The 56,636-nt window shown below is 71.2% G+C and carries 54 protein-coding genes and 4 tRNA genes (2 of these 58 running past the window's edge); 18 read left to right on the plus strand and 40 right to left on the minus strand.

Translation table 11 applies throughout. The features are described from left to right. From ACZ6JE_RS05260 to ACZ6JE_RS05270, 3 genes are all read right to left on the minus strand, one after another. On the minus strand, window positions 1–745 hold the 5' portion of the coding sequence (locus tag ACZ6JE_RS05260; RefSeq protein ID WP_464318368.1) for an MFS transporter. Its footprint begins 635 nt before the window's first position; 745 of the gene's 1,380 nt are visible here — the first part of the coding sequence; the start codon lies at window positions 743–745; its stop codon lies off the left edge, out of view. Between the two features lie 163 nt (window positions 746–908). Beyond that, window positions 909–2,066, minus strand: coding sequence for a cystathionine gamma-synthase (locus ACZ6JE_RS05265; RefSeq protein WP_464318369.1), 1,158 nt, complete (start codon window positions 2,064–2,066; stop codon window positions 909–911). Between the two features lie 44 nt (window positions 2,067–2,110). Then, window positions 2,111–3,475, minus strand: coding sequence for a cystathionine beta-synthase (locus ACZ6JE_RS05270; protein WP_320477849.1), 1,365 nt, complete (start codon window positions 3,473–3,475; stop codon window positions 2,111–2,113). Between the two features lie 264 nt (window positions 3,476–3,739). Here ACZ6JE_RS05270 and ACZ6JE_RS05275 point away from each other — a divergent pair, with 264 nt between their 5' ends. Together ACZ6JE_RS05275 and ACZ6JE_RS05280 are read left to right on the plus strand one after the other, a co-directional pair. After that, on the plus strand, window positions 3,740–4,408 hold the full coding sequence (locus ACZ6JE_RS05275; protein ID WP_464318370.1) for a DUF3105 domain-containing protein: 669 nt from the start codon (window positions 3,740–3,742) through the stop codon (window positions 4,406–4,408). Further along, entirely contained in the window at window positions 4,405–5,139 is a 735-nt protein-coding gene (locus tag ACZ6JE_RS05280; RefSeq protein WP_192058744.1) for a DUF305 domain-containing protein, read from the plus strand. The genes ACZ6JE_RS05275 and ACZ6JE_RS05280 overlap by 4 nt, the downstream gene beginning before the upstream one ends. Before the next feature lie 47 nt (window positions 5,140–5,186). Here the strand turns inward: ACZ6JE_RS05280 and ACZ6JE_RS05285 are convergent, their stop codons facing one another. Further along, entirely contained in the window at window positions 5,187–7,055 is a 1,869-nt protein-coding gene (locus ACZ6JE_RS05285) for an ABC transporter ATP-binding protein (protein WP_192059256.1), read from the minus strand. A gap of 196 nt (window positions 7,056–7,251) precedes the next feature. Here ACZ6JE_RS05285 and ACZ6JE_RS05290 point away from each other — a divergent pair, with 196 nt between their 5' ends. Together ACZ6JE_RS05290 and ACZ6JE_RS05295 are read left to right on the plus strand one after the other, a co-directional pair. Continuing rightward, window positions 7,252–8,841, plus strand: a complete 1,590-nt coding sequence (locus tag ACZ6JE_RS05290; protein WP_320477848.1) for a LuxR C-terminal-related transcriptional regulator — start codon at window positions 7,252–7,254, stop codon at window positions 8,839–8,841. Between the two features lie 238 nt (window positions 8,842–9,079). Beyond that, a complete protein-coding gene (locus ACZ6JE_RS05295) occupies window positions 9,080–10,387 on the plus strand; it encodes an APC family permease (RefSeq protein ID WP_464318417.1) in 1,308 nt (435 codons plus the stop codon). A 246-nt stretch (window positions 10,388–10,633) separates the two neighbouring features. Here the strand turns inward: ACZ6JE_RS05295 and rplL are convergent, their stop codons facing one another. The 12 genes from rplL to ACZ6JE_RS05355 form a co-directional block, all read right to left on the minus strand. Further along, window positions 10,634–11,017: a 50S ribosomal protein L7/L12 gene (gene rplL, locus ACZ6JE_RS05300; protein WP_192058750.1), complete on the minus strand. Its 384-nt coding sequence runs from the start codon at window positions 11,015–11,017 to the stop codon at window positions 10,634–10,636. A 49-nt stretch (window positions 11,018–11,066) separates the two neighbouring features. After that, window positions 11,067–11,582, minus strand: a complete 516-nt coding sequence (rplJ, locus tag ACZ6JE_RS05305) for a 50S ribosomal protein L10 (protein ID WP_192058752.1) — start codon at window positions 11,580–11,582, stop codon at window positions 11,067–11,069. Between the two features lie 305 nt (window positions 11,583–11,887). Next, complete coding sequence (locus tag ACZ6JE_RS05310; protein ID WP_464318371.1) at window positions 11,888–13,468, minus strand: sensor histidine kinase; 1,581 nt, start codon at window positions 13,466–13,468, stop codon at window positions 11,888–11,890. Continuing rightward, window positions 13,465–14,223, minus strand: a complete 759-nt coding sequence (locus ACZ6JE_RS05315; RefSeq protein ID WP_374231395.1) for a response regulator transcription factor — start codon at window positions 14,221–14,223, stop codon at window positions 13,465–13,467. The genes ACZ6JE_RS05310 and ACZ6JE_RS05315 overlap by 4 nt, the downstream gene beginning before the upstream one ends. A 55-nt stretch (window positions 14,224–14,278) precedes the next feature. After that, window positions 14,279–15,244, minus strand: coding sequence for a TolB family protein (locus ACZ6JE_RS05320; protein WP_464318372.1), 966 nt, complete (start codon window positions 15,242–15,244; stop codon window positions 14,279–14,281). Window positions 15,245–15,260: 16 nt separating this feature from the next. Continuing rightward, on the minus strand, window positions 15,261–16,274 hold the full coding sequence (locus ACZ6JE_RS05325) for a sugar phosphate isomerase/epimerase family protein (protein ID WP_464318373.1): 1,014 nt from the start codon (window positions 16,272–16,274) through the stop codon (window positions 15,261–15,263). A gap of 55 nt (window positions 16,275–16,329) precedes the next feature. Further along, window positions 16,330–17,478, minus strand: coding sequence for a Gfo/Idh/MocA family protein (locus ACZ6JE_RS05330; protein WP_464318374.1), 1,149 nt, complete (start codon window positions 17,476–17,478; stop codon window positions 16,330–16,332). Next, entirely contained in the window at window positions 17,475–18,314 is an 840-nt protein-coding gene (locus tag ACZ6JE_RS05335; RefSeq protein ID WP_192058758.1) for a carbohydrate ABC transporter permease, read from the minus strand. The genes ACZ6JE_RS05330 and ACZ6JE_RS05335 overlap by 4 nt, the downstream gene beginning before the upstream one ends. Then, window positions 18,307–19,305 (minus strand): carbohydrate ABC transporter permease, encoded by a 999-nt coding sequence (locus tag ACZ6JE_RS05340; protein WP_192058760.1) that lies wholly within the window; start codon window positions 19,303–19,305, stop codon window positions 18,307–18,309. Before ACZ6JE_RS05340 ends, ACZ6JE_RS05335 begins: the two co-directional genes overlap by 8 nt. Window positions 19,306–19,383: 78 nt before the next feature. Beyond that, entirely contained in the window at window positions 19,384–20,709 is a 1,326-nt protein-coding gene (locus ACZ6JE_RS05345) for an ABC transporter substrate-binding protein (protein WP_464318375.1), read from the minus strand. Between the two features lie 203 nt (window positions 20,710–20,912). After that, window positions 20,913–22,076, minus strand: coding sequence for a Gfo/Idh/MocA family protein (locus ACZ6JE_RS05350; protein WP_464318376.1), 1,164 nt, complete (start codon window positions 22,074–22,076; stop codon window positions 20,913–20,915). Then, window positions 22,073–22,810, minus strand: coding sequence for a sugar phosphate isomerase/epimerase family protein (locus tag ACZ6JE_RS05355; RefSeq protein ID WP_464318377.1), 738 nt, complete (start codon window positions 22,808–22,810; stop codon window positions 22,073–22,075). Before ACZ6JE_RS05355 ends, ACZ6JE_RS05350 begins: the two co-directional genes overlap by 4 nt. 175 nt (window positions 22,811–22,985) lie before the next feature. Here ACZ6JE_RS05355 and ACZ6JE_RS05360 point away from each other — a divergent pair, with 175 nt between their 5' ends. The 3 genes from ACZ6JE_RS05360 to ACZ6JE_RS05370 all read left to right on the plus strand — a co-directional run bounded on the left by ACZ6JE_RS05360 (window position 22,986) and on the right by ACZ6JE_RS05370 (window position 26,144). Continuing rightward, a complete protein-coding gene (locus ACZ6JE_RS05360) occupies window positions 22,986–24,176 on the plus strand; it encodes an ROK family transcriptional regulator (protein ID WP_243214572.1) in 1,191 nt (396 codons plus the stop codon). A 111-nt stretch (window positions 24,177–24,287) separates the two neighbouring features. After that, on the plus strand, window positions 24,288–25,001 hold the full coding sequence (locus ACZ6JE_RS05365; protein ID WP_243214574.1) for a YqaJ viral recombinase family protein: 714 nt from the start codon (window positions 24,288–24,290) through the stop codon (window positions 24,999–25,001). 168 nt (window positions 25,002–25,169) lie between these two features. Continuing rightward, on the plus strand, window positions 25,170–26,144 hold the full coding sequence (locus ACZ6JE_RS05370; RefSeq protein ID WP_243214575.1) for an NADP-dependent oxidoreductase: 975 nt from the start codon (window positions 25,170–25,172) through the stop codon (window positions 26,142–26,144). Between the two features lie 19 nt (window positions 26,145–26,163). Here the strand turns inward: ACZ6JE_RS05370 and ACZ6JE_RS05375 are convergent, their stop codons facing one another. The 6 genes from ACZ6JE_RS05375 to ACZ6JE_RS05400 form a co-directional block, all read right to left on the minus strand. Further along, window positions 26,164–26,700, minus strand: a complete 537-nt coding sequence (locus ACZ6JE_RS05375) for an N-acetyltransferase family protein (RefSeq protein ID WP_464318378.1) — start codon at window positions 26,698–26,700, stop codon at window positions 26,164–26,166. Between the two features lie 88 nt (window positions 26,701–26,788). Next, window positions 26,789–27,478: a 50S ribosomal protein L1 gene (rplA, locus tag ACZ6JE_RS05380; protein ID WP_055795799.1), complete on the minus strand. Its 690-nt coding sequence runs from the start codon at window positions 27,476–27,478 to the stop codon at window positions 26,789–26,791. Between the two features lie 91 nt (window positions 27,479–27,569). Then, window positions 27,570–28,001 (minus strand): 50S ribosomal protein L11, encoded by a 432-nt coding sequence (gene rplK, locus ACZ6JE_RS05385; protein ID WP_055795796.1) that lies wholly within the window; start codon window positions 27,999–28,001, stop codon window positions 27,570–27,572. Between the two features lie 131 nt (window positions 28,002–28,132). Further along, window positions 28,133–29,266, minus strand: coding sequence for a transcription termination/antitermination protein NusG (gene nusG / locus ACZ6JE_RS05390; protein ID WP_243214577.1), 1,134 nt, complete (start codon window positions 29,264–29,266; stop codon window positions 28,133–28,135). Between the two features lie 86 nt (window positions 29,267–29,352). Beyond that, a complete protein-coding gene (secE, locus tag ACZ6JE_RS05395) occupies window positions 29,353–29,634 on the minus strand; it encodes a preprotein translocase subunit SecE (RefSeq protein ID WP_055795792.1) in 282 nt (93 codons plus the stop codon). Window positions 29,635–29,732: 98 nt separating this feature from the next. Next, a tRNA-Trp gene (locus ACZ6JE_RS05400) sits at window positions 29,733–29,805 on the minus strand. A gap of 152 nt (window positions 29,806–29,957) precedes the next feature. Here ACZ6JE_RS05400 and ACZ6JE_RS05405 point away from each other — a divergent pair. From ACZ6JE_RS05405 to ACZ6JE_RS05425, 5 genes are all read left to right on the plus strand, one after another. Then, complete coding sequence (locus ACZ6JE_RS05405) at window positions 29,958–31,160, plus strand: pyridoxal phosphate-dependent aminotransferase (RefSeq protein ID WP_464318379.1); 1,203 nt, start codon at window positions 29,958–29,960, stop codon at window positions 31,158–31,160. Between the two features lie 95 nt (window positions 31,161–31,255). Beyond that, a complete protein-coding gene (locus ACZ6JE_RS05410) occupies window positions 31,256–32,176 on the plus strand; it encodes an ABC transporter ATP-binding protein (RefSeq protein ID WP_464318380.1) in 921 nt (306 codons plus the stop codon). Next, complete coding sequence (locus ACZ6JE_RS05415; protein ID WP_192058780.1) at window positions 32,173–32,982, plus strand: ABC transporter permease; 810 nt, start codon at window positions 32,173–32,175, stop codon at window positions 32,980–32,982. Before ACZ6JE_RS05410 ends, ACZ6JE_RS05415 begins: the two co-directional genes overlap by 4 nt. 49 nt (window positions 32,983–33,031) lie before the next feature. Then, complete coding sequence (locus ACZ6JE_RS05420) at window positions 33,032–34,297, plus strand: sensor histidine kinase (RefSeq protein ID WP_464318381.1); 1,266 nt, start codon at window positions 33,032–33,034, stop codon at window positions 34,295–34,297. 2 nt (window positions 34,298–34,299) lie between these two features. Then, complete coding sequence (locus ACZ6JE_RS05425; protein ID WP_464318418.1) at window positions 34,300–34,953, plus strand: response regulator; 654 nt, start codon at window positions 34,300–34,302, stop codon at window positions 34,951–34,953. Here ACZ6JE_RS05425 and ACZ6JE_RS05430 read toward each other — a convergent pair. The 3 genes from ACZ6JE_RS05430 to ACZ6JE_RS05440 are packed head-to-tail and all read right to left on the minus strand — an operon-like array spanning window position 34,950 to window position 36,927. Next, a complete protein-coding gene (locus ACZ6JE_RS05430; RefSeq protein WP_464318382.1) occupies window positions 34,950–36,041 on the minus strand; it encodes a UDP-N-acetylmuramate dehydrogenase in 1,092 nt (363 codons plus the stop codon). The two genes, ACZ6JE_RS05425 and ACZ6JE_RS05430, sit on opposite strands and share 4 nt — an antisense overlap. Next, entirely contained in the window at window positions 36,038–36,469 is a 432-nt protein-coding gene (locus tag ACZ6JE_RS05435; protein WP_320479477.1) for a MaoC/PaaZ C-terminal domain-containing protein, read from the minus strand. The genes ACZ6JE_RS05430 and ACZ6JE_RS05435 overlap by 4 nt, the downstream gene beginning before the upstream one ends. After that, window positions 36,466–36,927 carry an FAS1-like dehydratase domain-containing protein gene (locus ACZ6JE_RS05440; RefSeq protein WP_464318383.1) on the minus strand — a complete coding sequence of 154 codons (462 nt, stop codon included), beginning with the start codon at window positions 36,925–36,927 and terminating at the stop codon, window positions 36,466–36,468. Before ACZ6JE_RS05440 ends, ACZ6JE_RS05435 begins: the two co-directional genes overlap by 4 nt. A 220-nt stretch (window positions 36,928–37,147) precedes the next feature. Between ACZ6JE_RS05440 and ACZ6JE_RS05445 the strand changes: the two genes are divergently transcribed. Both ACZ6JE_RS05445 and ACZ6JE_RS05450 read left to right on the plus strand, forming a co-directional pair. Continuing rightward, window positions 37,148–37,357, plus strand: a complete 210-nt coding sequence (locus tag ACZ6JE_RS05445) for a DUF3072 domain-containing protein (RefSeq protein WP_192059271.1) — start codon at window positions 37,148–37,150, stop codon at window positions 37,355–37,357. A 222-nt stretch (window positions 37,358–37,579) separates the two neighbouring features. Continuing rightward, complete coding sequence (locus ACZ6JE_RS05450; protein ID WP_464318384.1) at window positions 37,580–38,434, plus strand: UbiA family prenyltransferase; 855 nt, start codon at window positions 37,580–37,582, stop codon at window positions 38,432–38,434. A 48-nt stretch (window positions 38,435–38,482) separates the two neighbouring features. On the opposite strand, the gene ACZ6JE_RS05455 is transcribed toward ACZ6JE_RS05450, so the two are convergent. From ACZ6JE_RS05455 to ACZ6JE_RS05475, 5 genes are all read right to left on the minus strand, one after another. After that, a complete protein-coding gene (locus ACZ6JE_RS05455; RefSeq protein WP_243214584.1) occupies window positions 38,483–39,640 on the minus strand; it encodes an FAD-dependent oxidoreductase in 1,158 nt (385 codons plus the stop codon). Continuing rightward, window positions 39,637–40,446 (minus strand): class I SAM-dependent methyltransferase, encoded by an 810-nt coding sequence (locus tag ACZ6JE_RS05460; protein ID WP_464318385.1) that lies wholly within the window; start codon window positions 40,444–40,446, stop codon window positions 39,637–39,639. Before ACZ6JE_RS05460 ends, ACZ6JE_RS05455 begins: the two co-directional genes overlap by 4 nt. Then, window positions 40,443–41,705, minus strand: a complete 1,263-nt coding sequence (locus ACZ6JE_RS05465) for a type III polyketide synthase (protein WP_464318386.1) — start codon at window positions 41,703–41,705, stop codon at window positions 40,443–40,445. Before ACZ6JE_RS05465 ends, ACZ6JE_RS05460 begins: the two co-directional genes overlap by 4 nt. A gap of 98 nt (window positions 41,706–41,803) precedes the next feature. Further along, a tRNA-Met gene (locus ACZ6JE_RS05470) sits at window positions 41,804–41,877 on the minus strand. A gap of 51 nt (window positions 41,878–41,928) precedes the next feature. Further along, window positions 41,929–42,000 (minus strand) — tRNA-Thr (locus ACZ6JE_RS05475). A 138-nt stretch (window positions 42,001–42,138) separates the two neighbouring features. Between ACZ6JE_RS05475 and ACZ6JE_RS05480 the strand changes: the two genes are divergently transcribed. After that, window positions 42,139–42,681 carry a 2'-5' RNA ligase family protein gene (locus ACZ6JE_RS05480; RefSeq protein WP_464318387.1) on the plus strand — a complete coding sequence of 181 codons (543 nt, stop codon included), beginning with the start codon at window positions 42,139–42,141 and terminating at the stop codon, window positions 42,679–42,681. A 14-nt stretch (window positions 42,682–42,695) separates the two neighbouring features. Here the strand turns inward: ACZ6JE_RS05480 and ACZ6JE_RS05485 are convergent, their stop codons facing one another. Next, window positions 42,696–43,682: an aldo/keto reductase gene (locus tag ACZ6JE_RS05485; RefSeq protein ID WP_464318388.1), complete on the minus strand. Its 987-nt coding sequence runs from the start codon at window positions 43,680–43,682 to the stop codon at window positions 42,696–42,698. A gap of 77 nt (window positions 43,683–43,759) precedes the next feature. Here ACZ6JE_RS05485 and ACZ6JE_RS05490 point away from each other — a divergent pair, with 77 nt between their 5' ends. Then, entirely contained in the window at window positions 43,760–45,511 is a 1,752-nt protein-coding gene (locus ACZ6JE_RS05490; protein WP_464318389.1) for a glycoside hydrolase family 13 protein, read from the plus strand. Window positions 45,512–45,655: 144 nt separating this feature from the next. Here the strand turns inward: ACZ6JE_RS05490 and ACZ6JE_RS05495 are convergent, their stop codons facing one another. From ACZ6JE_RS05495 to ubiE, 8 genes are all read right to left on the minus strand, one after another. Further along, the gene (locus ACZ6JE_RS05495) at window positions 45,656–46,984 is read right to left on the minus strand and encodes a M23 family metallopeptidase (protein ID WP_464318390.1); all 1,329 of its coding nucleotides are present in this window, start codon (window positions 46,982–46,984) and stop codon (window positions 45,656–45,658) included. A 154-nt stretch (window positions 46,985–47,138) separates the two neighbouring features. Next, window positions 47,139–47,987, minus strand: coding sequence for an inositol monophosphatase family protein (locus tag ACZ6JE_RS05500; protein WP_243215424.1), 849 nt, complete (start codon window positions 47,985–47,987; stop codon window positions 47,139–47,141). A 111-nt stretch (window positions 47,988–48,098) separates the two neighbouring features. Then, window positions 48,099–48,180 (minus strand) — tRNA-Tyr (locus ACZ6JE_RS05505). Between the two features lie 119 nt (window positions 48,181–48,299). Next, window positions 48,300–49,766 (minus strand): cardiolipin synthase, encoded by a 1,467-nt coding sequence (gene cls, locus ACZ6JE_RS05510; RefSeq protein ID WP_243215404.1) that lies wholly within the window; start codon window positions 49,764–49,766, stop codon window positions 48,300–48,302. 3 nt (window positions 49,767–49,769) lie between these two features. Further along, entirely contained in the window at window positions 49,770–50,258 is a 489-nt protein-coding gene (locus ACZ6JE_RS05515) for a YajQ family cyclic di-GMP-binding protein (protein WP_192058798.1), read from the minus strand. 113 nt (window positions 50,259–50,371) lie between these two features. Next, on the minus strand, window positions 50,372–51,748 hold the full coding sequence (locus ACZ6JE_RS05520; protein ID WP_464318391.1) for an FAD-dependent oxidoreductase: 1,377 nt from the start codon (window positions 51,746–51,748) through the stop codon (window positions 50,372–50,374). Between the two features lie 86 nt (window positions 51,749–51,834). Continuing rightward, window positions 51,835–52,953 carry a polyprenyl synthetase family protein gene (locus ACZ6JE_RS05525; RefSeq protein ID WP_464318392.1) on the minus strand — a complete coding sequence of 373 codons (1,119 nt, stop codon included), beginning with the start codon at window positions 52,951–52,953 and terminating at the stop codon, window positions 51,835–51,837. Then, on the minus strand, window positions 52,950–53,687 hold the full coding sequence (gene ubiE / locus ACZ6JE_RS05530) for a bifunctional demethylmenaquinone methyltransferase/2-methoxy-6-polyprenyl-1,4-benzoquinol methylase UbiE (protein WP_243215408.1): 738 nt from the start codon (window positions 53,685–53,687) through the stop codon (window positions 52,950–52,952). Before ubiE ends, ACZ6JE_RS05525 begins: the two co-directional genes overlap by 4 nt. A gap of 72 nt (window positions 53,688–53,759) precedes the next feature. Here ubiE and ACZ6JE_RS05535 point away from each other — a divergent pair, with 72 nt between their 5' ends. After that, window positions 53,760–54,992 carry an isochorismate synthase gene (locus ACZ6JE_RS05535; protein WP_243215409.1) on the plus strand — a complete coding sequence of 411 codons (1,233 nt, stop codon included), beginning with the start codon at window positions 53,760–53,762 and terminating at the stop codon, window positions 54,990–54,992. Next, window positions 54,989–56,440: an MFS transporter gene (locus tag ACZ6JE_RS05540; RefSeq protein ID WP_464318393.1), complete on the plus strand. Its 1,452-nt coding sequence runs from the start codon at window positions 54,989–54,991 to the stop codon at window positions 56,438–56,440. The genes ACZ6JE_RS05535 and ACZ6JE_RS05540 overlap by 4 nt, the downstream gene beginning before the upstream one ends. Before the next feature lie 70 nt (window positions 56,441–56,510). On the opposite strand, the gene ACZ6JE_RS05545 is transcribed toward ACZ6JE_RS05540, so the two are convergent. After that, on the minus strand, window positions 56,511–56,636 hold the final stretch of the coding sequence (locus ACZ6JE_RS05545) for a PPK2 family polyphosphate kinase (protein ID WP_464318394.1). 726 nt of this gene lie beyond the right edge of the window; the window shows 126 of its 852 coding nt (coding positions 727–852); its start codon lies beyond the right edge, outside the window — the gene reads right to left on this strand; it ends in the stop codon at window positions 56,511–56,513.

Genomic DNA, 56,636 nt, shown 5'->3' on the forward strand with positions numbered 1-56,636 from the left:
CCACGGCGGCTACGACCACGGCCACCGCGACGGCCGGCTCGAACTCGTCGACGAGGTTCAGCGCCAGGACCCCGAGTGCGGCGCCCACCGCCCAGAGGATCCGTTGCGGACTCCAGGGCACGGCGCCCCTGCCGTCGGCGCGGTCGGGCGGCGGGACCCGTCGGAGGCTCGGCAGGATCATCACGAAGGCGGGCACGGCCAGCACGACCGCCCCGACGAAGACCCAGTGCCAGCTGAGGCTCTCGGCGACGAGACCGGCGATCAGCGGGCCCACGAGCGCCGGGACGACCCAGGCGGCGGCGAACCCCGCGAAGATCGACGGGTGCAGAGCCGGCGGGTAGAGCCGCGCGACCATGACGTAGAGGCCGACGATCACCGCGCCCGACCCGAGCCCCTGCACGAGTCGCCCGAACAGGAAGACCGTCATGTCGGGGGCCGCGCCCACGACGAGCAGACCGACCGCGAAGAGCAGCATCGACGCGATGACCACGACCCGGGGGCCGCTCCGGTCGGCCCAGTTGCCGGCGACCACCATGCCGACCAGACCGGTCGCGAGCGGTGCCGCGAAGCTGAGCGAGTACAGGCTCTCGCCGTCGAGGTCGGCGCTGACGATCGGCATGATCGTCGTGACGGCGAGCGACTCGAACGCGGCGATGCCGATCAGCGCGCACATGCCGAGCGTCGCCAGCAGATACCGCCGGCTGAGGACCCCCTCGGGGCGGGTGCTCAGTGCGACGTCGGACATCCCCCCACCCTAGGCCGCGCCTCCCGCGCTCTCCGCCCCTCCGCGTCGAGGAGTCACGACTCGCCGTGGCGCGGGAGAACGGCGCGGTATGTCGCGACTCCTCGACGGAGAGACGGAGGAGGAGGAGGAGGAGGAAGCGCGGAGCCGAGGAGGCGCAGGTCGACTAGTCGGACGTGGCCCGGTCGAGCGCCTGCAGCACGTCGGCGAGCAGGTCGTCGACGTCCTCGATGCCGACCGAGAGACGGACGACGGTCTCGGGGACCTCGAGCTCGGTGCCGCGCACCGACGCATGCGTCATCTCGGTCGGGTAGCCGATCAGCGACTCGACGCCGCCGAGGGACTCCGCCAGCTGGAAGAGCTCGGTCGACTCGGCGAAGAGACGTGCGACGGACGGCCCGGCGGCCAGCGAGACGGAGATCATGCCGCCGAAGGCCCTCATCTGGCGTGCCGCGATGTCGTGCCCGGGGTGCGAGGCGAGACCCGGGTAGTAGACGCGGTCGACGGCGGCGTGCCCCTCGAGCGCGTCCGCGATGGTCGCGGCGTTCGACGAGTGACGGTCGACGCGGACTCCGAGGGTCTTGATGCCGCGGACGGTCAGCCAGGCCTCCATCGGAGCCGACACCGCGCCCGCGCCGAACTGCAGGAAACCGATCTTGTCGGCGAGCGCCTCGTCGTCGACGACGACCGCTCCCCCGACGACGTCGGAGTGACCGCCGATGTACTTCGTCGTCGAGTGCACGACGGCGTCGGCCCCGAGCGACAGGGGCTGCTGCAGGTAGGGCGACGCGAAGGTGTTGTCGACGACGACGAGGGCGCCCGCCGCGTGGCCGATCTCGGCGAGCGCCGTGACGTCGCTGATCTTCATCAGCGGGTTGCTGGGGGTCTCGACCCAGAGCACGGCGGTCTCGCCGGGGCGCACCGCGGCGCGCACGGCGTCGAGGTCGGTCATCTCGACGGTCTCGAGCACGACGCCCCACGGCACGTGCAGCCGGTTCACCAGGCGGTGGGTGCCGCCGTAGACGTCGTTGCCCATGACGATGCGCGAACCGGGGCGCAGGACGGACCGCAGCAGCGCGTCTTCAGCCGCGAGACCCGAGGCGAAGCTGAACGCGTGGCTGCCGCCCTCGAGGTCGGCGAGCAGGGTCTGCAGCGAGTCGCGGGTCGGGTTGGCCGACCGGGCGTACTCGTACCCGCCCCGGAACCCGCCGATGCCGTCTTGCACGAACGTCGACGACTGGTAGATGGGCGGGACGACGGCACCGGTGGTGGGGTCGAAGTCCTGACCGCTGTGGATGGCGCGGGTGGAGAAGCCGTGGGTCATGCGGGTGTCCTTTCGAAGGGGACTGCGTTGCGGAGGTGCCTGGATCAGGCGGAGACGAAGGCGAGCACGTCGTGGCGGGTGATGACGCCCACCGGCTTGCCGTCGTCGGTGACGAGCAGCGCGTCGGTCGACTCGAGGGCGGTGCGCGCGGCGGTGACCGACTCGTTGATGCCGATCAGCGGCAGGGGCTCGCCGACGAACGGCGCGAGGGCGTCGCCCATCGTCGCTCCCCCGGCGAAGAGCGCCTCGAGCAGGGACTTCTCCTCGATGGCGCCCACCACCTCGCCGATCACGACGGGGGGCTCGGCCGAGAGCACCGGCATCTGCGAGACGCCGTAGGTGGTCATGATGCCGATCACGTCGTGGACGGTGTCGCTCGGGTGGGCGTGGACCAGCTCGGGCAGCGAACCGGTCTTCGACGCGAGCAGGTCGCGCACCGTGCGCTCGTCGGTGCTGTCCGAGAAGCCGTACGAGCGCATCCACGCGTCGTTGAAGATCTTGCCCAGGTAGCCGCGGCCGCTGTCGGGCAGCAGCACGACGACGACGTCGTCCGGTCCGAGCTCGCGGGCGACGTCGAGGGCGGCGGCCACGGCCAACCCGGACGAACCGCCGACGAGCAGCCCCTCCTCGCGGGCGAGGCGCCGGGTCAGCTCGAACGACCGGGCGTCGGAGGCGGCGATGATGCGGTCGACGACGCTCGGGTCGTAGGCGCTCGGCCAGAAGTCCTCGCCGACGCCCTCGAGCAGGTAGGGCCGCCCGGTGCCGCCGCTGTAGACGCTGCCCTCGGGATCGGCCCCGACGATCTGCACCGCGCCTCCTGAGATCTCCTTGAGGTAGCGACCGGTGCCGCTGATGGTGCCGCCGGTGCCGACGCCGGCGACGAAGTGCGTGATGCGCCCGTCGGTGTCGCGCCAGATCTCGGGCCCGGTCGTCTCGTAGTGGCTGAGCGGGCCGTTCGGGTTGGCGTACTGGTTCGGCTTGAAGGCCCCGGGGATCTCCCGGGCGAGGCGGTCGGAGACGCTGTAGTACGACTCGGGGCTGGTGGGCTCGACGGCGGTCGGGGTGACGACGATCTCGGCGCCGTAGGCCTTCAGCACGTTCCGCTTGTCGTCGCCGACCTTGTCGGGCAGCACGAAGACGCAGCGGTAGCCCCGCTGCTGCGCGACGAGGGCGAGCCCGACGCCCGTGTTCCCGCTGGTGGGCTCGACGATGGTGCCGCCGGGCTTCAGCAGACCCTCGCGCTCGGCGGCGTCGATGATGCGGGTGGCGATGCGGTCCTTCGACGAGCCGCCGGGGTTCAGGTACTCGACCTTGACCAGCACGGTCGCCGTGATGCCCTCGGTCACCTTGTTGAGCTTGACGAGCGGGGTGTCGCCCACCAGGTCGAGGACGGTCTCGGCGTACTTCACGAAGGCTCCGGTTCTCCGCCTCCGTCGTGGGGTGCGGATTCGAGGTGACGGGCTCGGGTCGCGCCGGTGGCGACCAGGCGTCGAGTCTATCGAGGCGCCCTGCGACTGTTACGGGGCGAGACCCGCGGGGTCTCGGGCGACGGGTGTCGGACGCCCGGACGGTGCAGACACTGCACGCTGTGACCTTCCTTTCAGCGTCGTGTGACCGAGAATGGGACGGCTACTCCGATGTCACATCGGCCCCTTCTCACGACAGGACCTCACATGGCCAACGGCAACAACGACAAGCCCTCGGTCAAGCAGCAGCGCGACGCGCGGCGTCAGGAGAAGGTCGCCGCGCTCAAGAAGCAGCAGGAGAGGGCGAAGCGCAACCGCCTGATCGGCATCGTGACCGGCTCCGTCGCCGGTCTGGCCGTGATCGGCATCGTCGTCGCCTTCGTCGTCACCAGCGGGCAGCCGCGCGAGAACCCGCGCGACATCGTCGTCGAGGGGGCCCAGACCTTCTCCGACCTGACCGCGAACCACGTCACCGGCCCGGTCGACTACGCCCAGACCCCTCCGGCGGGCGGCGACCACAACCAGATCTGGCTGAACTGCGGCGTCTACACCGAGCCGGTGCCCAACGAGAACGCCGTCCACGACCTCGAGCACGGCGCCGTCTGGTTCACCTACGACCCCGCTCAGGTGAGCGAGGCCGAGATCGAGGAGCTCCGCGACTTCGCGCCCAGCACCTACGCCGTCGTCTCGCCCTACGAGGGCCTCGACTCCCCCATGTACGTCTCCGCGTGGGGCGCGCAGCTGCCGTTCGCCAACGTGACCGACGACGAGGAGTCCGTCTCCGACTTCGTCACCAAGTACTGGAAGTCCGGCGACGCCCCCGAGCCCGGCGCCCCCTGCACCGGCGGTGTCGACGGAGCAGGCAAGATCGCGTGACCGACGCCGACCGTGGCGGTACCGGGGCGGGCGTCGTCGACCCGACCCGTGCCTCCCGGGGTCGCCGCATCCGGTTCGTGGTCGCCGCGGCCCTCAGCATCGCCCTCGTGCTGCTGATCGGCATCGCCGTCGGTCGGCTCAGCTCGCCGAACCCGGTCACGCCCGGCACCGAGAGCGTCGAAGCGGGCTTCTCGCGCGACATGCAGGTGCACCACGAGCAGGCCGTGCGGATGGCCATGATCGTCCGCGACCGCACCGACGACCCGGCGACCCGCTCGATGGCCTACGACATGGCGCTGACGCAGTCGCAGCAGGCCGGGCAGATGTTCGCCTGGCTCGAGCTCTGGGGGGTGCCGCAGGCCCCCTCCGAACCGACCATGACCTGGATGTCGCGGCCGACCCTCGACGGTTCGTACGGCGACCACGAGCACACCCCGTCCGGAGGCGCGGGCGGCTCGGCCACGCCGGTCGCCACCCACGAACCCGGCGGTCCGATGCCGGGGCTCGCCACCGACGAGCAGCTCGCCGCGCTCGAGGCGGCCAGCGGCGTCGAGGCCGAGCGCATGTTCCTGACCCTGATGATCGCCCACCACCGCGGCGGGGTCGAGATGGCCGACGCCGTGCTCGCCCGCAGTGAGAACCGTCAGGTGCGGGTCTTCGCCACCGGCATGGTGCAGAGCCAGGAGAGCGAGATCGACGCGATGGAGGACATGCTCGCCGAACGCGAGTAGGCCGGCGCCCAGCCGAGGGGCGCTCCGCGACGGGGCCGCCCCAGAGCTCAGCCGGTCGTGACCTGCTGCCCGTAGAGCTCCGCGTACACGCCGCCCAGGGCGACCAGTTCGTCGTGCGTGCCCCGCTCGACCACGCGCCCGGCGTCGACGACGAAGATCACGTCGGCGGCCCGCACGGTCGAGAGCCGATGCGCGATGGCGATCGTGGTGCGGCCGCGGGCGGCGGTGTCGAGCGCCTCCTGCACGACGCGCTCCGAGACCGTGTCGAGCGCGCTGGTCGCCTCGTCGAGCACGAGCACCGCAGGGTCCTTCAAGAGCACCCGGGCGATGGCGATGCGCTGCTTCTCGCCGCCCGACAGCCGATAGCCGCGCTCGCCGACGACCGTGTCGTAGCCCTCGGGGAACGACGCCACGGTGTCGTGGATGTTCGCCCGCCGGGCCGCGTCGACGATCTGCTCGTCGGTGGCGTCGGGCCGGGCGTACCGGAGGTTGTCGGCGATGGTCGCGTGGAAGAGGTACGTCTCCTGGCTGACGATGCCGATGTGCTCGACGAGGGACTCCTGGCGCAGCTCGCGGACGTCCGTCCCGGCGAACCGCACCGCGCCTCCGGAGACCTCGTAGAACCGCGGGATCAGATACGACACCGTCGTCTTGCCGGCCCCGCTCGGTCCGACGAACGCGGCGAACTGACCCGGCGCGATGTCGAACGAGACCCCGTCGAGGGTCCGCTGGCCGGGCTCGGCGTCGGGGTACGAGAACGACACGTCGTCGAACTCGACCCGGCCGAGACGCGACTCGTCGACGGTGCGCGCCGAGGGGTCGTCGTCGATCGCCGGGTGCAGGTCGAGGTACTCGAAGATGCGCGCGAAGAGCGCGCCGGACGTCTGCAGGTCGAGGGCGACCCGCAGCAGCCCCATGAGGGGGAACGTCAACCGCGCCTGCACCGTCGTGAAGGCGACGATCGTGCCCGCCGTCACCGGCACGTCGCGGAGGATCAGCCAGGCCGCCACGAGGTAGATGACCGCGGGGATCACCGACAGGAAGATCTGCACGACCGCGAAGAACCACTGCCCGCTCATCTGCTGGCGCACCTGCAGACCGATCTGGGTCCGGTTCTCGGCCGAGTAGCGCTCGATCTCGGCCCTCTGCTGGTTGAAGCTCTTCGCCAGCAGGATCCCGCTGACGCTGAGCGCCTCCTGCGTGATGGCGGTCATGTCGCTCAGCGACTCCTGCGTCTGCGTGGCGATGCGCGCCCGCACCTGGCCGACCCGGCGCTGGGCGACCACCAGCAGAGGGAGCAGGATCACCGTCACGACGGTCATCTGCCAGCTGAGCACGAGCATCGAGACGAAGGCCGCGATGACGGTGACGGTGTTGCCGAGCACGCTCGAGATCGTGTTGCTGAGGACGTTCGCGACTCCGCCGACGTCGTTCTGCAGCCGCGACTGGATGACACCGGTCTTGGTGCGGGTGAAGAACGCCAGCTCCATGTTCTGCAGGTGACCGAACAGCCGGATCCGCAGCGCCCCCATCACCTTGTTGCCGACCGTCGCGGTCAGGAAGGTCTGCCAGACGCCGATGCCCGCCGAAAGAACCCAGAGTCCGATCATCGCTCCGACGAGCTCGAGCAGCACCGGCACGTCCGGGCCACCGCTCGGGAACAGCCCGCGGTCGAAGGCCTGCTTCGTGAGCAGGGGCGGCAGCACGCTGATCGCGGCCCCGATGAACACGAGCACGACGGTGACGACCAGAGCCCGCTTGTGCGGCCCGAACAGCCCGCGGATGCGTCGCAGCAGATGCGGCACCCGGGGGGCCTCGGCGTTGGCCGCCTTCTGCGCCCGGGCGTCGCCGCTCGAGACGCGACCGGGGCGCGTCCCGCCGCCGCGCATCCCGCCGCCCGAGGCGACGGAGTCCATCCTGCTCATCCGCCAACGGTACGCCGAAGACCATCGGGGTACACGTTCGGCCCCCATTTCAGGGCGCTTACGACCAATTGATCGATGGAGCGGAGATGTCACCTTAGTATGAGCGCGACGGATGGACGACCACCATCCCGACGCCGTAGTCCTCGTACCCGACCGAGGAACCCCGATGCGGCAGAGGTTAGGACCCGTGAACACGCCTGACGATACGGCCGCCGACTACCCGAGCGCCGAGATGCAGCCCGCCGACCACCGGGCTGCCCTCGACGCGATCGAACGCGCCTGGACGAGCATCGCGCCCCTGCAGGGGGCCCGACTGCGCGAAGCCATCCGTTCGACGCCCGAAGACGAGTGGCGGGGCCGCCCGCGCATCCTGCTGGCCCTCGCCGCCAGCCACCGCTCCGTCGGCTCGCGCTCGCGCAGCGCCGCGCTGCCCTGGTTCCGAGGGGTCGCCAAGGCCATCGACGCCGATCCGACGATGTCGCTGGAGGTGCGGGCCGGCTACCACATCCATCTCGCCGCCGCGCTGCGGTCGCTCGGCAACCTCGTCGTCGCCCACGAGCACCTCGAGGTGGCTCGCACCCTGATCGAGAACGACACGACCGAGTCCATCAGCACGCGCATCTCGCTCAGCGCCTCGTTCTCGCTGCAGCTCGGACTGATCCGCGTCCACTACGGCGAGTACGACCAGGCCCAGTTCGCCCTCGGCCTCGCCGGCGGCCTCGCCGTCGAGCACCTGAGCCTCGCCGAACGCGTCGAGTGCCTCTCGGCCCTGGCGTACGTCGCGATGCTGCTGGGCGACTTCCGCCTCGCCGACGAGCACCTCGAGGCGGCCGAGGCGCTGGCCGAGGGCACAGAGCTGATGTCGAGCGTCTTCGCCGCGCTCGCGCAGATCACCCGGCTGCAGCTCGCGCTCGAACGCGGCGAGCCCGGCGTCGCCGCCCCCGTCGAGTCCGTCCGGCTCGCCACCCGCGGCAGCGACTGGGAGGCGCACGGCTGGTTCGCCGAGGCCCACGCCTGCCTCGTCGAGCGCCGCTACATCGAGGTGCTGGACCTGCTGGCCCGGATCACCCGGCTGGTCGACGCCTTCACCGGCACGTCGACGCTGCCGGCCGCCATCGCGTCGCTGCGGTCCGAGACGATGCGCTGCCTCGGTCAGCCGCAGGAGGCGCGGCGTCTCGCGGCACCGCTCGTCCCGACCCCGAGACACATCCAGTGCCCGGCCCGCGTGCTCGCGCTCGTGCACCTCGCGGCCGGCGAACCGGAGGCCGCGCTCGACGCCCTCGAGCCCTGCCTGGTGCTCGGCGACCTCCACAGCGACCGCACGATGCCGCACGTCCACGCGATCGTCGCCGCCGCGCACCTGGCCCTCGGCGAGACGGCCCGGGCCGACATCGCGTTCGACCGGTCGCTCCTGGCCGCCGGGCGCAACGAGTCGGTGTGGATGTTCTCGACCCTCGGGGACGACGTGCTGCGGCACCTGCTCGAGCGGGCCTCGCACCGCGAGCAGTCGCAGCCGATCCGGGCGAGCCTGGAGCGCCTCCTCGGCTCGTCGGTCGACGCGACACCTCGCCTCGACGAGCCCCTCAGCGACCGCGAGCTCGTGATCGTGCGCCACCTGGCCACCGGGCAGACGCTCGGCCAGATCGGCAGTCAGCTGTTCATCTCGGTCAACACCGTCAAGAGCCATGTGCGGAGCATCTACCGGAAGCTCCAGGCGTCGTCCCGTCGCGAGGCGATGACGAGGGTCCGCGAGCTCGGTCTGCACATCGACGACTGACCTTCCCCCTCGGAGGGCGCGGAGGGCGTGATGCGACGCCGAGGGCGCTGCGGGTGCCTGGTAGCCTCTCGCGGTGCCCAGAGACACCGCCTCGCCCTCCGCCCGCCTCTCGCTCGCCGCCCAGCTGCGGCAGCGCAAGCCCCTCGAGGCGTTCGCCGCCGAGAGCGACGCGAGCGCCGCGAGCGCCGCGGCGGCCACGGACTCCGCAGGTCGTCCGCGTCTCCGGAGGTCGCTCGGCGTGTGGCACCTGACCGCGATCAGCATCGGGGCGACGCTCGGCACCGGGATCCTCGTCGTGCTCGGCACGGCCGTGCCCCTCGCCGGGCCCGCCGTCTGGATCGCCTTCGTGCTCGCGGGCGTCGCGGCCCTGCTGTCGGCGCTGTCGTACGCCGAGATGGCCGGCAGCGTGCCCGTCTCGGGGTCGAGCTACAGCTACGCCTACGCGACGCTCGGCGAGGGCCTCGCCTGGGTCTGCGGCTGGTGCCTCGTGCTCGAGTACGCCGTGTCGGTCGCCGCGGTGGCGGTCGGCGCCGGTCAGTACGTGAACGAGGCCCTCGGCGTGTTCGGCCTCGCACTCCCCGACGCGATCGCCGAGCCCCCGGGCGCCGGCGGGGTCGTCAACCTGCCCGCGGCCCTGCTCGTCATCGTCGCGATGCTCGTGCTCGTGCCGGGCGCCCGCGAGGGGGCCTGGGTCAACACCGTGCTCGTGGTCGTCAAGATCGGGCTGCTGGTGTTCTTCGTGGCGGTCGCCTTCACGGCCTTCAGCGCGGGCAACTTCGAACCCCTCGCCCCGATGGGCGCCGCAGGCGTCTCGGCCGCGGCGTCGCGGTTGTTCTTCTCGTACATCGGCTTCGACGCGGCGTCGACGGCCGGCGAGGAGGCGCGCGACCCGAAGAGGGACCTCCCGCGGGCGATCATCGCCTCGATCGTGATCATCACCGTGCTGTACATCCTCGTCGCGGTGGCCGCCATCGGCGCCCGCCCGTGGGAGACCTTCACCGACGGCGAGGCGTCGCTCGTCGCGATCGTGGCCGAGATCACCGGTCAGCCGTGGGTCGCGTTCGTGTTCGCCGTCGCCGCCGTGCTGGCCATCGCGAGCGTCGTCCTCACCGTGCTCTACGGCCAGACCCGCATCTTCGTGTCGATGTCGCGCGACGGACTCGTGCCGAGGGTGCTCGGTCGCATCTCGCCCCGCACGCAGACGCCCGTCGCCGGCACGCTGATCGTCGGCGGCGCGGTCGCCCTCGCGGCGGCGCTGGTGCCCCTCGGCGCCCTCGCCGACGCCACGAGCATCGGCACACTGTTCGCCTTCGCCCTCGTCAACGTCTCGGTGATCTGGCTGCGCCGCAACCGGCCCGAGCTCGACCGGACCTTCCGTGTGCCGCTCTACCCGGTCGTCCCGGTGCTCGGCTGCGCCTTCTGCGTGCTGCTGATGGTGACGCTCGGCTGGATCACCTGGCTCGCGTTCGGCGTCTGGATGCTCGTCGGCGCGGCGGTGTACCTCGGGTACGGTCGCCGGCACTCGGTGCTCGCCCGCGCCTCCTGACGGCCCGTTCCGCTTCGGAGGGTCGCCGTCACTCGGTGCTCGCGTGCGTTTTCCGAGGGCACGGTCCGGTTCGGCGGGTCGCCGTCATCGGCGGCGGGTCAGCGCTGACCCGCCACGGATGACGGGAACCCGCCGAAGCCCCTGCCACGCTCGCACGCACGCTCGCACGGGCACGTGCACGGGGCACGACGGCGAAAGGCGCCACCCCGGAGGGTGACGCCTTTCGCGTGAAGCGGTGAAGCGGAATTACTTGAGGGTGACGGTGGCGCCGGCAGCCTCGAGCTGGCCCTTGGCCTTCTCGGCGGCTTCCTTCGAAGCACCCTCGAGGACGGTGCTGGGGGCACCGTCGACGACGGCCTTGGCCTCGCCGAGACCGAGGCTCGTGAGCGCACGGACCTCCTTGATGACCTGGATCTTCTTGTCGCCAGCAGCCTCGAGCACGACGTCGAAGGCGCTCTGCTCTTCGACCTCTTCAGCGGCGGCGGCGGGGCCGGCGGCACCGGCGGCGGCCACGGGGGCAGCAGCGGTGACCTCGAAGACCTCTTCGAACTTCTTCACGAAGTCGCTGAGCTCGATGAGCGTGAGCTCCTTGAAGGCCTCGATCAGTTCGTCCTGCGTGAGCTTCGCCATGGTGTTCTCCTTATGGGTTTTCTAAAGTGTGGGTTGGTACGACAGCTGTTCAGCTGTCGCTTTCCTGCTTGGCACGCAGCGCCTCGACCGTGCGAACGGCCTGCGACAGCGGTGCCTGGAACAGGTAGGCAGCACCGAACAGCGAAGCCTTGAAGGCGCCGGCCAGTTTGCCCAGCAGCACCTCTCGGGATTCGAGATCGGCGAGCTGCTTGACCTCGTCTGCCGTGAGCGGGTTACCGTCGAAGTAACCGTTCTTCACGATCAGAGCGGGGTGTGCCTTGGCGAAGTCACGCAGGCTCTTGGCGACGGCGACAGGGTCTCCGTGCACGAAGGCGATCGCAGAAGGTCCGACGAGTTCGTCGTCGAACGAGCTGATTCCGGCGTTGTTCGCCGCGATCTTGCTGAGCGTGTTCTTCACCACGGCGTACGTCGCGTCTGCACTGATGGACTTGCGGAGCTCTTTCAGCTCGGCAACAGTGAGACCGCGGTACTCGGTGAGCAGAACGGCGGTCGAGTCACGGAAGTTCTCCGTGAGCTCGGCGACCGATGCTTCCTTGTTCGCCATGGCTCTCCTAAAACGTGGGTGTGCCGGTAGCCCCCCGGCCTCGAACGCTGCACGCCTCAGGTCTGAGATCAGAGGACTGATCTCGGGTCTGAGGTGTTCAGCACAAAGAAAAAAGCTCCGGCGCAAGCGCACGGAGCTGGATCTCTTCGAGAAGAGGAACGACTTCACACACCTGCGCTGGTCGCTCTCTCTCGAGAACCTTCGGCATCCGTCTGCGAGCAGGCGAACACGACCGGCGGTCTTGGGCTGTGAACAGAGTAGACGCAGGAGGCGCGATCACGCAAGTCGCGCCTCCTGCGTCGGCGTCAGCTCGCGTCGAGCCGAGCGGCGGCCGTCGCGGGGAACGGCAGTCGGATGGTGAAGGCGGCCCCGGCCGGCGAGCTGTCGACGTCGACCCGACCGCCGTGCGCCTGCACCACGGCCTGCACGATCGCCAGGCCGAGACCGGTCGAGCCGGCTTTGCGCGACCGCGAGCTGTCGGCCCGGGCGAACCGCTCGAACAGCACGGGCAGCACCCCGGGGTCGATGCCCGGGCCCTCGTCGGCGACCCGGACGACGGCGGCGCCCGGCTCGACCGAGAGCGTCACGTGCACGCGGGTGCCGTCGGGCGTGTGGGTGCGGGCGTTCGTCAGCAGGTTGGCGACGATCTGGTGCAGCCGCATGCCGTCGCCCGAGACGACCACGGGTTCGTCGGGCACGTCGACGTCGACGTCGTGCGACGGTCCGGCCACATGCGCGTCGTTCACGGCGTCGAGCACGATGCGGGTCAGGTCGACGTCGGCGAGCACGAGGTCGCGCCCCTCGTCGAGTCGGGCCAGCAGCAGGAGGTCCTCCACGAGCGAGGTCATCCGCAGCGCCTCGGACTCGATCCGCCCCATGGCGTAGACGACGTCGTCGGGCAGATCGGTGTTCATGCGACGGGTGAGCTCTGCGTAGCCGCGCACGGAGGCGAGCGGGGTGCGGAGCTCGTGCGAGGCGTCGGCGACGAACTGCCGCACCTTGTTCTCGGACTGCTGCCGCGCCTCCAGCGCTCCGGCGACGTGGCCGAGCATGCGGTTCAGCGACGCGCCGACGCGACCCACCTCGGTGCGGGTGTCGGTGTCCTGCTCGTCGACGCGCTCGGCGAGCGCCACCTCGCCGCGGTCCAGCGGCAGCTCGGCGACCCGGAGGGCCGTGTCGGACATCCGCTGCAGCGGCCGCAGCGCCGAACGGACCACGGCGAAGGCGATGGCGATCGCGACCGCGAGACCGACGATCGTCACGGCGGCGATGGCGACGACCATGACGGTGATGGTGCGGTCGACGCTGCTGGTGGGCAGACCGACGACGAGATAGGCCGGCGTCGAGCTCGACAGGAGGGTGCCCCGCAGGGCCTCGACCCGGTACGACCCGAGATCGCCGCCGAGGTCGACCGTCATCGCCGGCGTCCGCCCGTCGCCGTCGACGGGGCTCTCGACGACGGCGGCCAGCGAGTCGCCCGACGCACCTAGGTCGACGGTCTCGAGGTCGCCCCCGTCGGTGATGCGGTAGGCGGCCCGCACCACTCCGTCGACGACCACGGCGGTCACCGTGCCGGGAGCCTGACGCGGTCCGTTGAGCTCGTCGCCGTCGGGCGAGAGGGAGGGCGCGGACGCGCCGCCCTGAGAAGCCGCCCGCGTGGTCGCCCCGGCGAGCTCGCCGTCGAGCTGGTCCATCAGCGACACCCGCAGCACGAGCACGCTGAGCGAGCCGATCACGACGGTCAGCAGCACGACGAGCGCCACGATGCTGAGGATCAGACGCTGCCGCAGGGTGAGGGGGCCGGCGACACCGGGCATGCTCCGCCCGAGGCGCCGCCAGGAATTCCGGAGGCGCGACCCGGCCGGAGCGGGCAGGGGTCGACTCACGAGACGGGCTTGATCACGTAACCCACGCCGCGCACGGTGTGGATCATGGCCTCCTCGCCGGCGTCGATCTTCTTGCGGAGGTACGAGATGTAGATCTCGACGACGCTCGACTTGCCGCCGAAGTCGTAGCTCCAGACCCGGTCGAGGATCTGCGCCTTGCTCAGCACCCGACGCGGGTTCCGCATCAGGAACCGGAGCAGCTCGAACTCGGTCGCCGTCAGCTCGATCTCGCGATCGCCTCGGTGCACCTCGTAGCTCTCCTCGTCGAGCACGAGGTCGCCCACCGTGATGCGCGAGTCGGCGCTCTCGCTGAGCGCGGACGCCGAACGGCGGATCAGCCCGCGGAGCCGAGCCACGACCTCCTCGAGGGAGAACGGCTTGGTGACGTAGTCGTCGCCCCCGGCGGTGAGCCCCTGCACGCGGTCCTCGACGGCGTCCTTCGCGGTGAGGAACAGGATCGGGGTGTCGTCGCCGCCCTGACGGAGGCGGCCGAGCACCTGGAGACCGTCGATGTCGGGCAGCATCCAGTCGAGCACCATCGCGTCGGGCTTGAACTCGCGGGCGAGCGTCAGCGCGCTCTGCCCGTCGGAGGCGGCCTTGACGTCCCACCCCTCGTACCGGAGCGCCATCGAGAGCAGGTCGGTGAGGCTGTTCTCGTCGTCGACGACGAGAACTCGGAGAGGCGATCCGTCGGCCCGGGTGAGTCTCGGGGCGGCTGCGGTGGCGGGGGGCGTCGTGGTCACATTCTCCAGTATCGGGAGATTCCTATGAGCGGACTGTGCAGCGCCGATGGACGAGCCGTGACGTCGCTCAGGCGAGGGGGTAGTCGGCGCAGGCGAAACGGGACGAGTCGGGCGACCAGCCGGGCACGTTCACCGTGCCCTGGCCGCCGAACAGCGCGAGGACGTCGTGCGGCGTCGCCCCCGGCTCGGGCAGGCCGTCGCCGCCGAGCGGGAGTTTGCGCAGCACGACGTCGCGGTTCTCGGGGTGACCGAGCGTCCCCGGCTCGAACGAGACGTAGAGCAGAGTGCAGCCGTCGGGCGACACGTGCGGGAACCAGTTCACCCGCTCGTCGTGCGTCACCTGCACCGCCCCCGCGCCGTCGAGACCCGTGCGGAACAGCTGAGCGTGACCGGCGACTCCCCCGGAGGCGCGCTCCGAGTTGAACCACAGCCGGGCGCCGTCGGGAGCGAACTCGGCCCCGTCGTCGGGGTGCTCGTCGTCCGTGACCGGGGTGGCCGCGCCGTCGGACACCGCGACCAGGGCGACGTTCGTGCGCCAGTCGACCCGCGCCTCCTCGGCTCCGGGGTCGGCGACCGGCGCCGGCAGGGCGCCCACGATCACGCTGAGCGTGCCGCCGTCGGGCGAGACCCCGTGCAGGTAGTTCTTGTGGTTGCGCCCCTCGGGGTGCGGACGCGTGACGCGGCGGGCCGACTCCCCCGCGGGTACGCCCTCCCACGGGATCTCGTAGACGTGCCCGTCACGGGCGCTGACGAAGACGACCGACCCGTCGGGCGCGATCACGTGGTCGTTGTTGATCTCGGGCACGTCGCCCATCGGCACGGCCTCGAGCGCGGTCTCGTCGACGGCGCGGGCGTCGACCGGCAGGCGCCAGAGCAGACCGTCGCCGTTGACGACCAGCCAGCGGCCGTCCGGGCTCCAGTTGGGTGCCTCGACCAGCAGGGTGCGGCTCTCGAAGACGGTCTCGGTCGCCCCGGTCGCGGGGTCGACGATCAGCACGCGGCAGCGCTGGCCGGGGAGGAGGGTGCGGGGCATGTCGAGGTCTCTCGGGCTACTGGTTCGAGAAGGCGGAGTCGAAGGAGGCGGTGGGCCGCTTCCAGAGGAGCGAGCGGATGTGCGCGAGCGCCTCGGGAGCGCCGTGCAGGCGGTCCATGCCCGCGTCCTCCCACTCGATCGAGATGGGGCCGTCGTAGCCGATGGAGTCGAGGGCGCGGAAGGCGTCCTCCCAGTTCATGTCGCCGTGACCGGTGGAGACGAAGTCCCAGCCGCGCCGCGGGTCGCCCCAGGGCAGGTGCGAGCCGAGCACGCCCGACCGACCCGACGGCGGCTTGATCCGGGTGTCCTTGCAGTCGACGTGGTAGATCCGGTCGGCGAAGTCGGTGATGAAGCCCACGGTGTCGACGCCCTGCCAGAGCATGTGCGAAGGGTCCCAGTTGAAGCCGAACGCCTGACGGTGCTCGATGGCCTCGAGGGTGCGGACGCTCGTCCAGTGGTCGTAGGCGATCTCGCTGGGGTGCACCTCGTGCGCGAACCGGACCCCCTCGGCGTCGAAGACGTCGAGGATGGGGTTCCAGCGGTCGGCGAAGTCCTGGTAGCCGGCGTCGATCACCGAGGCGGGCACCGGGGGGAACATCGCCACGTAGGGCCAGATCTTCGAGCCGGTGAAGCCGACGACGGTGTCGACCCCCATCTTGCGGGCGACGCGCGCGGCGCGCTTCATATCTTCGGCGGCGCGCTGCCGCACGCCCTCGGGGTCGCCGTCGCCCCAGGTCGAGGGGCGGACGATGGCCTGGTGTCGGAAGTCGATCGGATCGTCGCACACGGCCTGCCCGGTGAGGTGGTTCGAGATCGCCCAGACCTTCAACCCGTGACGGTCGAGCACCTCCAGTCGCGACCGCAGGTAGGCGTCGTCGACGTCCGCTCGCTCGAGGTCGAGGTGGTCGCCCGATGCGGCGATCTCGAGCCCGTCGTACCCCCAGCCGGCCGCGAGCGCGGCGACCTCCTCGAAGGGCAGGTCGGCCCACTGGCCGGTGAACAGGGTGACGGGGCGGGAGTTCTCGGTCATGGGTCCTTCTCGTTCGGGGCGGTCGTCGGTCTCGGCGCAGGTGCGGTCGCCCTGCTCAGGGCACGTCGACCCAGGTGCGGCCGGCCGCCGAGTCGAGCACGGCCTCGGTGACCCGTGCGGCCCGCAGGCCGTCGGCGAAGGTGGGCAGCCCCTCGGGCGCGCCGCCGCGGACGGCGTCGTGGGCGTCGCGGACGAACGCCGCGAAGGCGTCGACGTACCCCATCGGGTGGCCGGCCGGCACGGTCGAGAGCCGTGCGGCGTCGGGCGAGAGGATCGACGCGTCGCGCGGCACCAGGCGTGCGCCCGAGCGGCGGCCGACCCAGAGGGTCTCGGGCTCCTCCTGCGAGAACTCGAGGCTCTCGGCGGTGCCCGACACGTCGAGCAGGAGGCGGTTCTTCCGACCCGGGGCGACCTGCGAGACGAAGAGGGTCCCGATCGCTCCGCCGAGGGTCTCGAAGACCACCGCGGCCTCGTCCTCCGTGTCGACGCGGGTGCCGCCCCGGCTGTCGTGCGCACGGTTGGTGGTCGACGTCAGCCGCGCCAGCCGATCGCCGATCACGAACTCGAGCAGATCGACCAGGTGGCTGCCGATGTCGGCGAACGCACGCGACGGCCCGCCGGCCGCCGAGTCGACCCGCCAGTCGACGTCGCCGCTGTCGAGCAGCCAGTCCTGGAGGTACGAGCCCCGCACGCTGAGCACCCGACCGGCCTCGCCCGCCGCGACCCGGGCCCTGGCCTCGCGCACCATCGGGTGGTAGCGGTAGACGAACGGGACGGCGCCGACGAGTCCGCCCGCGGCGGCGGCCTCGACCAGAGCCGTCGCCTCGGCGGCCGAGGTCGCCAACGGCTTCTCGCAGATGACGTGCTTGCCCGCCGCGAGCGCCGCGAGCGCCACCGGGGCGTGCGTCGCGTTCGGCGAGCAGACGTGGACCACGTCGACCCGCGGGTCGCGCACGAGGTCGTCGACCGTCTCGTGCGCGGTGTCCACGCCGAGAACGCCGGCCGCGCGGCCGGCGCTCGAGGCGCTGGACGAGGCGAGGGCGACCACTCGGGCACCGGCCGCCCGTGCCGCGCCGACGTGGACGCGGGCCATGAAGCCCCCGCCCACGATGCCGACACGGAGCGGTTCGACCGGAGCCGCGCCTCCGGCGGTCTCCCCCTGGAGGGCGAGACCGACCGCCGCGACCTCGCCCGGAGGGGTCACTTCACGGCCCCCGACGAGAGCCCGGTGATCAAGTGTCTCTGCACGAGCATGAAGCCTATGAGAACCGGCAGCGACACCACGACCGAGGCCGCCATGAGCTGGTTCCAGTAGACGTCCTGCTGCGACGCGTAGGCCCGGAGTCCGATCGACAGGGTGCGGGTGTCCTTGCTGGTCAGCACCGAGGCGAAGAGCACCTCGCCCCAGGCGGTGATGAAGGCGTACACGGCGACGGCGATGATGCCGGGCTTCGCGACCGGGATGATCACGCGGAACAGGGCGCCGAGGCGACCCGTGCCGTCGATCATCGAGGCCTCTTCCAGCTCTTTCGGGATGGACGCGAAGTATCCGGTCAGCATCCAGATCGAGAACGGCAGCGAGAAGGTCATGTACGTGATGATCAGCCCGAGGTAGCTGCCCGTCAGCTGCACCCCGACCGTGCGCTGGATCTGCACGAAGATGAGGAACAGCGGCAGGAGGAACAGGATGCCGGGGAACATCTGCGTCGACAGGACGACCAGGCTGAAGCTGCGCTGGCCGCGGAACCTCATGCGGGCCAGGGCGTAGGCGGCCAGCACGGCCATCGACACCGACAGGATCGTCGCCGACACCGTGACGATCAGGCTGTTCTTGAAGTACGTCGCCAGGGGCACCGTCTGCCAGATCTGCACGTACGGCTCGAGCGTCACCCGCGAGGGGATCCAGGTGAACAGCCCCTGCACGTCGGCGAGCGGTTTGATCGAGGTCGTGAGCACCACGTAGAGCGGGATGACCACGACCAGCGACAGGAACGCCAGCCCGAAGAAGCGGAAGATCTTGAAGCCGCGGGTCTCAATCATTGTCGTTCTGTCCCTTCGGGAGCACCATGCGGATGTAGAACGCCGAGGCGATCAGCAGGACCACCAGGAGCATGACGCTCATGGCACCGCCGAGACCGAAGTTCCAGTTGTTGAACGACTGCTGGTAGATCAGCGGCGAGATCAACGTCGCCTGCTCGGGCGACGCTGGGCCGAAGAGCACGTACGGCACGTTGAACTGGTTGAAGATCCAGAGGCTCATGATCAGCAGCAGCACCGCGTTCGCGGGCTTGACCATCGGCAGCGTGATCTGCGTGAACTGCTTCCAGAGGCTCGCGCCGTCGAGGCTGGCGGCCTCGTAGACGTCGCCCGGGATGTTCTGCAGCGCGGCCAGCAGCATCAGGAACGCGAACGGCCAGAACTGCCATGCGGTGACGATGACGATGGCCCAGAACGAGTTGCCGCCGAGCAGCCAGAAGGGGCGGTCCTGCAGGATCCCGAGGTCGTCGACCAGGAACCGGTTGATGGCGCCGTCGCGCTGGTTGAACATGAACGCCCAGGCGATCGTGCCGACGTACGAGGGCAGCGCGTAGGGCACCAGGAAGAGCGTGCGGAGCACTCCGCGGCCCTTGAACGAGCTGGTCAGCAGCACCGCTCCGAGCATGCCCATGCTCCAGGCGATCGCGACGACGATCACGGTGAAGAGCAGCGTCCGCCCGAGCGCCCCGTAGAGCTGCGTGGCGATCGGCGAGCTCGGGTCGAGCGCGGTGACGAAGTTCTGCAGCCCCACGAAGGGGGCGTTGACCCAGTTCGCGATGCTCAGCTGGTTGAGGGTGATGAAGGCGATCCAGATGCCGAGCACCATCGGGACGATGTGGACGAGCAGCTCGGCCAGGGCGGCCGGCGTGACCAGGAGGTACGCCAGGGGTGAGCGGTGCCTCTTGCGTTTCGCGGGCTCGATCGGAGCCAGCTGATGCGGATCGGGCGGCGTGTCCTTCTCGGACGTCGCGGGGGGCAGGACGTTGACGGTCATGAGGGTCCTCTCGGGGCCTCGGCCGGGGCGGCCGGTCGTCGATCGACCGGCCGCCCCGACCTGCAGCGGTGGGACGGGCTACTGACCCGAGCTCATCTGGCTGTTCGCGTCCTCGAGGGCCGACTTCACGTCGTCCTCGCTGACGGAACCGCCCTGGGCAGCGGTGGCGAGGAGTCCCTTGACGGCGGTGCCGACCAGGGTCTCCATCTGTCCCTCCGAGGGGAAGAGGGGCATCGGCTGGGCGTGGTCGGCGAGCGTGACCTGCTTCAGCTTGATGGTCTCCGACTGGAACGCCGGGTCGTCGTACGCGCTGGTGACGACGGGCAGCGAGCTGAACGACTGGTTCAGGTAGACCTGCTCCTCGTCGCTCGTGAGGTGCTTGACGAAGTCGATCGCCGCATCCTTGTTGTCCGAGTTCTCGAAGACGCTGACGTTGATGCCGGCGACGTGACTCTGCGTGCCGAGCAGACCCGTCGCGTCGGCGCTCTCCATCGGCACCGGTGCCGCGGCGTAGTCCGTGAAGTCACGGGCGGCGAGGTTCGCGTCGGGCGCCTGGTCGAAGAACATCGCGGCCTGACCGTCGGCGAAGGTCGCCGCCATGTCGGAGCCGTTGACGCTCTCGGCGTCGGAGGGCGAGACGACCTTGTCGACGGCCATGAGGTCGACCCACTGCTTGACGCCCGCGACGACGCCGTCGTTCGCGAAGTCGGGCTCGCCGCTGTCGTCGTAGAGGGCCCCGCCGTTCTGCAGACCCCGGACGAACGCCTGGTGCGAGTTGTTCGAGATGCTCGAGCCCGCCATGGTCACGCCCCACTGGTCGATCTCGCCGTCGCCGTCGGTGTCGATCGTCAGCTTCTTGGCGTCCTCGACGAACTCGTCCCACGTGGCGGGCGGGTCGGTGATGCCGGCCGCCTCGAACATGGCCGTGTTGTAATACAGCGAGTACGAGAGACCGTAGAGCGGCACCGACGTCGGAGCCTGCCCCTCGGCGCCACCGGTCGCGAAGCTGGACTGCACGAAGCGGTCCTGCCCGCCGACGGCCTCGAGCGGGTCGCCCTCCCACGGGACGAACGCTCCGCTCGACTGCAGCGACACCGCCCACGTGTTGCCGATGTTCAGCACGTCGGGACCCTCGCCGCTCGACACGGCGGTGAGGATGCGGTTGTAGAGGTCGGACCACGGGATGACCTCGAGCTCGACCTCGACCCCGGTCTCCTCGGTGTAGCGGTCGATGGACTCCTGGAGGATCTCCGCGTCCTTCTCGACCGTGGGGGCCTGGTTGCTGGCCCAGTACGTGATCGTCTTGCTGTCGCCGTCGCCGCCTGAGGCGGAGCAGGCGGTCATCGACCCTGCGGCCACGACTCCTACGGCCAGTGCTGCGATCCAACGGGTCTTGTTCGTCATGACTTCTCCTGGTGTCTCATCTTCGAGATTTCTCTTCTTCGAGTAGGGAAGGTGCTGGTGGTGCTGTGCGTCTCTGGTGCTGTGTCTCTGGTGCTGTGCGTCGGTGGTGCGGTCTGTGGGGTGGGGCGGGGGTGCTGCGGCCCGGGGCCCCGGGTGCCGGTCTCGTCGTCGAGGGGCGCCCGGGGCCGGGCGTCGGTGGCGGTTCAGCCGAGGGTCGCGACCGAAGGGTCCCAGTCCTCCGGCAGCTCGGGTGTCGGTTCGAGGGTCGAGTCGACGACGACGCCCTCGTGGCGATCGGCCGACTCGGCGAGCGAGACCATGACGTCGAGCACGTGGAACGCGAGCTCGCCGGGCACCCGCTCGCGCCGACCGCCGCGGATGGCCTGCGCCAGCTCGGCGACGCCGGTGCCGCGGGTGAAGGTCGATCCGCTCGACGGCACGACCGTCGGCTCGTCGGCGCCGGTGTGCACGAGCGTGTCGCCCTCGAACTCGTTCGGGTCGGGGAACACGGCCGTGCCCTCGGTGCCGGCGATCTCGACGAAGCCCGCACGGGCCAGCTTCGAGTCGAAGCTGAAGACCGCCTGCGCGCTCGCGCCGCTCTCGAACTCGAGCAGCGCGCTGATGTGCGTCGGCACCTCGACGGGGAACACCGTCCCCGCCTTGGGGCCCGAGCCGATCGTGCGGGTGTCGCGCGCCTTCGACGACGTCGCCGTGACCTTCGCGACCGGGCCGAAGACCTGCACGAGCGTCGTGAGGTAGTACGGCCCGACGTCGAACATCGGCCCGGCGCCGTAGGCGAACAGGAACTCGGGGCTCGGGTGCCACGACTCGGGGCCGGGCACCTGGAACAGCGCCAGCCCGGTGAGAGGCGTGCCGATGTCGCCGCGGCGGACGACGCGGAGACCCGTCTGGAGCCCGGCGCCGAGGAACGTGTCGGGGGCCACGGCCACCCGCACGCCGGCCTCCTTCGCCGCGGCGAGCAGTCGCGCCCCGCTCTCGCGGTCGAGCGCGTAGGGCTTCTCGCCCCAGACGTGCTTGCCGGCTGCCACGGCCTTGAGGGCCACCTCGACGTGAGCGGCCGGGATGGTCAGGTTGACGACGATCTCGACGTCGTCGACGGCGAGCAGGTCGTCGACCAAACCGCTGGCCTGGACGCCCCACTTCTCGGCCTGCGCCGCGGCGCGCGCCTCGTCGATGTCGGCGATGAACAGCACCTTCAGATCGGGGAACCGCGTCAGGTTGCCGAGGTACTGGTCGCTGATGACGCCGGCGCCGATGACGCCGACTCCGACGGGTCCGGTCTTCGCCTCGGCGGAGGGGGCCCCCGAGGAGGCGGTGGTCGCGGAGGCCGTGGTCGTGTCGGTCATGCGCGCACCCCGTCCAGGAACGAGTGGCTCTGCTCGAGCGCCGTGAAGACGTCGCCGTTGTGGTCGTCGAGCTCGACGACGGCGAGCGCCTGCGGTGCGGCGCGCAGGATGTCGCGGACGGGCATCGTGCCCCGGCCGACGGCGACCTGCTCGGTGTCGTCCTTCGTCCTCGGACCGTCCTTGATGTGCAGGAACCGCACGCGGTCGCCCAGGCGGGCGAGCAGCTCTGCGGCGTCCACGCCCCCGACCTCCACCCAGTAGGTGTCGATCTCGAGCACGACGTCGGCGGGCAGCGCCGCCGCGAAGACCTCGAGGGCCGGGGTGCCGTCGATGAGGTTCTCGAGCTCGAACGCGTGGTTGTGGTACCCCACGGTGAGACCGTGCGCACGCGCCGCCTCGGCGACCTCGCCCAGCTCGGCGGCGACGGCCTCGACGTCTTCGCGGGTGATCCAGCGCGTCTCGTCGATGTGCGGGTCGATGACCGTCGAGACGCCCAGGCGCACCGCGGCCTCGAAGATCGGCTGGAGGTCCTGTCCGACGAGCTTGGCGTGGGCGCTCGGCGCGGTGAGGCCGGCGGCCGGGAGGGCCTCCGCGTACTCGTCGACCCGTTCGACGAACCCCCACGGCTCGACCTGCGTGTAGCCGATGTCGGCGAGGCGCTGGAGGGTGCCGGGCAGGTCCGCCGCGATGGCGTCCCTGACGGTGTAGAGCTGGACCGAGATCGGTGATGTCACCTGATGGACTCCTCTTCGAGTGGTGGCGGCACCGACGGAACCACCCCCGTTCGGGAGTCGATCGCCGGTGATCGAGACTCACCATAGGACCGCTTCTGTCGACGCGCAAGCAAAAGTCGTCGTGAATCGACGAGCTTGTCTCGATCGTCATCTCCGCCTGTGCTTTACTGCTCACATGTCCGACACGACCCGGTCGTCGGCGCTGGGGAGCGCCGGCGCGAGCGAGCTCTTCCAGCTGCTCCGCGACGGTCGGCCGCGGACTCGCGCCGAGCTCGCGACCATGACGGGGCTGGCCCGCTCGACGATCGGCCTGCGACTCGACGCGCTCATCGAGCTCGGTCTCGTCGGCCCCTTCGCCGACGCGGTCTCCACGGGGGGTCGCCCGCCGTCGCGGGTCGCCCTCGTCCCGTCGGCCAGGGTGGTGCTCGGCGCCGACTTCGGGGCGGGGCATCTGAACGTCGCCCTGACGGATCTGATGGGCGACGAGCTCGCCGTGCTGCGCACCGAGATCGACATCGCCGACGGCCCGGTGGCGGGGTTGACGGCCCTCCTCACCGCGGCCGACACGCTCCTCTCGGGCTTCAGCCGCAGTCGGGACGACCTGATCGGCGTGGGCATCGGCCTGCCCGGCCCCGTCCAGTTCGGCACGGGCCGCCCCGTGAACCCGCCGATCATGCCCGGCTGGGACGGCTTCGACGTGCCCGGCTGGATGCGGCGTCACCTCGACGTGCCCGTGCTCGTCGACAACGACGTCAACATCATGGCCCTCGGCGAGCGCGGTCACGCGTTCCCCGACACCGACCACTTCCTCTTCGTCAAGGTCGCCACCGGCATCGGCTCGGGCATCATCTCGGGCGGTCGCCTGCAGCGCGGCGCGCAGGGGATCGCCGGTGACATCGGGCACGTGCAGATCCCCCGCGGCGCGGGCATCGCCTGCCACTGCGGCAACGTGGGCTGCCTCGAGGCCGTCGCCTCGGGGCCCGCCATCGCCCGCGCGCTGCGCGCCTCGGGCCGCGACGTGGCCGGCGGTCGCGAGGTCATCGATCTCGTCCGTCGAGGCGACATCGAGGCGATCCAGGCCGTCCGGCAGGCCGGTCGCGATCTCGGCGAGGTCCTTACCGCCTGCGTCAACGTCATCAACCCGTCGGTCATCGCCATCGGCGGCTCGATGGCCCAGGCGGGCGAGCACCTCATCGCCGGGGTGCGCGAGATCGTGTACACGCGGTCGATGCCCCTCGCCACCGAGCACCTCAGCATCGTGCAGTCCCGATCGGGCGACCGGGCGGCGATGATCGGGGCGAGCATGCTCGCGATCCACCACGCCCTCTCCCCCGCCGCCATCGACGAGCTCGCCGCCGCGGTCTGACCGCACGAGGCAGGCGCCCGCTCCGAGCGACACGCCCCGACTCCGGCCGACTCCGGCCGACACGGTCTCCGCCGGTTCGATCGAGCCGCCTCGACGAGCGACAATGGAGGCATGACCGTCGTCCAGCCCATGCTCTCCCTGTGGGACGACGACGAGACCGAGCCCGCGCCTCCTCGGCGACTCCGCCTCCCCGCCCACGAGACCCGCGTGCTGGCCGACTCGACCGACCGCATCGCCTGGCTCCGTGCCCGCAGCCAGGGCATCACGGCCACGGACGTAGCCCGCCTGTCGAGCGCGAAGGCCGTGCAGGCGGTCGTGCTCGACAAGATGTACGGCAACGGCTTCGGCGGCAACGCCTACACCGATCACGGTCGTGCGCGCGAGCCCGAGATCGCCCGCTGGGTGCTGCGCGAGCACGGCATCGAGCCCAGCTCGAAGCTGTTCCACGCCGCCGACCAGCGCCGACACCTCGCGACCCCCGACGGTGTCGCCGTCCGGCCCGACGGCCGGGTCGAGCTCTGCGAGATCAAGACGACCAAGAAGGCGTGGACGAGCATCCCGCGCACGTACCTGCGTCAGGTGTTCTGGCAGCAGTACGTGCTCGGCGCCGAGCGCACCCTCGTCGTCTGGGAGCAGCACCTCGACTTCGTGCCCGTCGACGAGGTGCCCCTCAGCCGCTGGGTCGACCGCGACGACGACGAGATCCACCGCCTCGTCACGCTCGCCGACCACGTGCTCGACACCCTCGCGCGGCAGGCGCCCGTCGACCCCTTCGCGCTCGGTCGCCGCGCGTACGAGCCCCCGCCCTACGACCCGCTGCGCTGACTCCGCGGCCGGGCCGCGCGTTGCTGCTCCGCTCGCCCCGTCGAGACTTCTCCGAGCAGTGACACCGTCGAAACACGTCCGACTCACGGTCGCCCTTTACTGGGGAGGACCCGCGAAGGCCGGCCGTGCACCTGACGTGCACCGCGCCCAGGGGTCCGAGGGAGAGCGATGACGACGACGATGGCGACGACGATGCGCGCGATGGTGATCGACGAGACGGGCGGTGCCGATCGGATCGTCGCCCGAGACGTCCCCCGGCCCCGACGGATCGGCAGCGAGGTGCTGATCGAGGTCGTGGCGGCCGGGGTCAACCGCTGCGACGAGGAGGCGCGCGAGGGTCTCGGGGACGGCGTCGCCCCCACCGCGTTCCCCGTCGTACCCGGGCGCGACTTCAGCGGGGTCGTCGTCGAGACGCCGTACGCGGCCCATCCCCTCCGGGTCGGCGACGCCGTCTACGGCATGACCGCGTTCCCCCGAGGAGGCGGCAGCTACGCCCCCTACGTCAGCGTGCCCGCGCAGTCGGTCACCCGCAAACCCCCCGCGCTCTCGCATGTCGAGGCGGCGGGTGTGCCGCTCGCGGCCCTGACCGCCTGGGGCCTCGTCGTCGACCTCGCCAAGGCCCACGAGGGCCAGCGCATCCTCGTCCACGCGGGCGCGGGCGGGGTCGGGCACTTCGCCGTGCAGTTCGCCTCGTACTTCGGGGCGCACGTCGTGGCGACGGGTTCGAGTCGGAACTCGGGCTGGCTCCGCGAACTCGGAGCGGCCGAGGTCGTCGACTACTCCGTCTCGGAGTTCGACCGCACGGTGCGGGACATCGACGTCGTGGTCGACCTCCTCGACGACGTCGACGTCGCCAGACGATCGCTCCCGGTTCTCCGACCGGGCGGGCTGCTCGTGCACGCGTCGCCGTCGACCTGGCCCGCCGTCGCCGAGCTGGCGACCGAGGCGGGCGTCCGCTCGACGGGCTTCGCGGTGACCCCCGACGCGGCGACCCTGGCCGTCGTCACGCGCCTCCTCGACTCGGGCGACGTCCGGGTGTACATCGACGACGTCTACGACCTCGCTGACGCGGCGGACGCCCAGCGGAGGCTCGCCCAGGGGCACACCCGCGGCAAGCTGGTGCTGCGCGTCGGCGACGAGTGACCCTGCTGCCGGCCGCGTTTCAGACGGCGCACTCGAGCACGAGGTCGTCGTGCTCGCGACCGCCCACGACGAAGCGCCTCGCACCCACGGTCTCGAAGCCCCGCCCGGCGTAGAACGCCTGAGCGCGCACGTTCTCGCCGTTGACGCCGAGCCAGACGGACTCGGCGCCATCGGTGGCGGCAGCCTCGAAGACCGCGGCCATCATGCGCGCCGCCACGCCCTGCCCGTGCCGGTCGGGCATCACGTAGAACTTGCTCAGCTCGACCGTGGGCCGGGCCGTCACGGCTGACGCGACGTCGGCGTCGGACGGCTCGCCCTCGATCAGCATCGCGTAGCCGACGACATCGTCGATCTCCTCGTCGACGGCGACGAGGAGGGTCCGCGCGGGGTCGTCCAGGTACTCGGCGAACCGCTCGGCGCTGAGGGTGGTGGTGACGAACCGGGCGATCTCGACGAGGGGCGTGCCGGGTGGGCAGGCGAGAGGGAACGTGACGGCTGCGACGTGCGCGAGCGGTCGGACGTCGGGGGCGGCGGCGAGGCGGATGGAGACGGTCACCCGGCCATCGTGCCAGGGGACGACGAAGGCCGCCCCGCTCGAGAGCGGGACGGCCTGTCGTGACGATCGGTGTGATCGAGGCTGAAGCCTAGAAGACGTTGATGTCGAGGGGGATGCCGGGACCGAAGGTGGTCGACAGCGTGCCCTTGGTGATGTACCGGCCCTTCGACGACGACGGCTTGAGGCGGACGACCTCGTCGAGCGCGGCGTCGAGGTTGGTGTTCAGCTGCTCTTCCGAGAAGCCGGCCTTGCCGATGACGAAGTGCACGTTGGAGTGCTTGTCGACACGGAACTCGATCTTTCCGCCCTTGATGTCGTTCACGGCCTGGGCCACGTTCGGCGTCACGGTGCCGGTCTTCGGGTTGGGCATCAGACCGCGCGGGCCGAGGACCTTACCGAGACGACCGACCTTGCCCATGAGCTCGGGGGTCGAGACCGCGGAGTCGAACGACGTGTAACCGCCGGCGACCTTCTCGATGAGCTCGTCGCCACCGACCTCGTCGGCGCCGGCGGCGAGAGCCGCCTCGGCTGCCGCACCGGTCGCGAAGACGATGACGCGGGCGGTCTTACCCGTGCCGTGCGGCAGGATGACCGTGCCACGGACCATCTGGTCCGCCTTGCGGGGGTCGACGCCGAGCTTGAGCGCGACCTCGACGGTCGAGTCGAACTTCTTCGAACCGGTCTCGCGAGCGACGGCGACGGCCTCGCTGGTGCTGTAGAACTTGCCTGCCTCGATCTTCTCGGCAGCGGCGCGGTACGCCTTGGACTTCTGAGCCATGCGGAAATCTCCTGATTTCGAGAGTGTGGTTACGAGCCTGGCCGGCTCTCCCACGGATGTCTGGGGTGGTGGGGTGCCCGGGGGCGAGTGCTTACGCGTCCACCGTGATGCCCATGGAACGGGCGGTGCCGGCGATGATCTTCGCCGCGGCGTCGATGTCGTTGGCGTTCAGGTCGGCCTGCTTGGTGGTGGCGATCTCGCGGACCTGGTCCATGGTCAGCTTGCCGACCTTGTCGGTGTGCGGGGTGCCGGATCCCTTGGCGACGCCGGCCGCCTTCTTGATGAGCTCCGCCGCGGGCGGGGTCTTCAGGATGAACGTGAACGAACGGTCTTCGTACACGGTGATCTCGACCGGGACGACGTTGCCGCGCTGCGACTCGGTCGCGGCGTTGTACGCCTTGCAGAACTCCATGATGTTCACGCCGTGCTGACCCAGGGCCGGGCCGATGGGCGGGGCGGGGTTCGCGGCGCCGGCGTTGATCTGAAGCTTGATCAGACCCGTGACCTTCTTTTTCGGTGCCATTCTTCTTTTCCTTCTTGTGGGTGTCGAGCCGGCTGCGGTCGCAGTCCGCTCTCCCGGTGGCCCGCTGGCGGACTCCGGTGATCTGTCGGCGTGGGGTGGTCCGCCCGGAGGCGCACCACGTCACGGAGGTGTTAGAGCTTGGTGACCTGGTCGAAGCTCAGCTCGACCGGTGTCTCACGCTCGAAGAGCGAGACGAGCACCGTGAGCTTGCCGCTCTCGGGTTTGATCTCGTTGATCGTACCGGGAAGACCGGCGAACGACCCCTCTTTGATCGTGATCGTCTCGCCGATCTCGAAATCGACCTCGGCGGGGATGACGCGCTGGGCCTGCTTGCCGCCCTTGGCGCCGCCCTTGACGGGTGCCGGGGTCGTGTCGATCTGCACGAGGCTCTTCAGCATGTTGAAGGCCTCCTCGAAACGCAGCGGCGTCGGGTTGTGGGCGTTGCCCACGAAGCCGGTGACACCGGGGGTGTGGCGGACGACCGACCAGCTGTCTTCGTTGAGATCGATGCGCACCAGCACGTAGCCGGGGATCCGCACACGGGTGACCAGCTTGCGCTGCCCGTTCTTGATCTCGACGACGTCCTCCATGGGGACCTCGACCTGGTAGATGTAGTCCTCCATGGTCATGGAGACCATGCGGTTCTCGATGTTCTGCTTCACGCGGCGCTCGAAGCCGGCGTAGCTGTGGATGACGTACCACTTGCCGGGCTTGCCGCGCAGCTCGGAGCGGAACTCCTCATAGGGGTCGACCTCGACGGGCTCGGCCTCGTCGTCGGTGGCGACGTCGTCGCCGTCGAGCACCTCGTCGCCGAACGCGGCCTGCGCGTCGGCGTCCTGGACGGACTGCTCGGCCTCGGCGACGACCACGTCGTCGGACGAGGAGTCGATCTCGACGTCGGCGTCGGCGGTGACCACGGTGTCGGACTCGACCGCGGCGTCTTCGGCCTCGGTCTCGGCCTCATCGTCGGTCGCCTCGACGGCGGCCTCCGCCTCGGCGGCGTCGTCGATGTCGAGAGCGTCGTCGACGATGGCGTCGGCCTCGGGGTCGCGGGCCTCGGCCAGCGTGTCGAGCAGACCATCGAGGTCGTCGGTGCTGTCGGTGCCGGCCTCGCCGTCGTCGACGACCGTGATGGCCTCGCTCTCGGCGGGCTCGACGGAGTCCTCGTCGGCGGCCAGCGTGCCGCCCTCTTGGGCCTCTTCGACCTCGGAGGACTGCTCCGCAGCGGTGGCGAGATCGATGTCGTCGCGCTCGTTGTCAGGCAAAGGGTTCTACTTCCGTTCGTGGGGTTCGGATCGGCTGGCCGTCGGGCGGGGCCGGATCGCGTGTGGCGTCAGGAGCGACGCCGGACTCAGCTGCCGGTGGGGCCGTTGCCGAAGACGTAGCCGACGACGATGCCGAACACCGTGTCGAGACCGCTGACCAGCGCCATCATGATGACGACGAAGACGAGCACGACGCCCGTGTAGCTGAACAGCTCTTTGCGGGTCGGGGTGACGACCTTCTTGAGCTCGTTGATCACCTGCCGGATGAACAGGGCGATCCGGGCGAAGGGACCGCGACGTGCCGCGGTGTCTTTCTTCGCCTTGTCGACGACGTCCTCGCTGGGAACGTCAACGTCTTTTCTCGCCACTGTGGGTACCTTCCGAGCTCGGCCCGCAGGCCTGTGTCCGTGATTCGGACCGTCGCGCTGAAACCTGCTGGATCAGTCGCGACGGCCCGACCGGGCTGCAGGGCGGACAGGACTCGAACCTGCAACCTGCGGTTTTGGAGACCGCTGCTCTACCAATTGAGCCACCGCCCTTCGGTGTCGATGCCAAGCCCCCACCACCTGAACAACGGCGATGAGCGACGCCGTGAGGCGCGCAAAAGCTTGGCGATCATCGACCGCCTCGACAAGTGTAGGCGACCGCCCGGGCCGGTGTAAAGCCGAGGCCGCGGGCTAGGCTGGCGGGCGTGACCACGCCAGCGCGCCGCCTCTCGTCCCGCATCGCCTCCATCGCCGAGTCCGCGACCCTGAAGGTCGACGCCAAGGCGAAGTCCCTCGTCGCCGCAGGGCGTCCGATCATCAGCTACGGCCCGGGCGAGCCCGACTTCGCCACCCCCGACCACATCGTCGAGGCGGCGGCGGCGGCGGTTCGCGACCCCCGCAACCACCGGTACTCGGCGGCCGCCGGTCTGCCCGAGCTGCGCGAGGCCATCGTCGCCAAGACGCTCCGCGACAGCGGCACGACGGTCACGACCTCGCAGGTGATCGTCACCAACGGCGGCAAGCAGGCCGTCTACCAGGCGTTCCAGGCGCTTCTCGACGACGGCGACGAGGTCCTGCTGCCGGCCCCGTACTGGACGACCTACCCCGAGGCCATCGCCCTCGCCGGCGGGGTGCCGGTCGAGGTCTTCGCGGGGGCCGACCAGGGTTACAAGGTGACCGTCGACCAACTCGAGGCCGCCCGCACCGAGCAGACCAAGGTGCTGCTGTTCTGCTCGCCGTCGAACCCCACGGGGGCCGTCTACTCCCCCGCCGAGGTCGAGGCCATCGGCCGCTGGGCCCTCGAGCACGGCGTCTGGGTCGTCACCGACGAGATCTACCAGAACCTCACCTACGACGGGGTCGTCGCGACCTCGATCACGCAGGCCGTCCCCGAGCTGGCCGACCAGACGATCCTCGTCAACGGCGTCGCGAAGACCTACGCCATGACCGGCTGGCGGGTCGGCTGGATGATCGGCCCGACCGACGTGATCGCCGGTGCCGCGAATCTGCAGTCGCACCTGACCTCGAACGTGTCGAACGTGTCTCAGCGCGCCGCGATCGCCGCACTGACCGGCTCGCAGAGCGCGGTCGAGGCGATGCGCGCCTCCTTCGACGCCCGTCGCGCGACGATCGTGCGCGAGCTGAACGCCATCGAGGGCGTCGTCACCCCGACCCCCGAGGGCGCCTTCTACGTCTACCCCGACGTCACCGGTCTGCTCGGCCGCGAGCGGAACGGCGTCACGCCCACCACCTCGCTCGAGCTCGCGGACCTCATCCTCGAGCAGGCCGACGTCGCCGTGGTGCCCGGCGAGGCGTTCGGGCCGAGCGGCTACCTGCGGCTGTCGTACGCGCTCGGCGACGACGAGCTGCTCGAGGGCGTCCGACGCCTGCAGCGCCTCTTCGCTTAGCACGGCGCCGGCCGACGAGGGGTCGTCCGACCGGACGACCCCTCGTCGTCCGATCCACCCTGGTGCGCCGGTCGCCGACGGCGCACTCTGGTGACATGACCCCAGAACCCGTCGTGCGTGTGCGCGACCTCACGAAGAGCTACGGCGCGACCAGGGCCCTGCAGGGCGTCTCGTTCGACGTCGAACCGGGCGAGACCCTCGGGCTGCTCGGCCCGAACGGCGCCGGCAAGTCGACCACCATCGAGATCCTCGAGGGCTACCGGGACCGCACCGGCGGCGACGTCTCGGTGCTCGGCGTCGATCCGCGCCACGGGGGGCTCGACTGGAAGGCCCGGCTCGGCATCGTGCTCCAGAGCTCGGGCGACCAGGGCACCGCGACCGTCCGCGAGCAGATCGCGCACTTCGCGGGCTTCTACCCCCGGCCCCGCGACGTCGACGAGGTGCTCGTCGCAGTCGGGTTGGAGCACAAGGCCGACGCCCGCATCCGCTCGCTGTCGGGCGGGCAGCGTCGACGCGTCGACGTCGCCCTCGGGGTCGTCGGCCGACCCGAGCTGCTGTTCCTCGACGAGCCGACCACCGGTTTCGACCCCGAGGCCCGGCGTCAGTTCTGGCAGCTCATCCGCTCGCTGTCCTCCGACGGCACGAGCATCGTCCTGACGACCCACTACCTCGACGAGGCGGCCCAGCTGAGCGACCGGGTCGCCGTGGTGACCGGCGGCCGGCTGGTCGCCCTCGGGCGACCGGACGAGCTCGGCGACGAGGAGGCGCGCACGCCCCGGGTGAGCTGGCTCGACGCCGACGGACGGCACGAGGTCCGCACCACCGAGCCGGGCGCTCTGGTCGCCCGCCTGCACGCCGACGGCGGCGAGCCCCGGTCGCTCGAGGTGATCCGGCCGTCGTTGGAGGACGTCTATCTCGACCTGGTGGCGCGAGCGGAGCAGGAGGCCGGGGGCGTCGAGGAGGCGCGGGGCGCGACCGACGGACACCGCGCCTCCTCGGCGGGGGTGACGTCGTGAGGACCCTCGCGCTCGGCGCCAGCCGCACGCGCTACGAGGTGCGCGCCTACTTCCGAGCCGGCGACACCGTGTTCTTCACGTTCCTGTTCCCGATCGTGATGCTGGCGATCTTCTCGACCGCCTTCAGCGCGTCGGGGTCGTTCGGCACCCGGGCCGACGGCAGCGAGGTCGGCGCCGCGGCGTTCTACCTGCCCGGCATGATCGCGGCGGGCATCCTGCTGTCGGGCGTGCAGAATCTCGCGGTCGACATCGCCCTCGAACGCGGCGACGGCACCCTCAAGCGCCTGGCGGGCACGCCTCTGCCGGTCGCCTCGTACTTCGTCGGCAAGCTGGGCCAGGTGCTCGTCACGAGCCTGCTGCAGGTCGCCCTGCTCGTGCTCGTCGCCCGCCTGCTGTTCGGCGTACCGCTGCCCGCCGACGCCTCGTCGTGGGCGACCTTCGCCTGGGTGTACCTGCTGGGCATCGCCACGTCGGCGCTCGTCGGCATCGCTCTGTCGCGGGTGCCCCGCAGCGGCAAGAGCGCCACGGCGGTGATCGTGCCGATCACCCTCGTGCTGCAGTTCATCTCGGGCGTGTACCTGCCCTTCACCCAGCTGCCCGAGTGGCTGCAGAGCGTGGCGTCGGTGTTCCCGCTGAAATGGCTGGCCCAGGGCATGCGCAGCGTGTTCCTGCCCGACACGTTCGCGGCGGCCGAGGCCGGCGGCTCGTGGGACCTCCCGGGGGTCGCGCTCTGGCTGGCCGTCTGGCTCGTGGCCGGCGCCGCGGCCTCGGTGCTGACCTTCCGCTGGATCAGGAAGGACACGTGACGGGTGCCGGGGTGACCGGGCCGGTGTGGCGGGCGCTAGCGTGACGGGCATGGACAGAGGCCGCAGCGACGCCGAGCAGGCCGCCCCGGCGGGCACCGCGATCTCGATGCGGTGGTGGGACGCGGGCCTGGGTCTCACCGTGGTCGTCCTGGCCGTGCTCGGCTCGTCGTCGGACCGGCCGACGGGGGCGTCCCTCGCGATCGTGGCGGGGCTCGTGGTCGTCTGGGTCGCCGTCGTCCGCCCGGTGATCCGCCGCGACGACGGGCTGCTGTCGCGATCGGCGGTCGTCGCGGCCTCGGCCGTCGTCGCGGTCGGCGGAGCGGCCGTCGCCACCACGCCCGGGTTCGCCGCCGTGCAGGCGTTCCTCATGCCGACCCTGTGGACCCTCATGCCGACGATCCGTTCGGCGATCACGGCGAACGTCGCACTCTGCCTGGCGATCTCGACCGGCTTCGTGATCAGTCTCGGCTGGTCGCCCGAGACGCTGGCGACCGTGGTGACCAGCGAGGCCCTCTCGCTCGTCTTCAGCATCGCGCTCGGCCTCTGGATCACCACCATCGCCCGGGTCGGGATCGAGCGCGGCCGCCTGCTCGACGAGCTGCGCGAGGCCCAGGCCGAGCTGGCGGCGCGCAACCGCGACATCGGCGGCAGCACGGAGCGCGAGCGGCTCGCCCGCGAGATCCACGACACCATCGCGCAGAGTCTCACCGGCGTCGTCATGCTGACCCAGCGCACGCGTCGCACGCTCGCCGAGGGCGATGTCGACGGGGCGCTCGACCGGCTGACCACGATCGAGTCGGCGGCGCGGGAGGCGCTCACCGAGGCGCGCACGCTCGTCGCGGCCACCGCCTCCTCGGGGCTGACCGGTCACGACGTCGCCGCGGCCGTCGAACGCGTCGCCGAGAGGTTCCGACGCGAGAGCGGCGTCGACGTCTCGGTGCGGGTCGAGGCGGTCGACCTGCCGCGCGACCTGCAGGTCGTGCTGATCAGGGTCGTGCAGGAGGCGCTGGCCAACATCCGCAAGCACAGTGCGTCGCCCACGGCTCGGGTCGTGCTCTCCGCCCGGCGCGGCACGGCGGAGCTGAGCGTCGCCGACGACGGGCGCGGCTTCGACCCCGAGTCGCCCTCCACCGGCTTCGGGCTGCCCGGTCTGCGCGAGCGCATCGCACTCGCCGGCGGATCGTTCTCGATCGCCAGCAGCCCCTCGGGCACGACCATCACGTGCGGGCTGCCGCTCGAGGCGGGCGCGGCCGCCCCGACGTCGCCCCCGGCGGTCGACGCTCGGCCCGCCTTCGCCGGGGAGGTCCCGTCGTGACGGTGTTCCGGACGCTGGTCGCCGACGACCATCCGATCGTCCGCCAGGGCGTCGCGGCCCTCCTGGGGGCGACCGACGACTTCGACGTCGTCGGACAGGCGAGCGACGGGCTCGAGGCCGTGGCCCTCGCCGCCGCTCTGCAGCCCGATCTGGTCGTCATGGACCTCCGCATGCCGGGCCTCGACGGCGTCGCCGCGACGGAGGCCGTGCTGGCGGCGAGACCGACCACGCGCGTGGTCGTGCTGACCACCTACGAGACCGACGACCACCTTCTCTCGGCGATCGAGGCGGGTGCGAGCGGCTATCTGCTGAAGGCGTCTCCGGAGGACGAGCTGCTCGCCGGGCTGCGTGCCGTCGTCGCGGGTCAGGTCGCCCTGGCGCCGGCGCTGGCCGCGCGTCTCGTGGGTTCGGCCCGCCGAGGGCCCGCCCCGGGCGCCGGAGACGACAACCCGCTCAGCCCCCGCGAGACCGAGGTGCTGACCCTGGTCTCGGCGGGCTGCTCGAACCCTGAGATCGCCCGACGGCTGTTCATCGGCGAGCCCACCGTCAAGACGCACCTGGTGCACGTCTTCGGCAAGCTCGGCGTCGGCGATCGCACCCGCGCCGTGACCCTGGCGATCGAGCGGGGCTACCTGCCGAGCGACCGGCGGGGCTAGATCGCGAGGCCGAGGAGCACGGGCTCGGGGTGCAGCACGACTCCGAACTCGGCCGTCACCCGCTGCTGGACGAACCGTGCGAGCTCGACGACCTCGTCGCCCGTCGCCGCGCCCCGGTTCGTGATCGCCAGCGTGTGCTTCGACGAGATGGCGGCTCCGGAGCCCGGGAGGCGGAAGCCGCGACCGATGCCGGCGTTCTCGATCAGCCAGGCGGCGCTGAGCTTGACCGCCCCCGTGCGTGCCGGCGGCGGCGCGGCCGGCTCTTCACCCAGGGGCACGACGCGGGGCTCGGCCTCGGGTTCGAGTCGCCATCGCGGAGCGTCGGCAGGCAGCTCGGCCGCGACGGCCCGCGAGACGATCGGGTTCGTGAAGAAGGAGCCGCTCGAGGCGGTGTCGCGATCGGTCGCGTCGAGCACCATGCCCTTGGCGGCACGCAGCGCCAGGACGCTGGCCCGTACGTCGGCGACGGACACCCGGGCGCCGAGCTCGACCCCGAGGGCCTTGGCGAGCTGCGGGTAGGCGACCTGCTCGCTGACGCCGCCCTCGTCGACGAGGGCGAACTCGACGGCGGTGACGACACCGCGTCGCCCCTTCTTGAAGACGCTCGTGCGGTAGCCGAGCTCGAGATTGGCGGCCGGGATGCGCACGAACTCGCCGGATCCGTCGTCGAGGAAGTCGACGGCGACCAGGGTCGATGCGACCTCCTGGCCGTAGGCGCCGATGTTCTGGATCGGCGACGCCCCGGTCGAGCCGGGGATGCCGCTCAGGGCCTCGAGACCCGACAGCCCCTGGTCGACGGTGGCGGCGACGAGATCGTCCCACGGTTCGCCGGCGGCCACGCGGAGGTGCACGAGGCCGTCGTCGGAGGCCACCCGGTCGACGCCCCGTGTCGCGACACGGACGACCGTGCCGTCGAACGGCTGATCGGAGGCGACGGTGTTCGACCCGCCGCCGAGCACGAACCACGGCTCGCCGTCGGCCGACGCGTCTCGCACGGCGGCGAGGAGCTCGTCGGTGGTGGTGGCCTCGACCAGGCGAGCGGGGGTGCCGCCCACCTGCATCGTGGTGAGCTCGGCGAGGGTCGTCACGCCAGCGTCACCACGACCTGGGCCTTGCCCAGGACGGTCTTGTCGGCGTAGGTCACGGTGAGGTCGACGCGCGCGGTGCCCGCCGCCTCGTCGAGGCGGGCGATGGTCGCGGTGACGGCGATCTCGGCGCCGACGACCGGGTCGACGACGACGGGTCGCGTGAAGCGCACCTGGTACCCGCTGACCCAGCCGAGCACCCCGGCGTCGTCGCCCGAGCCCTCGAGCCACTCGACGACGGGTTGGACGGCGGTGCCCATGGTGAGCATGCCGTGGGCGAGCACGCCCGGCAGCCCGACCGACGCGGCGACGTCGTCGCGGTAGTGGATCGGGTTGAAGTCACCCGACGCCCCGGCGTACCGCACCAGGGTGTCGCGGGTGACGAGGTACCTCTTGTCGGCGACTACCTGGCCGACCGCGAGCCCGCTCACGAGTCGGACCCGTCGTCTTCGGGGCGGACGACGAGCGTCGACACGGCGGTGACGACGTGAGCGCCGTCGGCGTCGATCATGTCGGACGACGCGGTGACCATCGAGTTGCCACCCAGCGTCTTCACGCCGGTGACCGTGAGGGTCGCCGTCAGCTCGTCGCCGGCGACGATCGGCCGGGAGAGCGAGAAGCTCTGCTCGCCGTGCACCACCCGCGAGAAGTCGATGCCCGCGTCGGGCTCGGCGAGCAGCTGGGCCAGCGTGGCCTCCTGCACGACGACGGCGAAGGTGGGCGGTGCCACGACGTCGGCGTGACCGGCGGCGCGGGCGGCCTCGACGTCGAGCGACAGCGGACTCGTCGAGCCGGTGGCCCGGGCGAATTCGCGCACTTTCTCTCGGCCCACCAGGTACGGCGGCGCCGGCGGGAAGACCCGCCCTGACAACTCGGGATTCACAGACACGCCGACGAGTCTAGCGAGCGGGGTACGCGAGCGGGCCGGTGTCGGTGGCACGGCGTACGGTCGCGTCATGAGCGACTCCAACATCGATCCCGACATCACCCCCGTCGATCCCGCTGCGCCCGAGGGCGACGAGACCACGGCCGACAGCACCACGACGACCCCCGGCGGCGAGACCCTCGGCGGTCAGGCCCCGAGCGGCGGCGCCCCCGCCGGCGAGACCCTGGGCGGCGAGCGCCCCGACGCCTCGAACACCGCCTCGAAAGACCCCGAGCAGTGGGTCACGGGCGACGAGCCGATCACCGGCCCGCAGAAGAGCTACCTCGACACCCTCGCCCGCGAGGCCGGAGAAGAGCTGCCCGCCGACATGACGAAGGCCGAGGCGAGCGAGCACATCGACCGTCTGCAGCAGAAGACGGGGCGCGGCGCCTGAGTCGGCGCGGTCCGGGTCTGTTCACGGCGACCGGGTCGACGTATGCTCGACCCACGTCTGGGATGGTAACTCGGCGCAGGTGTCCTCTCTCGGTCTGGAGCTGGTTCTGATCCGCTCGCTCCCGCGGCCGGTGGGCACCGGATCACGTGCCCGGGCCTTCCACGGTCCGGGCACGCTTTTCCGTCTCGTCCGCTCACTGCCCACAGCGACGGGAGCCGGCAGGTGACGCTCCTCGGCGCCGTCTGGCGCTCGTCGCACCCCGGGCCGACCCTGATGGTCACCGTGCTGACCGTCGTGCTCGGCATCGCCGTCGGTCTCCCGCCCATCAGACTCGCCGTCGTCGCCCTCGCGGTGCTGGCCGGCCAGCTGACGATCGGGCTGTCGAACGACCTCCTCGACGCCGAGCGCGATCGTGCCGTCGGGCGGCTCGACAAGCCGATCGCCCGGGGGCTGGTCTCCACTCGATCGGTCACGACCGTCGCCGTGGCGTGCGCCGTCGTCGGATTCGTGCTGCCCTTCACCCTCGGCGTCGGCACGGGCGTGACCCACGCCGTCCTGGTCGCCTCCGGCCTCGCCTACAACGCCGGGCTCAAGTCAACCGTGGCATCGGTCGTCCCCTTCGTCGTCAGCTTCGGCGTGCTGCCCGCGGTCGTCACGCTCGCCGCGGCGCCGCCGACGCCGCCCGCCGTCTGGGCCCTCGGCGTCGGTGCCGTGTTCGGCGTCGCCATCCACTTCACGAACGTCCTGCCCGATCTCGGCGACGACGCCCGTACCGGCGTCGTGGGGCTGCCGCACCGACTGGGTCGGCTCCGCGCGGGGCTCGTGGCGTTCGGCGCGCTCGGCACGGCGGCGGGTCTCGCGCTCGTCGGTCAGCTCACGACCGGCGGCACGGCCGAGCGGCAGTCCGGGATCTTCGCGGTGGCCGGGGCCGCGGTCGTCGTCGCCCTGGCCGTCGTCGGTGCGATCGCGGTCGTGCGAGGGCGCTCGTCGCGACTGCTGTTCCGACTGATCATGCTCGCGGCGCTCGTGCTCGTCGCCCAGCTCGCCACGAGCGGCGCGGCTCTCACCGCCGGCTGACACAGGCGCCACGGTGTCGCGGCCGGCCCGACGTCGACGGATCCCGGGTCAGGCGAACCGCATCGAGTAGGTGGCGGCCAGCAGCCTCGCGGTCGGCAGAGCGAGGGCGACACGGAGCCCGTTCTGACGGACCGCCGAGGCGACCGGTCCGCACGGGCGGCCGAGCACGGTGTTCAGCTGCGCCTGACGGGCTGCACGCCGGGCCGACCGACCCCGCGCCTCCTCGTATCGGGCGAACGCCTGAGGGTCGAGGCGACGCCCACCGGCCCGACGGAGGGCCTGTCGGACCACCGGGACGACCGCCTGCGCGTCGAGCCAGCCGAGGTTCATCCCCTGACCGCCGATAGGGCTGATCTGATGGGCCGCGTCGCCGAGCAGGACGACGCGCCCGGCCACGGTCGAGGTCGCCAGCCGGGTCCGCACCGAGAACGCGCTGGTCATCGTGCTGGTCGCCGCGTCGAGCGGGAGACCGGTCCGCTCCGTCACGAGTCGCACGACGGTCTCGGCCGTCACGTTCTCGGCCGGAGCGTCCGTGGCGACGACGAACCGGCGTACGCCTCCCGGCAGCGGGAACGACTCGACGACCCCGGCGCGCTCGACCGAGACGACGGCTCGGTCGCCGTCGCCCGTGTCGTCTCGGACGTCCGCCATCGCGTAGTGGTCGCCGCGCTCGACGACGGGGGCGGAGATGCCCAGGAGGCGCCGGACGGTGCTGCGGGCGCCGTCGGCCGCCAGCACGAATCGAGCCGCGATCTCGACCGGACCGTCGGGGCCGACCCCGTGCAGCACGACGTGCTCGGAGCTCTGCTCGAGCGATCGCAGCTCGACGCCGCGCCGGAGCGACCCCGGCGCCGCCGATTCGAGCCGGGCCCTCAGCAGCCGCTCGGTCTCGGACTGCGGTCTCGCCGCGACGAACGGGTACCGGCTGTCGGCCTTCCCGAAACCCAGCCGGCCGAGGGTGCGGCCCGAACCCCGCGCCTCGGCATCGGTGATGCGGACCGCGCCGGCGACGATCTCGTCCGCCAGATCGACGGCCTCGAACGCCCGGAGCGACGGCGGATGGATGCCGATCGCCCGAGACAGCTCAGGAGGCGCGGTGCGGCGCTCCCAGACCGCCACGTCGACCCCCTGCCGTGCCAGCAGCAGCGCGGCGAAGACCCCCACCGAGCCGCCGCCCACCACGACGACGTCGTGCATCCGCATCATGCGCGGCCTCCTCCCGGGAGGCGACCCGCCTGCGGGGCCCCGGCCGCCGTCGACTCCGACACCGCGCCTCCTCGGCCCAGGGCGGGCGTCTCGTGCAGGAGCCACAGGCGGAACGGCTCGCGCCCGACGACCCGCCACCCGGGAGGGGCCACGGCGCGCAGCTCGTCGACCCGGAAGCTCCGCCGGATCGATCGCAGGCCGTCGACCCGGACGAACGACCGGCGGTCGAGCACCAGGCTGCCGAGCCAGTAGCCCAGGTACGCGAGGCGGGCCCGCCGGATGTCGCTGTGCACCACGAGCCGGTCGGCCAGGCGCTCGCTGTCGGCGAGCACGGACTCGCGAGCCTCGTCGTCGAGGTGATGCAGCACGTGATTGGAGATCACCACGTCGAACGTCTCGCCCGCAGCCACGAGCTCGCCGCTCGACACGCAGCGGTACTCGACGCCGGGCTCGGGTCGACGGGACGCCCATGCGTGGGCCCGCTCGTCGGGGTCGACCGCCACGACCTGCAGCCGCAGACCGTCGCGTCGGGCGCGTCGGACCAGCCACCGTGCGACGTCTCCGCCGCCCGAGCCGACATCGAGCACCCGCAGCGTCCGCTCCGCCGACAGCAGGGGACGCAGCAGCTCGCGGTAGACCCGCCCCCACCCCGCGACGACGCCGTTGACGAGCGGGAACGCCGCGTACGTGCGCTCGAGGCGGTCGAGGTCGCACGCGGGGTCGTCCATCAGCTCGACGAGCCCGACGTCCCGGCGGCTCAGGTCGACGCGCCGGTCGCCCCGGACCGCCTCCGCCGCTCGGCTCACGACGCGACCCGGCTGCGGAACGAACCCGTCTCGACCGTCAGCCCGGGTCCGAACGCCATCGCGACGATCCTCTGGGGCCGAGGAGGCGCGGTGGACGACCACGCGCCTCCTCCGCTCTCGAGGGCTTCGCGCAGCACGAAGAGCACCGTCGCGCTCGACATGTTGCCCGAGTCGCGCAGCACCCGGCGCGACGCCGCGATCTGGGCGTCGTCGAGGCCGAGTCGGCTCTGCACCCGGTCGACGATGCTGCGGCCGCCGGGATGCACGGCCCAGAGATCGACGTCGGCGGCGCTCAGGCCGTCGACCCAGAGTGCGGCGAGGGCCTCGTCGACGTGCTCCTCGACGATGTGCGGGACGTAGCTGCTCAGCACCATGTCGAAGCCGCTGTCGCCGATGCTCCAGGCCATGTCGCCCTCGCCGACCGGCGTCAGCACCGTCTCGAGGGCCTCGACGTCGAGCACCCGGCTGCCGGCCGGTGCGGGTCGGGCCGTCACGATCACGGCGGCGGCTCCGTCGGCGAAGACGGACGACGCGACGATCGCGTCGGGGTCGGACGAGCTGCGGAGGTGCAGCGTGCACAGCTCGGCGCAGACGACCAGCACGACGGCGTCGGGGTCGGCCAGGCAGGTGTCACGGGCCGAGCGGATCGCGGGGAACGCCCCGTAGCAGCCCATGAAGCCGATGTGCAGCCGCCGGGTCGACGGCGCGAGCCCGAGCGCCCGGACGAGCAGGTAGTCGGGCCCCGGGGCGAAGAACCCGGTGCACGAGACCGTGACGACGTGCGTGACGTCGGCGGCGGTGATCCCGTCGGCGCGATCGAGCGCATCGCGCGCGGCCGCCTCGAAGAGGGCCGGGCTGCGCTCGACGTAGACGTCGTTGCGGGCCCCGGTGCCGGGGTCGAGGATCAGGCCGGTCTCGGGGTCGAGGAAGACGGGCGGGGTCGCGGTGCCTTCGACGTCGATCGCGTCGGTCGCGGTCGCGGCCGCGTCGGGAACGGTCGCGGTCACGTCGGGCGGGGTCGCGGTCGCGTCGGGCGCGGTCGCGGTCGCGTCGGGCACGGCCACGCCGAGCTCGTCGATGACCGTGTGCCGCGTGTCGATGGCGGCGGCGTCGAAGACGGACCCCACCAGCCGGGTCGCCAGCCGGCTCAACCCGGGTTGCGAGCGGAAGACGTCGCGGATGTGGTCTTGACGGATGACGGTGTCGGGAACGGCGGTGCCGATGCTGCGGATGCTGACGGGGTCGGCGAGAGCGGACATACGTCATGCTATGCCGCCGCCGCTGGCACACGACCGGTGAAGGCCGGGCGGGTCGACACCGCATGACGGGAGAAGGCCCTCCGAAGAGGGCCTTGCGGTAGCGAGGGCGGGACTCGAACCCGCGACACCACGATTATGAGCCGTGTGCTCTAACCAACTGAGCTACCCCGCCGCAGGCTGTGAACCCCGTCGGATCGCTCAGCGACGGGATGGTGACAGCCGGAGCCCCGAGTCAGGTTTGAACTGACGACCCCTTCCTTACCATGGAAGTGCTCTACCACTGAGCTATCGGGGCGTGACCACCAGGTCGCGAACTGCTCGCGGCCGATTGGCACCAGGCAATGTTAGCAGAGCCGGAGGGGTGCTGATGCCACCTCGCACGAGTGCGACTGCGGGTGCGGCGACGGGTGCGGCGTCGGAGCAGACTCGGAGGGTGCACAGCATCGAACTGCTCCTCGACGAGACGACCAACCGCGCCGTCCGCGACTCGTGGCAGGTGCTGGCCGACGCCGGTCTGCCCTCGCTCGCGCACCACTCGGGGGCGACCAACGCACCGCACGTCTCCGTCTCGGTGGCGGCCGGGTTCGACGACCGGGCCGACCCGCGCCTCCGGCGCATCGCCTCGGCGCTGCCCCTGCCGGTCGCGTTCGCCGGCCTGATCGTCTTCGGCCGACCCCCGCGGGGGCTGGTGCTCGCCCGGGCCCTCGTGCCGACCGCCGAGCTGCTCGATCTGCACCGCGACGTGCACGAGAGCGTAGGAGGCGCGGCGCCGGTCGACCACGCCACCCCCGGTCGCTGGATGCCTCACCTCACGCTCGCCTCGCGGCTGTCCCCCGACCAGCTCGCGCGGGCCATCGAGGTCCTCTCCGAGGCGGAGGAGGCGGAGGAGGCGACGGACGCCGGGCGGGTCTTCACCAGCCGTCTCGTGTCGATGCGGCGATGGGACTCGGACGCGAAGGTCGTCGTCGGGCTCTGACCCGGGAACCGCTCTCAGGTCGAGGGGATCGGCGTCGACGCGGCCTCGAGCGTCTCGAGGTCGTGGTCGGAGAACTCCACGTGGGCCGCGTCGAGCAGACCCTCGAGCTGGATCGTCGTCCGGGCGCTCGCCAGGGCTCCGATGACGTTCTGCCGCGAGGCGAGCCACGCGATGGCGACGGCGCCGGGCACGACCCGCTGCCGCTCGGCGATGTCGGCCAGCACCTCCACGATGGCGAGGTTCTGGGGGGTCACGTAGCTGAGCGCGCGGTTGCCCCTCGGCGAGTCGCCTCGACCGGCGTCGCCGCGGTACTTGCCGGTGAGGAACCCGCTGGCCAACGAGGAGTGCGGGAGGACGGCGAGACCGAAGTGGTCGACGAGCGGCTGGACGTCGCTCTCGTAGTCCGCCCGGCGGACGAGGTTGTACGCGGCCTGGACCGCCGCGAACGGATGCAGGCCGTCCCGATCGGCGATCGCGAGCGCCTGGCGGAGACGCGCGCCGGTGTAGTTCGACGCGGCGGGGTGGCGGATCTTGCCCTCGTCGACGAGCTCGCTGAGGGCGCCGACGGTCTCGTCGAGAGGAGTCTCGTCGTCGTCGAAATGGGTGAAGTAGTAGTCGATGTAGTCGGTGCGCAGACGACGGAGCGAGGCGTCGACGGCCATCCGGATGCTCGTGCGCGTCAGACCCGGAGCCTCGGGATGCTGGCCGCACTTGGTGCTCAGCACGACCCGCTCGCGGTTGCCGGGTCGGGCGATCCACCGCCCGATGATCGTCTCGGACTCGCCGCCGACGTTGCCGGGCAGCCAGGCGGAGTAGACGTCGGCCGTGTCGATGATGCGTCCGCCGTCTCCGACGAACACGTCGAGCACCTCGAACGCGGTGGGTGCGCCCACCGTCCAGCCGAAGACGTTCGTACCGAGGGCGAGCGGGAAGGGCGTCTCGTCGGGCTGCGAGGCCGCGGGCGACGGCTCGACGGTCGGAGGGACACTCTGAGGGGTCACGGTCGGCGCCAATCGTGGTCGGGTGGTGATTGCACGCTAGCGGATGGCGGGTCGAGGCCCTGCCGTATCGTGGCCTCATGTCCTCAGCAGAGCCCACGGGCGACACACTCGACGCCCCCGCAGACTCCGAGACCGACACGCCGACCGCACTCGACGAGGCCCCCGCCGCCTCGTCCGAGAAGGGCGGCGAATGGTGGCGCTCCGCCGTCATCTACCAGGTCTACCCCCGATCGTTCGCCGACTCCGACGGCGACGGCGTCGGCGATCTGCCCGGCATCACCTCGCGACTCGGCGACGTCGCCGACCTCGGGGTCGACGCCGTCTGGCTGTCGCCGTTCTACCGGTCGCCCCAGCGCGACGCCGGTTACGACGTGGCCGACTACCGCGACGTCGACCCCCTGTTCGGCACGCTCGCCGACTTCGACGCCCTGCGCGCACGCGCCACCGACCTCGGCCTCCGGGTGATCGTCGACGTCGTGCCCAACCACACCTCATCCGAGCACGCCTGGTTCCAGGCGGCGCTGGCGGCCGAGCCGGGCTCGGTCGAGCGAGGGCACTACCTGTTCCGCGACGGCCGCGGCGTCGACGGCGAGCTCCCCCCGAACAACTGGGAGTCGATCTTCGGCGGGCCGGCCTGGACGCGGATCACCGAGGCCGACGGCACGGCCGGTCAGTGGTACCTCCACCTCTTCGACTCGTCGCAACCCGACCTCGACTGGACCGACCCCTGGGTGCGCGAGCAGTTCGTCGACGTGCTGCGCTTCTGGCTCGACCGCGGCGTCGACGGATTCCGGGTCGATGTCGCCCACGGCATGATCAAGGCCGAGGGCCTGCCCGACTACACGCCCCCCGCCGACTCGGGCAGCATGGGCGGCGGTCAGGGCGAGTCCGCTCCCCCGCCCTACTGGGGTCAGGACGGCGTGCACGAGATCTACCGCTCGTGGCGGAAGGTGCTCGACGAGTACGAGGGCGATCGCGTGCTCGTGGCCGAGGCCTGGGTCGAGCCTCTCTCGCGACTGGCCGAGTGGGTCCGCCCCGACGAGATGCACCAGGCCTTCAACTTCTCGTATCTCGAGACCGGCTGGTCGGCGAGCGAGATCCGGCGCGTCGTCGACTCCTCGATCGAGGTGTTCTCGAGCGTGGGGGCCCCGAGCACCTGGGTGCTGAGCAACCACGACGTCGTCCGGCACGCGAGTCGCCTCGCCCTCACCGCCGAGAACCCCCAGGGCCACGGCATCGGCCCGCGCAGCGCCGGGCTCCCGATCCCCGAGCTCGGTCTCGCCAGGGCGCGGGCCGCGACGGCCGTCATGCTGGCCCTGCCGGGCAGCGCGTACCTCTACCAGGGTGAGGAGCTGGGCCTCCCCGAAGCCATCGACCTCCCCGACGAGAGCCGACAGGATCCGACCTGGTTCCGCACGGGCGGAGAACGATACGGGCGAGACGGATGCCGAGTGCCGCTGCCCTGGGAGTCCGCGGCGCCGGCCTTCGGTTTCAACTCGACCGGCGCCTCCTGGTTGCCCCAGCCGAGCGACTGGTCGACCTACGCCCGAGACGAGCAGACCGGCGTGACGGGCTCGACCCTCGAGCTGTACCGCCTGGCGCTCCGGCTGCGCTCGGAGATCGGCCTCGGCACGTCGGACATCGTCTGGCTGGACGACTACTCCGACGAGGTCGTGGCGTTCCGCAGCGCGGGCGTGACGGTTCTCGCCAACCTGGGCGAGGTGGCCGTCGAGCTGCCCCTCGGCGACGTGCTGCTGTCGACGATGAGCCTCGACGGACCGGCCCTGCCGCCGAACGCCGCGGTGTGGCTGCGCGAGACCGACGTGTGATCCTGACGCGCTGAACGACGAGACCCCCGGGCGGACTGCCCGGGGGTCTTCTCGTGGTGCCGTTCCTTGCCTTGCCGCGCCGCTCGACCGGCCTGCTTCGGCTCGTGCCGACCTACCGGCCTGCGTGGGCTCGTGCCGGTCGGATCAGTTCGTGTTGGCGGTCAGCCAGGGGTACGGGTCGACGGGGACGCCGTTGAGGTGGATCTCGAAGTGCAGGTGCGCGCCGGTGCTGTTGCCGGTGCTGCCGACGGCGCCGATGATCTGGCCGACGGTGACCGTGTCGCCGACCGAGACCTCGACCGAGCCGGACTGCATGTGCGAGTACGTCGACGTGACCTTCTGGCCGTCGACGACGTGCTCGATCTCGACGTGGTTGCCGAAGGCGCCCGACGGACCGGTGACGGCGCTGACGGTGCCGTCGGCGATCGCCTGGATCGGCGAGCCCGCACCCGGGATGAAGTCGAGACCCTGGTGGAAGGTGGAGCAGAAGCTGCAGTTGCTGACCTGACGCGCGCCGAAGCCGCTGCTGATCGGCACACCGGTCTGGAAGGGCCACTGGACGGTGCCGGCGACATCGTTCGTGAACGTGCTCGAGCTGGTCGAGGCGTACTCGTTGACCACGATCGTGCTGACCGAGTAGCCGTCGCGCGAGACGCTGGCCTCGGGGGCGGCGCCGGCGGCGACGAAGCTCTGAGCACCTGCGGCCTTCTTGGCCGCGGTCAGCTCAGGGGTGTCGACGAAGAAGGCGTTGGCCGGCACCGAGGTCGCCACGAGCATCGCGCTCGCGAACAGCATGGCGCCGACGACGGTCACGCGCTGCGAGGTGCGCGAGAACGACGAGCCGCGGGAGGCGGTGGTCGCGGATGCTGCCGAGGTGCGGGCCGAGGAGGCGCGGCTCGAGGACGCGCTGCGTGCTGCGGTGCTGCGGGCGGCGCCGCTGCGACCTGTTGCGCTGCCGGAGCTGCGGGCGGGGCCGGTGCGACGCCCGGTGGCTGCCGCGCCAACGGCGGGACTCGCTGCGGTGGACGAGACGGTGCGAGGCGAGCGCTTGCGAGCCGAGGCGGCGGCTGCGGCCTCGGCAGCGCGACGGGCCCGACGCGAGTCGGGGGCCGGGACGGTGGCGGCGTCGTTCGTGACGATGGACGCCGACTCGCCCTCGAGGACGACGGGTGCGACGTCAGGCGCTGCGACGACGGGCGACGAGATGCCGGTTGCGGCGGCGGTGCCCCGTTCGACGCCGACGGCGGCCGCGGACGATGCGAGGCGGGCCGTCTCGGACTCGTCGGCGATGGTCGGTGCGGCGAGGGCCGCGGCGGCACGCTCGGCCTCGCGGAGCTCACGGCGCGTCGCGAAGGTCGGGATGGTGATGCTCGCCGTCGGGGCGTCCGAGACGGTGACCAGAAGATCGTTCTCTGCTCGAAGCGACGGGGTTCCGTCGCCGGCGGGCTCGGAGATGTTCTGGTATTTCGACACGTCTGATGGATCCTCGGGGTTGTCGGGACGGAGAGGCGGGTGCTCCCTCTTCTTCTCGGCCGCTACCCCGTAGAACATGTCACGGAAAAGTAACGAACCAGTCCAGGGTAGCCGAACGGTGAACGAATGGCTAGCCGCGCCCGGTGTCCGACGATCAGAAACCGGCGTCGTCGAGGGCGTCGCGGAACGCGTCGGAGATGCTGGGCGCCGCCGCGACCGTCAGCCGCTCATCGGCCGGGGCGTCGCCCTCGCCGCCCACGACGGCCCCCGCCTCGGCCGCGACGAGCGCGCCCGCCGCGTGATCCCACGGCTTCAATCCGCGTTCGGCGTAGGCGTCGAGACGTCCGTCGGCGACCGCGCAGAGATCGAGCGATGCCGCCCCCATGCGACGGATGTCGCGGACGCTCCCGATGAACCGGCCGAGCACGGCGGCCTGCTCGACCCGCCTGTCGGCGTCGTACGAGAAGCCGGTCCCCACGAGCGACTGGGACAAGGAGGCGGGGGTCGAGACCGTGAGGCGACGACCCGACGACCACGCGCCTCCTCCCCTCGACGCCTCGAAGGTCTCACCGGCGAGCGGATTCACGACGCAGGCGGCGAGGGCACGCCACGAGCTCGGATCGGGGCCGTGCTCGACGACCGCGACGCTGACCGCCCACTGCGGGATCCCGTAGAGGAAGTTCACCGTGCCGTCGATCGGGTCGACCACCCAGGTCAGCCCGGTGCGGGAGTCGTCGGGCTCGCCCTCCTCGCCGAAGAACCCGTCGCCCGGGCGCTCGCGCGCGAGCCGCGCACGGATGAACTCCTCGACCTCGCGGTCGGTGTGCGTGACCACGTCGACGAGGCTGCTCTTCGTCGCGGCGACCTCGACGCCCTCGGAGCGGCGTCGGGCGGCGAGCGCCGCGGCTTCGGTGGCGACCGAGCGGGCCACGTCGAGGAGGGCGGACACGGCCTGGCCGTCGAACCCGGACTCCCCGAGCCCTGGCCGCTCGGAGTCGGGCATGTCGCGCTCGGGATTCTCGGGCACGGTGCCTCCTGAGGGGGGTCGAGTCGTGAAACACGAACGGACTCGAGTGATCGAGTCCGTTCGAGGTGTTGCTCGGTGTTCCGTGTGTGGCAAGTGAGGGATTCGAACCCCCGAATGCTGAGCAGTCTGATTTACAGTCAGATCCCTTTGGCCGCTTGGGTAACTTGCCATGCACACCCAGCCCGTGTGTTCACCGACCGGAGGCGCCAGACAAATATACAGCCTTTCGACCCTCCCGTGGACCACCCGCCGCTCCCCCGCGCCGGCGCGGGGGCGTGGGGGCGTGGGCTACTGCACGGCGGAGGTGAGACGGGCGACGTTGTCGAGCACCTTCGACCGGAACGGCCGGGCCAGCCATTCGTCGAGGAGGAGCTCGTGGCTCGCGTCGCGGTACTCCTGCTCGACCTCGCGCAGCTGGCGCACGAAGCGCCTCCCTCGGATCATGACCGAGATCTCGAGGTTGAGACTGAACGAGCGCATGTCCATGTTGCTCGAGCCGACCACGGCCACCTCGTCGTCGATCGTGACGTGCTTCGCGTGCAGCACCGTCGGCGAGCGGTAGAGGAAGATTCGCACCCCGGCACGCAGCAGCGCCTCGTAGTACGAACGCTGCGCGTGGTAGACGACCGGCTGGTCGCCGATCTCGCTGACGAAGAGCTGCACGTCGAGCCCGCGCTGCGCGGCCGTCGTGACCGCGTAGAGCATCGACTCGTCGGGCACGAAGTACGGGCTCGTGAGGATGATGCGGTCTTGCGCGCTGTAGAGCAGCGAGTTGAAGAGCCGCAGGTTGTTCTCGCCTTCGAAGCCGGGGCCGCTCGGCACGACCTGGCAGTCGATCGTCTCGACCGAGTCGGCGACGTGCACCGGGTCGGTCTCACGCAGCAGCAGCTCGTCGGTCTCGCTGTACCAGTCGGTGACGAACAGGGCGTTGATGCCGGCGACGATCGGCCCGTCGAACCGCACCATGAAGTCTTTCCAGGTGAGGCCGCGACGGCGGTTCTTCCGCCGCTGGTAGCCGCGCTCGATCATGTTCTGCGAGCCGGTGAAGGCGACCGTGCCGTCGATCACGAGCAGCTTGCGGTGGTTGCGGAGATCGGGCCGCTGGTACCTGCCCTTGAACGGCTGCACGGGCAGCATCAGTCGCCACTCGACCCCGATGCGGTCGAGGCGTCGACGGGTCTTGCGGTAGCCCGGGTACCCGCGACTGGCGATGTGATCCATCAGCAGCCGCACGGTGACACCGCGACGCCGGGCGTTCTCGAGGGCGACGAAGAACGGCTCGGTCGTCGCGTCCAGACTCGTGATGTAGAACTCGGCGTGCACCCAGCGCTCGGCGTCGTCGACGGCGGCCACCATCGCGTCGATCGAGGCCTGGTAGTCGGAGTGCAGCTCGGCCGTGTTGCCGCCGACGAGGGGCATCGCGCCGAGCGTGCGGTTCAGCTCGACGATGGTGTCGAGCCAGGCGGGCCAGGGGTGGTCTCGCTTGACCCGCTCGATGCCCTCGGTGGTCTCGACGATGTACTTGTTGATCTCCGCCTGCTTCTCACGGCGACGCCGCGGCAGACGCCTGCTGCCGATGAGGAGGAAGAGGACGAACCCGACGTACGGGATCAGGAAGATCGCGAGGAGCCACGCGGTGGCCGTCTGCGGCCTCCGGTTGATCGGCACGTAGACGATCGCGAAGACGCGGATGGCGATGTCGACGACGATGCCGATCACGGCGAGGGTGGGGGCCACCCACGTGGGTATCTCCATCGACTACCTGAAGTTGACGAACTGCAGATCGACCTCGAGGTCGGCCTTCTTCAGCAGAGCCATGGTGGCCTGCAGATCGTCGCGGCTCTTCGACTGCACGCGCAGCTCGTCGCCCTGGATCTGGCTCTTGACGCTCTTCGGCGCCTCGTCGCGGATGATCTTGCCGATCTTCTTCGCCTGGTCCTGCTCGATGCCCTCTTTGAGCGCGGCCTCGATGCGGTACTCCTTGCCGCTGGCGAACGGCTCGCCCGCGTCGAGGTGCTTGAGGCTGATGCTGCGCTTGATGAACTTCGACTCGAGCACGTCGAGCACGGCCTTGACCCGCTCTTCGGTGTTCGCCTTCAGCAGCAGCTTCTCGCCGCTGTAATCGACGGACGCGCCCACGCCCTTGAAGTCGTAGCGCTGCTCGATCTCCTTCTGCGCCTGATGGAGGGCGTTGTCGACCTCCATCTTGTCGACCTTGCTGACCACGTCGAAAGAACTATCTGCCATGCCGGACAGCCTAGCGACACCCTCCGACGGTGGTCCCGCCGGACGCACCACGGGCCGCCCGCGGCCAGCACGGTCGCAGGGCGGCCCGGACGTCCGGACTCAGGAGGCGGGGGTCAGGCGGTCTGCCCGGCCTCGGCGCGCGAGACGCGCACCATCTCGTCGCGGGGGACGACCTTGACGCGGACCCGCTCGTGCTCGTGGGCGGCCCCGAGCGCCTGCTCGTGCTCGTCGAGGCGGTGCCAGCCCTCGAGGTCGGTGTAGGCGACGCCGCGCTCGGCGAGCAGCGCGGGGACGGCCTCGGGGTCGGTCTCGGCGGGCTGCCACCAGCTGGCCTGGTCGTTGATGACGTGCGAGACGGTCTCCATCGCGTCGCTCTTCGTGTGACCGATGAGGCCGACGGGGCCGCGCTTGATCCAGCCGGTGGCGTAGACGCCGGGGACGATCTGGTTGTCGTCGTCCATCACCTGGCCCTCATGGTTCGGGATGACGCCGCGGCGCTCGTCGAACGGGATGCCGTCGAGCGGCGAGCCGAAGTAGCCCACGGCCCGGTAGACCGCCTGCACGGGGACGTCGCGCACCTCGCCGGTGCCCTCGACGCCACCCTGGCCGTCGGGCCGGGTCCGCTCGTAGCGGAACGCCGAGACGCGCCCCTGCTCGTCGCCGACGATCTCGACGGGCTTGGCGTAGAAGTGCAGGTGCAGACGACGCGAGGCCTCGCCGACCTCGCGCTGACGCCACTGGTTCAGCACCTTGTCCATCACGAAGACCTGCTTGTTGGTCGCGATGGCCGTCTTCGACGCCTCGTCGTGGTCGAAGTCCTCGTCGTAGACGATCATGTCGACGTCGCGGAGCTCGCCGAGCTCGCGCAGCTCGAGCGGCGTGAACTTGACCTGCGCAGGGCCGCGCCGCCCGAAGACGTGCACGTCGGTGACGGGCGAGGCCTTGAGCACCTCGTAGACGTTGTCGGGGATCTCCGTCGGCAGGAGGTCGTCGGCGTGCTTCGCGAGGATGCGCGAGACGTCGAGCGCGACGTTGCCGACGCCCACGACCGCGACGGAGGAGGCGTCGAGCGGCCAGGTGCGGGGGACGTCGGGGTGACCGTCGAACCAGCTGACGAAGTCGGCGGCGCCGTAGCTGCCATCGAGCTCGATGCCGGGCACGTCGAGATCGGCGTCACGAATGGCACCGGTCGAGAAGACGACGGCGTTGTAGTGCTTCTTCAGGTCGTCGAGGGTGATGTCGACGCCGTAGCGCACGTTGCCGAAGACGCGGATGTCGCCGCTGTCGAGCACGTCGCGCAGGGCGTTGACGATGCCCTTGATGCGCGGATGGTCGGGCGCGACCCCGTACCGGACGAGGCCGTAGGGCGCGGGCAGCTGCTCGAACAGGTCGATCTGGACGTCGAAGCCCTTGGGCGCCTTGAGCAGGATGTCGGCTGCGTAGATGCCGGCTGGTCCGGCTCCGACGATGGCCAGTCGCAAGGTGGTCACGGTGTTCTCTCTCTCGCTGAGGGGCTCGGCGATGCGAGCGGGTTGACGGTGATGCGTGATTCGGGGACGAGGAGGGGCGGTGCCGGTCAGGCGGACCGCTCGACCACTCGATCGGCGAAGCGGGTCAGGGCCTTCTTCACCGGGCCGGAGGGCAGCGGGGCGAGGGCGTCGAGCGCCTCGCGCGCCCACCGGTGGGCCTCGAGGCGGGTGCGCTCGGTGACGTCGTGCTCGCGCAGACGCCGGACCACGTCGGCGAACTCGTCGTCGAGGGTGGTCTCGGCGGCGTTGCGCGCGGACTCGTCGACCTCGGCCCCGTCGACGTCGCCGTGGGTCGCCTCGACGAGGCGGTCGATCTCGGAGAGCAGCGCCGAGGCCTCGAGGTCGGTGCGGGCGAGCTCGCGCAGATAGAGCACGGGGAGCGTGACGACACCGGCGCGCAGGTCGGTGCCGGCCTTCTTGCCCGTCTCGGCGGGCTGGTCGGAGAGGTCGATGACGTCGTCGATCAGCTGGAAGGCGATGCCGATCTTCTCGCCGAACTCGGCGACGGGCGCGAGGTACTCGCGCGGTGCGCCGCTGAACATGACGCCGGCGCGGGCCGCCGTCGAGATGAGCGAGCCGGTCTTGTCGGCGAGCACGTCGATGTAGTGGGCGATCGGATCGTCGCCTTCGCGCGGCCCGATCGTCTCGTGCAGCTGACCGAGGCAGAGCCGCTCGAACGTCTCGGCCTGCAGCAGGATCGCCTCCTGGCCGAGACCGGAGACGATGGTGCTGGCCCGGGCGAAGAGCAGGTCTCCGCTGAGGATGGCGACGTTGTTGCCCCATACGGCCTGCGCGCTCGGCACCCCGCGGCGCATCTGCGCCTCGTCCATGACGTCGTCGTGGTACAGCGACGCGAGATGAGTGATCTCGGTGGCCTGGGCCGAGGCGACGATGCCCGGCGTCGCGCCGTCGCCCAGCTGGGCGATGAGGAGGGTCAGGGTCGGACGCACCCGCTTGCCGCCCGCGGCGAGCAGGTAGCGGGTGGTCGCGTCGGCGATCTCGTCGGCGAAGGCGATCTCGCGGAGCAGGCCCTCTTCGACGAGCTCGAGCCCGCTGTCGACGGCCGCGACGAAGCGCCGCTCGGCCGGTGTCGCGAAGAGCTTCTCGCCGAGCCCGAGCGAGGTGCCGAGGCTGTTGCGGTGGGTCGTCGGCCCACCCGCGCTCACGAGGTCGCCCGCTTCTTCGAGGAGGCGCGGGTCGACGGAGCGGACGGCTTGCGACCGCGGTGCAACGCGACGATGCCGAACGACAGGTTGCGGTAGGCGACGCGGCTGAAGCCCGCACCGCGCAGCCACTGGCTGAGGACCTGCTGGTCGGGCCACTGGGCGATCGAATCGGCGAGGTAGGTGTAGGCCGGGCCGTTGCTGCTGGCGAAGCGCGCGATGAACGGCATGCCGAAGCGGAGGTAGGCGCGGTAGGCGGCGCGCAGCAGACCGAAGGGCGGCGTCGAGAACTCGCAGACGACGAGGCGACCGCCGGGCTTGAGGACCCGGTTCATCTCGGCGAGCGCCACCTGGGGGCGGTTGACGTTGCGGAGGCCGAATGAGATGGTCACGGCGTCGAAGGTCGCGTCGTCGAAGGGCAGCTTCTCGGCGTCGCCCTCGATGAACTCGATCTCGGGGTGGCGCTTCCGCCCCACCTCGACCATGCCGTGGCTGAAGTCGAGGGCGACGACCTCGGCACCGCGCTTGGCGATGGCCGCCGAGCTGGTGCCCGTGCCCGCTGCGATGTCGAGGACCCTGTCGGCGGGGCCCGCCCCGATTGCCTTCACGGTGGCCACGCGCCAGAGGACGGCGTTGCCGGCCGACAGCACGTCGTTGGTGCGGTCGTAGTTCGCGGCGACGCCGTCGAACATCGACGCGACCTCTGCGGGTTGCTTGTTCATGTCGGCCTTGGTCACGAGGAGCGATCCTACCGGCACCTCCGGTGCATAGCCCGAGTGTGAAGCACGCTCCGCGAGTAGTCTGTCGCGGTGGACCTCCCGTCGTTCCGAGCCCCGTCGTTGTCCGTGCGCAGCACGCGGATCGACCACATCAGCCCCCTCCTCGACGTCGTCGATCGACGCGACCCCCTGATCTTCGTCCGGGGCGGTGCCGGGATGGCCGGCATCGGCGAGGCCCTCCGGCTCGAGTTCACCGGTCCGACCCGCATGACCGACGCGGCCGACGCCTGGCGCGAGGTCGCCGCCCGGGCCACCGTCGACGATGAGGTGGGCGTCGCCGGCAGCGGTCTGATCGCCTTCGGCTCGTTCGCCTTCGACGACGAGTCGACCGACACGAGCGTCTTGATCGTGCCTCGGATCGTGCTGGGTCGTCGCGACGGCGTCGCCTGGATCACGAGGGTCGACGGTGCCGCGACGCCCGCCGCCATGCCGGTGGGCGCCTCCGTCCGGCTGCGACTGACCGACGGCGACCTGTCGGCCGCGGGTTACGCCGACGCCGTCGCCCGCGCCGTCGAGGCGATCGAGCACCGCGACGTCAGCAAGGTCGTGCTCGCCCGCGACCTCGTCGGGCGGATCCCCGCCGAGGCCGATCTGCGCCTCGTCGCCGCGACCCTCCTGACGGCCTACCCCGACTGCTACACCTTCGCGGTCGACGGGCTGATCGGCGCGAGCCCCGAGACGCTCGTCCGCACCGAGCGCGGCGAGGTGACGGCGCGCGTGCTGGCCGGCAGCGCTGCCCGGGGCGTCGACGCGGCGAGCGACGAGCGCGCGGCCCACGCTCTGGCGACCTCGCCGAAGGACCTGGACGAGCACTCGTACGCGCTCCGCAGTCTCCTGCTCTCGCTGGGTCGGCATGCCGACGGCATCGTCACGGCCGAGCAGCCGTTCACCCTCAAGCTCCCGAATCTGTGGCACCTCGCGAGCGACGTGCGAGGCCGCCTCACCGACGGGTCGAGCTCTCTCGACCTGATCGCGTCCCTCCACCCCACGGCCGCCGTCGCCGGCACCCCCACCCAGGAGGCGCTGGCTCTGATCCGAGAGCTCGAACCGTTCGACCGCGGTCGCTACGCCGGCCCGGTCGGCTGGGTCGGCGCCGACGGCGACGGCGAGTGGGCCATCGCGCTCCGTTGCGCCCAGGTCTCCCCCGACGGCACCGTCCGGGCCTTCGCCGGGGCCGGCATCGTCGCCGACTCCGTGCCGGATCGCGAGGTCGCGGAGACCCGCATGAAGTTCCAGCCCGTGGTCGGGGCGTTCGCGCAGTGACGCCACCCGCGCCTCCTCGGGATCCCGCGGGGCCCGGCCCGCTCGACGCGGAGTCCGCACCCGGGTCGTGGTCGCGACCGGTGGCGCTGGTGGTGGCCGCGGCGTTCTTCATGGAGAACCTCGACGCTACGATCCTGTCGACGGCCACCGCCTCCATCGCCCGCGACTTCGAGGTCGTGCCCGCCGAGGTGGGGATCGCGGTGACGAGCTATCTCGTCGCGGTGGCGGCGTTCATCCCGCTCGGGGCCTGGCTCGCCGAGCGGTGGGGCGCACGTCGGGTGTTCCTGGCCGCGATCGTGCTGTTCACGGTCGCCTCGCTCGCCTGCGCGCTCAGCGGCGACCTCGTCTCGCTGACGGCCTCGCGTGCCGTCCAGGGTCTCGCCGGCAGCATGATGGTGCCGATCGGGCGCCTGATCGTGCTGCGCAGCACCGAGAAGTCGGAGCTGATCCGCGCCATCGCGTACCTCACCTGGCCCGCCTTGGTGGCACCGGTCATCGCGCCGCTCGTCGGCGGCCTGCTCACCGAGCACCTCGGCTGGCAGTGGGTGTTCCTCGTGAACGTGCCCGTCGGGGCGGCGCTGCTGGTCGCCGCGTGGCGCGTGATCCCGGCCGTGCCTCGTGCCCCGCGCGCCCGTCTCGACGTCGTCGGGCTCGGCCTCGTCGTCGCCGCGGTCGTGTCGGGGGTGGTGGCCTTCGAGCTGCTCGGCGGCGCCCCGACCGCCGTCACGGGCGCGGGGCTGCTCGTGCTCGCGGTGCTGCTGATGCTCGCCGCCGGCCGCTGGTTCCGTCGGGTGGCGCACCCCCTGCTCGATCTGACGGCGTTCCGCATCCCGTCGTTCCGGGTGACGAACCTCAGCGGCTCGGTCTACCGCGCCGTCGTCAACGGGGTGCCCTTCGTCGTGCCCCTGCTGCTGCAGGACGGCTTCGGGTGGTCGCCCGCCGAGGCCGGTCTGATGCTCACCTGGGTCTTCGTCGGCAACCTCGGCGTCAAGCCGTTCACGACGCCGCTGCTGCGGCGTCTCGCGGTCATCCCGATCGTCACCGTCTCGACCGTCGGCCTCGCTGCGACGTTCGTGGGGGCGGCCCTCGTGACGGCCGAGACGTCGCCCGTGGTCATCGCCCTGGTGCTGCTCGCGAGCGGGGTGTTCCGCTCGGTCGGCTTCACCGCCTACAACACGCTGCAGTTCGCCGACGTGCCGCCCGAGCGCCTCGGTGCGGCGAACGCGCTGTCGTCGATCACCGGCCAGCTCGCCGTCGGACTCGGGGTCGCTCTGACAGCTCTGGTGGTCCGCATCGCCGACGGCGTGCTGGGGACGACCGGCGTCGGCGACCCGACCGGCTACCGCATCGCCCTGATCGTGCTGGCGGCTCTGGCTCTGGTCAGCATCGTCGAGGGTCTCCGCCTGCCGCGCGGCACGGGGGCGTCGCTGCGGGCGGCCCCGCGCTGAGGCGACCCCGCGCTGAGACGACCCCGAGCTGAGACGGCCGCGAGCGGGCGACCCGCGGGGCCTCCGGCGCCTAGGTGGACGAGAGGCGGGTCTTCTCGAGCTCGACGTCGAACTCGGCGCTCGGCCACTCCGGGCGGCGTGCCGCCAGGGCGTCGATCAGGAGGCGCTGCACGGCCACCCGGGCGTACCACTTCCG

This window comes from Frigoribacterium sp. AC759 (genome assembly GCF_979256015.1).

Bases quoted from the DNA above. Each gene is read 5' to 3' on its own strand.
- ACZ6JE_RS05265 (WP_464318369.1), bottom strand. From the start codon at position 2,066: ATGACCCACGGCTTCTCCACCCGCGCCATCCACAGCGGTCAGGACTTC.
- ACZ6JE_RS05275 (WP_464318370.1), top strand. From the start codon at position 3,740: ATGGCCAACGGCAACAACGACAAGCCCTCGGTCAAGCAGCAGCGCGAC.
- ACZ6JE_RS05285 (WP_192059256.1), bottom strand. From the start codon at position 7,055: ATGGACTCCGTCGCCTCGGGCGGCGGGATGCGCGGCGGCGGGACGCGC.
- rplL (WP_192058750.1), bottom strand. From the start codon at position 11,017: ATGGCGAAGCTCACGCAGGACGAACTGATCGAGGCCTTCAAGGAGCTC.
- rplJ (WP_192058752.1), bottom strand. From the start codon at position 11,582: ATGGCGAACAAGGAAGCATCGGTCGCCGAGCTCACGGAGAACTTCCGT.
- ACZ6JE_RS05320 (WP_464318372.1), bottom strand. From the start codon at position 15,244: ATGCCCCGCACCCTCCTCCCCGGCCAGCGCTGCCGCGTGCTGATCGTC.
- ACZ6JE_RS05325 (WP_464318373.1), bottom strand. From the start codon at position 16,274: ATGACCGAGAACTCCCGCCCCGTCACCCTGTTCACCGGCCAGTGGGCC.
- ACZ6JE_RS05335 (WP_192058758.1), bottom strand. From the start codon at position 18,314: ATGATTGAGACCCGCGGCTTCAAGATCTTCCGCTTCTTCGGGCTGGCG.
- ACZ6JE_RS05340 (WP_192058760.1), bottom strand. From the start codon at position 19,305: ATGACCGTCAACGTCCTGCCCCCCGCGACGTCCGAGAAGGACACGCCG.
- ACZ6JE_RS05345 (WP_464318375.1), bottom strand. From the start codon at position 20,709: ATGACGAACAAGACCCGTTGGATCGCAGCACTGGCCGTAGGAGTCGTG.
- ACZ6JE_RS05350 (WP_464318376.1), bottom strand. From the start codon at position 22,076: ATGACCGACACGACCACGGCCTCCGCGACCACCGCCTCCTCGGGGGCC.
- ACZ6JE_RS05360 (WP_243214572.1), top strand. From the start codon at position 22,986: ATGTCCGACACGACCCGGTCGTCGGCGCTGGGGAGCGCCGGCGCGAGC.
- ACZ6JE_RS05365 (WP_243214574.1), top strand. From the start codon at position 24,288: ATGACCGTCGTCCAGCCCATGCTCTCCCTGTGGGACGACGACGAGACC.
- ACZ6JE_RS05370 (WP_243214575.1), top strand. From the start codon at position 25,170: ATGACGACGACGATGGCGACGACGATGCGCGCGATGGTGATCGACGAG.
- rplA (WP_055795799.1), bottom strand. From the start codon at position 27,478: ATGGCTCAGAAGTCCAAGGCGTACCGCGCCGCTGCCGAGAAGATCGAG.
- rplK (WP_055795796.1), bottom strand. From the start codon at position 28,001: ATGGCACCGAAAAAGAAGGTCACGGGTCTGATCAAGCTTCAGATCAAC.
- ACZ6JE_RS05410 (WP_464318380.1), top strand. From the start codon at position 31,256: ATGACCCCAGAACCCGTCGTGCGTGTGCGCGACCTCACGAAGAGCTAC.
- ACZ6JE_RS05420 (WP_464318381.1), top strand. From the start codon at position 33,032: ATGGACAGAGGCCGCAGCGACGCCGAGCAGGCCGCCCCGGCGGGCACC.
- ACZ6JE_RS05455 (WP_243214584.1), bottom strand. From the start codon at position 39,640: ATGATGCGGATGCACGACGTCGTCGTGGTGGGCGGCGGCTCGGTGGGG.
- ACZ6JE_RS05465 (WP_464318386.1), bottom strand. From the start codon at position 41,705: ATGTCCGCTCTCGCCGACCCCGTCAGCATCCGCAGCATCGGCACCGCC.
- ACZ6JE_RS05490 (WP_464318389.1), top strand. From the start codon at position 43,760: ATGTCCTCAGCAGAGCCCACGGGCGACACACTCGACGCCCCCGCAGAC.
- ACZ6JE_RS05500 (WP_243215424.1), bottom strand. From the start codon at position 47,987: ATGCCCGACTCCGAGCGGCCAGGGCTCGGGGAGTCCGGGTTCGACGGC.
- cls (WP_243215404.1), bottom strand. From the start codon at position 49,766: ATGGAGATACCCACGTGGGTGGCCCCCACCCTCGCCGTGATCGGCATC.
- ACZ6JE_RS05515 (WP_192058798.1), bottom strand. From the start codon at position 50,258: ATGGCAGATAGTTCTTTCGACGTGGTCAGCAAGGTCGACAAGATGGAG.